This window comes from Burkholderiales bacterium (assembly GCA_035543335.1).
GTDB lineage: Bacteria > Pseudomonadota > Gammaproteobacteria > Burkholderiales > JAHFRG01 > JAHFRG01.
The window spans coordinates 1-56001 of sequence record DASZZH010000028.1; the positions used below are offsets into that span (position 1 = coordinate 1).

The 56001-nt window shown below is 55.5% G+C and carries 59 protein-coding genes, 2 pseudogenes and 1 riboswitch (1 of these 62 only partly in view); of the genes and pseudogenes, 25 read left to right on the plus strand and 36 right to left on the minus strand.

Annotated features, from left to right (window positions below; translation table 11 throughout):
- Positions 1 to 319: 319 nt before the first annotated feature.
- The 24 genes and pseudogenes from VHE58_07290 to rfbB all read right to left on the minus strand — a co-directional run bounded on the left by VHE58_07290 (position 320) and on the right by rfbB (position 25402).
- Positions 320 to 2611, minus strand: coding sequence for a hypothetical protein (locus tag VHE58_07290; GenBank protein ID HVS27084.1), 2292 nt, complete (start codon positions 2609 to 2611; stop codon positions 320 to 322).
- A gap of 3 nt (positions 2612 to 2614) precedes the next feature.
- Positions 2615 to 3484, minus strand: coding sequence for a glycosyltransferase family 2 protein (locus tag VHE58_07295; protein HVS27085.1), 870 nt, complete (start codon positions 3482 to 3484; stop codon positions 2615 to 2617).
- A complete protein-coding gene (locus VHE58_07300) occupies positions 3481 to 7107 on the minus strand; it encodes a glycosyltransferase (protein ID HVS27086.1) in 3627 nt (1208 codons plus the stop codon). The genes VHE58_07295 and VHE58_07300 overlap by 4 nt, the downstream gene beginning before the upstream one ends.
- A gap of 77 nt (positions 7108 to 7184) precedes the next feature.
- Positions 7185 to 7703 (minus strand): acyltransferase, encoded by a 519-nt coding sequence (locus VHE58_07305; protein ID HVS27087.1) that lies wholly within the window; start codon positions 7701 to 7703, stop codon positions 7185 to 7187.
- A 305-nt stretch (positions 7704 to 8008) separates the two neighbouring features.
- Positions 8009 to 8143 (minus strand): hypothetical protein, encoded by a 135-nt coding sequence (locus VHE58_07310; GenBank protein HVS27088.1) that lies wholly within the window; start codon positions 8141 to 8143, stop codon positions 8009 to 8011.
- Between the two features lie 64 nt (positions 8144 to 8207).
- A complete protein-coding gene (locus VHE58_07315) occupies positions 8208 to 9335 on the minus strand; it encodes a Wzt carbohydrate-binding domain-containing protein (protein ID HVS27089.1) in 1128 nt (375 codons plus the stop codon).
- A gap of 4 nt (positions 9336 to 9339) precedes the next feature.
- Positions 9340 to 10719 carry an ABC transporter ATP-binding protein gene (locus VHE58_07320; protein ID HVS27090.1) on the minus strand — a complete coding sequence of 460 codons (1380 nt, stop codon included), beginning with the start codon at positions 10717 to 10719 and terminating at the stop codon, positions 9340 to 9342.
- Between the two features lie 220 nt (positions 10720 to 10939).
- Positions 10940 to 11248, minus strand: a pseudogene (locus VHE58_07325) (IS1595 family transposase).
- A 187-nt stretch (positions 11249 to 11435) separates the two neighbouring features.
- A complete protein-coding gene (locus VHE58_07330) occupies positions 11436 to 12572 on the minus strand; it encodes a methyltransferase domain-containing protein (protein ID HVS27091.1) in 1137 nt (378 codons plus the stop codon).
- The gene (locus tag VHE58_07335) at positions 12553 to 15375 is read right to left on the minus strand and encodes a glycosyltransferase (protein HVS27092.1); all 2823 of its coding nucleotides are present in this window, start codon (positions 15373 to 15375) and stop codon (positions 12553 to 12555) included. The genes VHE58_07330 and VHE58_07335 overlap by 20 nt, the downstream gene beginning before the upstream one ends.
- The gene (locus tag VHE58_07340; protein ID HVS27093.1) at positions 15372 to 16796 is read right to left on the minus strand and encodes an ABC transporter ATP-binding protein; all 1425 of its coding nucleotides are present in this window, start codon (positions 16794 to 16796) and stop codon (positions 15372 to 15374) included. Before VHE58_07340 ends, VHE58_07335 begins: the two co-directional genes overlap by 4 nt.
- On the minus strand, positions 16786 to 17637 hold the full coding sequence (locus VHE58_07345) for an ABC transporter permease (protein HVS27094.1): 852 nt from the start codon (positions 17635 to 17637) through the stop codon (positions 16786 to 16788). Before VHE58_07345 ends, VHE58_07340 begins: the two co-directional genes overlap by 11 nt.
- Positions 17638 to 17899: 262 nt before the next feature.
- The gene (rfbD, locus tag VHE58_07350) at positions 17900 to 18763 is read right to left on the minus strand and encodes a dTDP-4-dehydrorhamnose reductase (GenBank protein ID HVS27095.1); all 864 of its coding nucleotides are present in this window, start codon (positions 18761 to 18763) and stop codon (positions 17900 to 17902) included.
- A 93-nt stretch (positions 18764 to 18856) separates the two neighbouring features.
- Positions 18857 to 19192 carry a helix-turn-helix transcriptional regulator gene (locus VHE58_07355; GenBank protein HVS27096.1) on the minus strand — a complete coding sequence of 112 codons (336 nt, stop codon included), beginning with the start codon at positions 19190 to 19192 and terminating at the stop codon, positions 18857 to 18859.
- A complete protein-coding gene (locus tag VHE58_07360) occupies positions 19176 to 19553 on the minus strand; it encodes a type II toxin-antitoxin system RelE/ParE family toxin (protein HVS27097.1) in 378 nt (125 codons plus the stop codon). The genes VHE58_07355 and VHE58_07360 overlap by 17 nt, the downstream gene beginning before the upstream one ends.
- Before the next feature lie 549 nt (positions 19554 to 20102).
- Complete coding sequence (locus VHE58_07365) at positions 20103 to 20354, minus strand: DUF5615 family PIN-like protein (protein HVS27098.1); 252 nt, start codon at positions 20352 to 20354, stop codon at positions 20103 to 20105.
- Positions 20351 to 20578 (minus strand): DUF433 domain-containing protein, encoded by a 228-nt coding sequence (locus tag VHE58_07370; protein HVS27099.1) that lies wholly within the window; start codon positions 20576 to 20578, stop codon positions 20351 to 20353. The genes VHE58_07365 and VHE58_07370 overlap by 4 nt, the downstream gene beginning before the upstream one ends.
- Positions 20579 to 21033: 455 nt before the next feature.
- Positions 21034 to 21318 carry an XRE family transcriptional regulator gene (locus VHE58_07375; protein ID HVS27100.1) on the minus strand — a complete coding sequence of 95 codons (285 nt, stop codon included), beginning with the start codon at positions 21316 to 21318 and terminating at the stop codon, positions 21034 to 21036.
- Positions 21319 to 21321: 3 nt separating this feature from the next.
- Positions 21322 to 21635 (minus strand): annotated as a pseudogene (locus VHE58_07380) (type II toxin-antitoxin system RelE/ParE family toxin).
- Positions 21636 to 21878: 243 nt separating this feature from the next.
- Entirely contained in the window at positions 21879 to 22424 is a 546-nt protein-coding gene (rfbC, locus tag VHE58_07385; GenBank protein HVS27101.1) for a dTDP-4-dehydrorhamnose 3,5-epimerase, read from the minus strand.
- Between the two features lie 130 nt (positions 22425 to 22554).
- Complete coding sequence (gene rfbA / locus VHE58_07390) at positions 22555 to 23430, minus strand: glucose-1-phosphate thymidylyltransferase RfbA (protein HVS27102.1); 876 nt, start codon at positions 23428 to 23430, stop codon at positions 22555 to 22557.
- Positions 23431 to 23439: 9 nt separating this feature from the next.
- Positions 23440 to 23820: a type II toxin-antitoxin system VapC family toxin gene (locus VHE58_07395; GenBank protein HVS27103.1), complete on the minus strand. Its 381-nt coding sequence runs from the start codon at positions 23818 to 23820 to the stop codon at positions 23440 to 23442.
- Positions 23817 to 24065, minus strand: coding sequence for a type II toxin-antitoxin system Phd/YefM family antitoxin (locus VHE58_07400; protein ID HVS27104.1), 249 nt, complete (start codon positions 24063 to 24065; stop codon positions 23817 to 23819). Before VHE58_07400 ends, VHE58_07395 begins: the two co-directional genes overlap by 4 nt.
- A 239-nt stretch (positions 24066 to 24304) precedes the next feature.
- Entirely contained in the window at positions 24305 to 25402 is a 1098-nt protein-coding gene (gene rfbB, locus VHE58_07405) for a dTDP-glucose 4,6-dehydratase (GenBank protein ID HVS27105.1), read from the minus strand.
- Positions 25403 to 25762: 360 nt separating this feature from the next.
- Here rfbB and VHE58_07410 point away from each other — a divergent pair, with 360 nt between their 5' ends.
- Together VHE58_07410 and VHE58_07415 are read left to right on the plus strand one after the other, a co-directional pair.
- Positions 25763 to 26440, plus strand: a complete 678-nt coding sequence (locus VHE58_07410) for a hypothetical protein (GenBank protein HVS27106.1) — start codon at positions 25763 to 25765, stop codon at positions 26438 to 26440.
- A 3-nt stretch (positions 26441 to 26443) separates the two neighbouring features.
- Complete coding sequence (locus VHE58_07415) at positions 26444 to 26881, plus strand: hypothetical protein (GenBank protein HVS27107.1); 438 nt, start codon at positions 26444 to 26446, stop codon at positions 26879 to 26881.
- A 32-nt stretch (positions 26882 to 26913) separates the two neighbouring features.
- On the opposite strand, the gene VHE58_07420 is transcribed toward VHE58_07415, so the two are convergent.
- Positions 26914 to 28221, minus strand: coding sequence for a nucleotide sugar dehydrogenase (locus VHE58_07420; GenBank protein HVS27108.1), 1308 nt, complete (start codon positions 28219 to 28221; stop codon positions 26914 to 26916).
- A gap of 155 nt (positions 28222 to 28376) precedes the next feature.
- Here VHE58_07420 and waaC point away from each other — a divergent pair, with 155 nt between their 5' ends.
- From waaC to waaA, 4 genes are all read left to right on the plus strand, one after another.
- Positions 28377 to 29411: a lipopolysaccharide heptosyltransferase I gene (gene waaC / locus VHE58_07425; protein HVS27109.1), complete on the plus strand. Its 1035-nt coding sequence runs from the start codon at positions 28377 to 28379 to the stop codon at positions 29409 to 29411.
- Positions 29408 to 29788, plus strand: a complete 381-nt coding sequence (locus VHE58_07430) for an endonuclease domain-containing protein (GenBank protein ID HVS27110.1) — start codon at positions 29408 to 29410, stop codon at positions 29786 to 29788. Before waaC ends, VHE58_07430 begins: the two co-directional genes overlap by 4 nt.
- A gap of 18 nt (positions 29789 to 29806) precedes the next feature.
- Positions 29807 to 30139: a hypothetical protein gene (locus VHE58_07435; protein HVS27111.1), complete on the plus strand. Its 333-nt coding sequence runs from the start codon at positions 29807 to 29809 to the stop codon at positions 30137 to 30139.
- Positions 30140 to 30228: 89 nt separating this feature from the next.
- On the plus strand, positions 30229 to 31476 hold the full coding sequence (gene waaA, locus VHE58_07440; GenBank protein HVS27112.1) for a lipid IV(A) 3-deoxy-D-manno-octulosonic acid transferase: 1248 nt from the start codon (positions 30229 to 30231) through the stop codon (positions 31474 to 31476).
- Between the two features lie 170 nt (positions 31477 to 31646).
- Here waaA and VHE58_07445 read toward each other — a convergent pair whose 3' ends face one another.
- Positions 31647 to 32300, minus strand: a complete 654-nt coding sequence (locus VHE58_07445; protein HVS27113.1) for a protein-L-isoaspartate O-methyltransferase — start codon at positions 32298 to 32300, stop codon at positions 31647 to 31649.
- A gap of 60 nt (positions 32301 to 32360) precedes the next feature.
- Positions 32361 to 32506: riboswitch (TPP riboswitch) on the plus strand.
- A gap of 30 nt (positions 32507 to 32536) precedes the next feature.
- Here VHE58_07445 and thiC point away from each other — a divergent pair.
- Both thiC and VHE58_07455 read left to right on the plus strand, forming a co-directional pair.
- Positions 32537 to 34408, plus strand: a complete 1872-nt coding sequence (gene thiC, locus VHE58_07450) for a phosphomethylpyrimidine synthase ThiC (GenBank protein HVS27114.1) — start codon at positions 32537 to 32539, stop codon at positions 34406 to 34408.
- 34 nt (positions 34409 to 34442) lie between these two features.
- Complete coding sequence (locus VHE58_07455; GenBank protein HVS27115.1) at positions 34443 to 34658, plus strand: type II toxin-antitoxin system HicB family antitoxin; 216 nt, start codon at positions 34443 to 34445, stop codon at positions 34656 to 34658.
- Positions 34659 to 34727: 69 nt separating this feature from the next.
- Here the strand turns inward: VHE58_07455 and VHE58_07460 are convergent, their stop codons facing one another.
- Both VHE58_07460 and VHE58_07465 read right to left on the minus strand, forming a co-directional pair.
- Positions 34728 to 36155, minus strand: a complete 1428-nt coding sequence (locus VHE58_07460) for an FAD-binding protein (GenBank protein ID HVS27116.1) — start codon at positions 36153 to 36155, stop codon at positions 34728 to 34730.
- A gap of 89 nt (positions 36156 to 36244) precedes the next feature.
- Positions 36245 to 36481: a hypothetical protein gene (locus tag VHE58_07465; protein HVS27117.1), complete on the minus strand. Its 237-nt coding sequence runs from the start codon at positions 36479 to 36481 to the stop codon at positions 36245 to 36247.
- A gap of 163 nt (positions 36482 to 36644) precedes the next feature.
- On the opposite strand from VHE58_07465, the gene VHE58_07470 reads away from it, so the two are divergent.
- The 5 genes from VHE58_07470 (at position 36645) to VHE58_07490 (ending at position 38224) form a co-directional block, all read left to right on the plus strand.
- Positions 36645 to 36926 carry a type II toxin-antitoxin system RelE/ParE family toxin gene (locus tag VHE58_07470; GenBank protein HVS27118.1) on the plus strand — a complete coding sequence of 94 codons (282 nt, stop codon included), beginning with the start codon at positions 36645 to 36647 and terminating at the stop codon, positions 36924 to 36926.
- Between the two features lie 8 nt (positions 36927 to 36934).
- Positions 36935 to 37234, plus strand: a complete 300-nt coding sequence (locus VHE58_07475; protein ID HVS27119.1) for a HigA family addiction module antitoxin — start codon at positions 36935 to 36937, stop codon at positions 37232 to 37234.
- Between the two features lie 136 nt (positions 37235 to 37370).
- Positions 37371 to 37538 (plus strand): HigA family addiction module antitoxin, encoded by a 168-nt coding sequence (locus VHE58_07480; protein ID HVS27120.1) that lies wholly within the window; start codon positions 37371 to 37373, stop codon positions 37536 to 37538.
- Between the two features lie 16 nt (positions 37539 to 37554).
- The gene (locus VHE58_07485) at positions 37555 to 37875 is read left to right on the plus strand and encodes a transcriptional regulator (protein ID HVS27121.1); all 321 of its coding nucleotides are present in this window, start codon (positions 37555 to 37557) and stop codon (positions 37873 to 37875) included.
- Positions 37876 to 37894: 19 nt separating this feature from the next.
- Entirely contained in the window at positions 37895 to 38224 is a 330-nt protein-coding gene (locus VHE58_07490) for a helix-turn-helix domain-containing protein (protein ID HVS27122.1), read from the plus strand.
- Positions 38225 to 38434: 210 nt separating this feature from the next.
- Here the strand turns inward: VHE58_07490 and VHE58_07495 are convergent, their stop codons facing one another.
- Positions 38435 to 39679, minus strand: coding sequence for a type II toxin-antitoxin system HipA family toxin (locus VHE58_07495; GenBank protein HVS27123.1), 1245 nt, complete (start codon positions 39677 to 39679; stop codon positions 38435 to 38437).
- Positions 39672 to 39914: a helix-turn-helix domain-containing protein gene (locus VHE58_07500; GenBank protein ID HVS27124.1), complete on the minus strand. Its 243-nt coding sequence runs from the start codon at positions 39912 to 39914 to the stop codon at positions 39672 to 39674. The genes VHE58_07495 and VHE58_07500 overlap by 8 nt, the downstream gene beginning before the upstream one ends.
- Positions 39915 to 40069: 155 nt before the next feature.
- Between VHE58_07500 and VHE58_07505 the strand changes: the two genes are divergently transcribed.
- The 7 genes from VHE58_07505 (at position 40070) to VHE58_07535 (ending at position 48968) form a co-directional block, all read left to right on the plus strand.
- Positions 40070 to 40273 (plus strand): hypothetical protein, encoded by a 204-nt coding sequence (locus VHE58_07505; protein ID HVS27125.1) that lies wholly within the window; start codon positions 40070 to 40072, stop codon positions 40271 to 40273.
- A 203-nt stretch (positions 40274 to 40476) separates the two neighbouring features.
- Positions 40477 to 40722: an AbrB/MazE/SpoVT family DNA-binding domain-containing protein gene (locus VHE58_07510; GenBank protein HVS27126.1), complete on the plus strand. Its 246-nt coding sequence runs from the start codon at positions 40477 to 40479 to the stop codon at positions 40720 to 40722.
- A complete protein-coding gene (mazF, locus tag VHE58_07515; GenBank protein HVS27127.1) occupies positions 40716 to 41036 on the plus strand; it encodes an endoribonuclease MazF in 321 nt (106 codons plus the stop codon). Before VHE58_07510 ends, mazF begins: the two co-directional genes overlap by 7 nt.
- A 452-nt stretch (positions 41037 to 41488) precedes the next feature.
- Positions 41489 to 42931 carry a hypothetical protein gene (locus VHE58_07520; GenBank protein HVS27128.1) on the plus strand — a complete coding sequence of 481 codons (1443 nt, stop codon included), beginning with the start codon at positions 41489 to 41491 and terminating at the stop codon, positions 42929 to 42931.
- A 31-nt stretch (positions 42932 to 42962) separates the two neighbouring features.
- The gene (locus VHE58_07525) at positions 42963 to 44906 is read left to right on the plus strand and encodes a site-specific DNA-methyltransferase (protein ID HVS27129.1); all 1944 of its coding nucleotides are present in this window, start codon (positions 42963 to 42965) and stop codon (positions 44904 to 44906) included.
- 10 nt (positions 44907 to 44916) lie between these two features.
- Positions 44917 to 47895 carry a DEAD/DEAH box helicase family protein gene (locus tag VHE58_07530; protein ID HVS27130.1) on the plus strand — a complete coding sequence of 993 codons (2979 nt, stop codon included), beginning with the start codon at positions 44917 to 44919 and terminating at the stop codon, positions 47893 to 47895.
- Positions 47896 to 48329: 434 nt separating this feature from the next.
- Positions 48330 to 48968, plus strand: coding sequence for a Fic family protein (locus tag VHE58_07535; protein ID HVS27131.1), 639 nt, complete (start codon positions 48330 to 48332; stop codon positions 48966 to 48968).
- On the opposite strand, the gene VHE58_07540 is transcribed toward VHE58_07535, so the two are convergent.
- The 3 genes from VHE58_07540 to VHE58_07550 all read right to left on the minus strand — a co-directional run bounded on the left by VHE58_07540 (position 48965) and on the right by VHE58_07550 (position 50320).
- Positions 48965 to 49177: a hypothetical protein gene (locus VHE58_07540; GenBank protein ID HVS27132.1), complete on the minus strand. Its 213-nt coding sequence runs from the start codon at positions 49175 to 49177 to the stop codon at positions 48965 to 48967. The genes VHE58_07535 and VHE58_07540 overlap by 4 nt on opposite strands.
- A 235-nt stretch (positions 49178 to 49412) precedes the next feature.
- Positions 49413 to 49832 carry a hypothetical protein gene (locus VHE58_07545; GenBank protein HVS27133.1) on the minus strand — a complete coding sequence of 140 codons (420 nt, stop codon included), beginning with the start codon at positions 49830 to 49832 and terminating at the stop codon, positions 49413 to 49415.
- Positions 49829 to 50320 carry a Panacea domain-containing protein gene (locus VHE58_07550; protein HVS27134.1) on the minus strand — a complete coding sequence of 164 codons (492 nt, stop codon included), beginning with the start codon at positions 50318 to 50320 and terminating at the stop codon, positions 49829 to 49831. Before VHE58_07550 ends, VHE58_07545 begins: the two co-directional genes overlap by 4 nt.
- A 229-nt stretch (positions 50321 to 50549) precedes the next feature.
- On the opposite strand from VHE58_07550, the gene VHE58_07555 reads away from it, so the two are divergent.
- The 4 genes from VHE58_07555 (at position 50550) to VHE58_07570 (ending at position 52458) form a co-directional block, all read left to right on the plus strand.
- The gene (locus VHE58_07555) at positions 50550 to 50768 is read left to right on the plus strand and encodes a hypothetical protein (protein ID HVS27135.1); all 219 of its coding nucleotides are present in this window, start codon (positions 50550 to 50552) and stop codon (positions 50766 to 50768) included.
- Positions 50765 to 51007 carry an AbrB/MazE/SpoVT family DNA-binding domain-containing protein gene (locus tag VHE58_07560; GenBank protein ID HVS27136.1) on the plus strand — a complete coding sequence of 81 codons (243 nt, stop codon included), beginning with the start codon at positions 50765 to 50767 and terminating at the stop codon, positions 51005 to 51007. The genes VHE58_07555 and VHE58_07560 overlap by 4 nt, the downstream gene beginning before the upstream one ends.
- Positions 51008 to 51015: 8 nt before the next feature.
- On the plus strand, positions 51016 to 51435 hold the full coding sequence (locus VHE58_07565; protein ID HVS27137.1) for a PIN domain-containing protein: 420 nt from the start codon (positions 51016 to 51018) through the stop codon (positions 51433 to 51435).
- Between the two features lie 372 nt (positions 51436 to 51807).
- A complete protein-coding gene (locus VHE58_07570) occupies positions 51808 to 52458 on the plus strand; it encodes a Fic family protein (protein HVS27138.1) in 651 nt (216 codons plus the stop codon).
- A 664-nt stretch (positions 52459 to 53122) separates the two neighbouring features.
- On the opposite strand, the gene VHE58_07575 is transcribed toward VHE58_07570, so the two are convergent.
- The 3 genes from VHE58_07575 to VHE58_07585 are packed head-to-tail and all read right to left on the minus strand — an operon-like array spanning position 53123 to position 55729.
- Positions 53123 to 53917, minus strand: coding sequence for an ABC transporter ATP-binding protein (locus VHE58_07575; protein ID HVS27139.1), 795 nt, complete (start codon positions 53915 to 53917; stop codon positions 53123 to 53125).
- Positions 53918 to 53929: 12 nt separating this feature from the next.
- Entirely contained in the window at positions 53930 to 54757 is an 828-nt protein-coding gene (locus VHE58_07580) for an ABC transporter permease (protein HVS27140.1), read from the minus strand.
- 9 nt (positions 54758 to 54766) lie between these two features.
- On the minus strand, positions 54767 to 55729 hold the full coding sequence (locus VHE58_07585) for an ABC transporter substrate-binding protein (GenBank protein HVS27141.1): 963 nt from the start codon (positions 55727 to 55729) through the stop codon (positions 54767 to 54769).
- Positions 55730 to 55917: 188 nt separating this feature from the next.
- Here VHE58_07585 and VHE58_07590 point away from each other — a divergent pair, with 188 nt between their 5' ends.
- Positions 55918 to 56001 carry the 5' end (the start) of a hypothetical protein gene (locus tag VHE58_07590; GenBank protein ID HVS27142.1) on the plus strand. 321 nt of this gene lie beyond the right edge of the window, so only the first 84 of its 405 coding nucleotides appear in the window; it begins with the start codon at positions 55918 to 55920; the stop codon falls past the right edge of the window.

The window sequence follows — 56001 nt, forward strand, 5'->3', positions numbered from 1 at the left end:
GTAAGCGCCACCCCGCGTTCCTTTACCAGCTTCACTGCCTCAAGCTTGAACTCCCGGCTGAATTTCCGTCTTTCCATCGTACACCTCCATAGGTATCATCCTACCTTAACAAGGTGTCCGTGAAACCGGGGGCAGCCCAAACCATAGAACTAGACAGGAGGTAACAGTATCAACGAAAGCAGAAAGATGTGTTTGTTACGCGTTAGTTGCCTAACGAGAAAAAAGGTTAAGCCATAGGTGGTTAGAGCGCTAACTCCCATCAGCATAATTTGAATAAAGAGATTGGAGAAGATTGTAGCAATCATATTCAAACCCAAGCCTACTTGAAGCCTAAAACTTTGACTAATAGCTTAAGATCGCGAGTATCCATCCCAATAATCGTAGGCGTCCTATCGCTATCCTCCACAGACATGTTAAGCGAACTAACCCCACTGGGGACGCGTTGAGGTAGCGTTACCGATGTGCATTGGGTGACCTTCACGGATTTTTGGTTATCGCCAAAATATACAACTATCGGGTTTGCTTCCGTTCGAACTCTTCCCGGACACAATTCAAATTCAAGATTAATTTCGCGATCCCTATCGGAAAACAGCTTAATTTCAACGGATCGCCCTGAATTCCATAAATAAACATATCCCCCGCTAGCGTCGAACTCTAGTCCATATTCACCATTGATACTTATCACCCCTGCCAAAGATGAAGAAAGGGGAATAATTGAAGGAGTAGTTTTCTCTTGCCCTACGGTACTAAACCGACCATCACCAACGAGCACACAAGAAATCGCAGAAAGGCTACTCAATTTGTCAGGTAATTCGCTTGTACGGATAACCCCAACGCCCGGGAGTTTTACTTTGTAACCCAATCCCTCAAGTAAGTGCACTTTAAATTCCCGCGCCCCATGGCGGGGGTCAATCACTGCGACAGTTGCGCCAACTGGGCATGATGAAATCAGTTTCCCCGAAAAAATTGCTGCGTTGACCCGGCGGTACCCTCCATGATGCATGATGTAACCAGCGTAATCGGTGCCGTTCTTTGCATGCACAATTCGTGCGGCAGCAAAAAACAGATTGAGTGTGATCCACGCCACCAACACTGCCGCCGTTAAATTCCTCTCTATCTTGCCTTTGTAACTTAGGTTTTGCTCAGTCGATGCAAATTCTTCGGCAAGTATGATGCCAAGCCATAACGGTATCAAAATCGAAAAGTAAGTCGCCAGCTTGCCGGCGGCCCACGGATTACCAACTGAGATCAGGAAAGCGGCCCCGGCAACACCGGTCCCGACCATAGAAGCGATACCAACTTCTACCCAAAACCACGGTCTATTTTTGTACCGAACGAGATGGGAGATTCTGCGGGCTATGATGATGTCGAGCAAAACCGCGATTACAAAACCAACCGCTGAATATCCGTTATCTAAAAAATGACCAATTCCTGGCGGAACCGCAAGGCCCCAGATCCCGCGAATTGGATCTTTTAGCCAGCCAAAGTAGGCGGTCTTCCAGCCTAATGTCTTTTGCATGGCAAAACTTGCTTGCGATTGTGTGAACGTGAACAAATGCGCAAGAAGCGGCGAAAGCAGCAGTGCACCTCCTACACCGAGCCGGGTGAAGTACCCTACTGTTTCGGCACTTGGCGGCCTCCAGCGCCCGCCTTGATTCAAGCCCAACGCAAGAAGAATGAACAGCCCTGGCAAAAACGCTAACACAATCTCAGGGTATTGGAAAACAACAGCGGCAACGAGGATGGCGTTTATTTTCCAATCCATCACATGTAGAGAAGAAGCGTCAGTACCAATCGGTCTGGCTATCAACTGGCCGATGATAGCGACAAGAACAGGCAATGCAGCTATGTGAGAAAACGCTCGCAAATCCAGAACGAGCTGACCCCAAAAACCAAAACAGAACGCTAATGCCAGAGCAACGGCGAATGACTGCCGCAGTCCCACCATGACTAGGGCTGCCGCCAAAGTAAAACTGGCCACCATGTACAACATCACGGTGTAGACGTATTCAAATCCTATTGGCGGAATATTGAAAAAGGAAGAAAAAAACGCCAGAACAGCGGATGTCGTCCATCGGGCGGCGAGAAGTTCCTGAACCAATGATAAGGTTGGGCTGACAACTGCTAGTTGTTGCTTCGATGCGCCCAGAATCCAGTCGATGGGGTATTCCTTGAACGCATTAGCCACTGCGACATAATTAAACGTATCTGAACCGTTTCCCCGCAGGATCGCGTATTGCCACCCTCCGAGGATAAGAGGCAGGAACCCCATCACGGCCGCTATTAAAAAAGTGATCGCTGGCGTTATCCATACATTTCTTCGGAGGTTCGGGACAGAATAATCCCTAAATTGAACGGCAAGTACAAATAGCGCCAACAAGGAGAGGGCTACGCCAAGTGCCTTTGCATACAGGTCACTTAGCAAGTTAGCCAAAGTCGCAAAAGTGACGATGATTGAAATTAAGGCAAGACCGACTACCGGCGAAAGAAGCAACATTCTGCTATCTTGCGTTTGATTGTTTCTTTCCGTCACGCAAAGTACGGCAAGTCCCAAGACCCATAGAAAGGCAAAGCTCAGAAGAGCAACAAGAACAGAATAGGAAACAGACATACTCTAAGTTCTGATTAATAATTTCTTGAACCAGAGCAAAACAGTATTCCGATAACCATCAGATATCTGTCTGTTCCAATGAAAAGTAGCCCATAGAGACGATAGCAAGAGTCTACACACGAACCAGCTAGGGCGCTCACCCCTGTTTGTCTTGCTCTCCACCACCGCATGCGCATAATTAAACAACCACCGATCCGGCACCCGGCCGAACAGCCTCTTGAACATATCGTTGATTTCCCTGTGCACCTTCACTCTGGCACCCAGTGTTTTGGTTTCGGCGTACAGCCTGGAGCCGGCCAGTTTCTCTTCAAGGTAAGCAAAGCGCGCCCCGGTCTTGCCGAGCCGCAACCAGTATTCGTAGTCCATGCAGTAGATCAGCGATTCGTCGAGCAGGCCGTGTTTTTCCACTACCCGCCGCCGGAAGAACAGCGCCGGTTGGCAGATGAAGCAGGTTTCTTTCAGTCGCTCGAAGCTCCAGGGCTCGGTGGGGTAAGACTCGAAAGCGTGATCGTCCAGGTCGATGTGGTCGGCCATGCCATACACCACATCGATTTCGGGGTTAGCTTCGAAGAACGCCACAACGCGGGCGATGGCCCCGGGATAGTAGATGTCATCGGAGTTCAGCCAGCCGACGATCTCGCCCTCTGTGGCGCGGATGCCTTTGTTGACGGCATCAGTTTGCCCCTTGTCTTTCTCCGATACCCAACGCACCGGTGGGCTGAAACGTTTGAGTATTTCAACCGTGTTGTCTATGCTGCCGCCATCGAAGACCACGTGCTCGATTTCGGCACCCGTCTGGTTGGCCACGCTTTGCAGCGTTCGTTCAATGAATTGCCCCTGGTTAAAGGAAGGGGTGACGATGCTGACTTTCATGCTGAAACCTTCTCGGGGAACAATTCAATACATTCGCCATCGGCCCGCACGATGCCGCATCGCTGCAATATCGCCGAGAGCTCGCGTTGATCGTCACCATGTCCCGAACGTGCGGGAACGAAAGTGGGGGCAATCCTAACTTCGTAGCATCCCCCGGCAGGTTCCAACGGCAGCGACCACACTGCGCTGGCGCCACGGGCAAGTTCAAGCGGCACACCTTGAGGCTTTCCGCCACGGCTGGCTTGAACCGAGAGCCTGGACTGCGGCAGCCATTCTGGAGCGGAGAATTCAATCTCAAGGGTTTGTGCGCTTGCGGCGGGGGCAACTCGTATGTTCAGGGTGGGGCCGGCCCAGCCATCGGCATAGGCTCCGGTCAACAGGTTTTCGTGCTTTTCGTTGGCCAACGAGCACTGAAAGAGCTCCCAATACTCCCTTGCCATGCGCTCCGCGTCCGAGAACTCAGTGGCGCGTTGTTGTCCAGCTTGAATGAGCCGCGCGCGCAGCACCTCATCTTCCACCAAGGAGGCCATGGCTTGCGCGATTTGGGTGGGAATGCGCGGGTCGAAGAGTATGGCCGCATCGGCCGCCACTTCGGGAAGAGATGTGGTGTTGCTGCACGCCACCGGAACGCCTGCGGCCATGGCCTCGATAACCGGCAAACCGAAACCTTCATAAAGCGAGGGGAACACCACGCCACTGCAATTGGCCATCAATGCTGCCAACTCTGCGTTGGGCAGATACCCGGGAAAGAGGACTCGATCGGCCAGGTTCATGTTGCGGGCTGCACTCATCAGCCACTCTTGCCGCGCCCCCGGCGCACCGGTGCAGACCAGCTTGATATCCGCCGCCAATCCCTCATGACAAGCCATACCGAAGGCGGTAAGGAGCATTTCGTGGTTCTTGTGCTTCCAAAAATTGGCGGGATAGATCAGGTATTGCTGCGGGGTGAGGCCAAGGCGGCTCAATACGGCCTTATCGTGCTCGGCTCTAGGCGAGATACGTTGCGCCATGCGAAGGTGGATGGTGCGTATGCGCGCCGGGTCAAGGCTACCGTGGGCAACGGCGGAATCCCGCGAGTAATCTGAAATCGCGGTTAGGGAACTTGCTCGGCGGCAAGCTTCGATGAAGATGCGGTCGCGGTGAGCCACATCCTCTGCGGCAAAGAACTCCGGATAGGTTTTGTACTGCAGATCGTAAATCGTGCAGACAGTCGGAATTCCCGGTTCGAAATAGGTGGGAGCGGTAAAGGGGCAGAAGAGCAGATCGGCGCCCATGTCGCGCAACAGCGCGCCGGAACCGCTACGCTTCAGCGCCGCGTTCAAGCTGTAACCCAGGCGGCTAACGGCGCTCCTCAGCCTGGTGGGCAAATGGGGTAGCACACGGGAGGCCAGGCCCAGCAGAAGCGGCCGAAGGGAGTTCGTTACTACGGGACCGACGACCATAAGGCGCCGCATGTTCGTGCGTTCCAATGCAGCCAGTTCTTCGTGCGAGGCGGCTTGCGTGAGCAGCACGAATTGGGTCTGGGGCGCCATTTCGGCCAACCGGCGCAGCAATTCGAGTACGAAAATCTTCGCACCCCCGTTCTCCCCGCCGGGGAGAACGGGGGTTAAATCCACAGCGATGGTCCTGAGCGATTTATTCATTCCAAAATTCGGTGTTCCAAACTGTTCTGCCAATTTCTTCACTTCGGGCCAACTTGCAAATCTAGTCAGCCAACGGAACGCCGGGCGGGAGAACAAAGCGCGCAAATCTTCCGTCAGCGCCTCGATCTGCTCGCTCCGCGCCGCACGATCGGTCTCCGATTCCTTCAGCATCCCCGTCAGCGACTCGATCTGCTCCCCGCGCGCCACACGGTCAGACTCCGATTCCTTCAGCATCCCCGTCAGCGCCTCGATCTGCTTGGCGCGTTCGGCTCGATCGGCCTCCGATGTCTTCAGCATCACCGATAGCGATTCGATCTGCTCCCCGCGCGCCGCTCGGTCAGACTCCGATTCCTTCAGCATCCCCGTCAGCGCCTCGATCTGCTCAGCGCGCTTGGCCCGGTCCGTCTCCGATTCCTTCAGCAACACCGACAGCGACTCGATCTGCTTAGCGCGCTTGGCTCGGTCTGCCTCGGATTCTTTGAGCATTGCCGTGAGCGATGCAATCTGCTTGGCGCGTTCGGCTCGGTCTGCCTCGGATTCTTTGAGCATTGCCGTGAGCGATGCAATCTGCTTGGCGCGTTCGGCTCGATCGGCCTCCGATGTCTTCAGCATCACCGATAGCGATTCGATCTGCTTGGCGCGTTCGGCTCGATCGGCCTCCGATGTCTTCAGCATCACCGATAGCGATTCGATCTGCTCGCTCCGCGCCGCACGATCGGTCTCCGATTCCTTCAGCATCACCGACAGCGATTCGATCTGCTCACCCCGCGCCGCACGATCGGTCTCCGATTCCTTCAGCATCACCGACAGCGATTCGATCTGCTCGCTCCGCGCCGCACGGTCCGACTCCGATTCTTTCAGCATCACCGTCAGCGACTCGATCTGCTCGCTCCGCGCCGCACGGTCCGTCTCCGACTCCTTCAACATCACCGTCAGCGCCTCGATCTGCTTGGCGCGCTTGGCTCGGTCGGCCTCGGATTCTTTGAGCATTGCCGTGAGCGATGCAATCTGCTTGGCGCGCTCGGCCCGGTCCGACTCCGACTCCTTCAACATCACCGTCAGCGACTCGATCTGCTCGCTCCGCGCTGCACGGTCCGCCTCCGACTCTCGAAGCATCGCCGTCAGTGACTCGATCTGCTCGCCCCGCGCCACTCGATCGATCTCCGACTCTTCACACTTCCGAGCTAAATTTAGCTCGCGTTCGCGCAAATCGAGCATCGCCAAAGCAAGGCGCCCGTTTGGAGTTGCTAGTAGCGCCGATTCAATTTCCTCGGGCTTATGGGCCTTGAGCGGCGCCCGGCTGACCGCAAAAAACATGTCGTAGTGGGCGAAAATGGCGGGCTCGAAACGAATATGTTCGGCGCCGAGCCGCCGGAAGAACTCCGTCACCGACCGCTCGCTGAAGAGGTAAAGGTGCTCATCCGACTTCAGTTGATCCAAGAATGTGTGCTTCGACTTGACCAGTCCCTTGTGGCGCATTCCTTCCTTGAACTGCGGGGTCTGGATCAACAACAAACCTTTCGGCTTGAGCAGTTCCAGGCAGTGGCGCATCGTTGCCGTCGGGTCTGGCAAATGTTCCAGCACATCCATGAGGGCGATGACATTCAGACTGGCGGGGGCCACATCGAGGGATTCGACCGGGCCGGTGCGCACCGGAATGCCAAAAATTTCCTGTCCGAAGGCAACCACCCACGGACTCATCTCGACGCCTGCAGCCTGATAACCCGCCTGCCGCATCAAGGCGATAAAGCTGCCGTGGGCGCAGCCGGGTTCCAGCACATCCGCCGGCGGCAAACGGTACTTCAACAGCGCCTTTAGCCAGTGCAGGTTGCGCTCAGTCAGGTCGTTGCGAGCACGGTTGTAGATGTCGGGGAAGCCAAGGTCCTGCTTCTGATGACCAAGCCAATATTGCTTTCCATAAAAATCATGCTTATCGTCATTGACCAGCAATTCAGTGCTAGATAACCCTTTTTGCGACACCAGCGTTCCACAGACCCGGCATTCGCCGTACTCAGGGCCAAAGGGCTGCAAATCGGTGTTGCCACACCAACAGATACTCAACGCTCGGACTCCTCAATCTTCCTAATGACGCGCGCCGGGTTACCCGCAACTACATGCCAAGCAGGGACATCGTGTGTCACCACCGAACCAGCACCCACGATCGCCCCTTCACCTACGGTAACCCCCTTCAAGATGATTGATCGCGCCCCGATCCAGGCGCCACGTCTAATTGTTACGCCTCTGATCGGAATGACACTCCAATCTACATTCCCTTTCCGAAAATCTTGTAGGTCTTTTCGTCTAACGCTCAACTTTGTGCTGTGACCATCGGTATCCGAGATCACGACGTGATATGAAATCAGAACATCATCCTCAATGGTTATTGAGCCCGCACAATCAACAACAGTTGATCCGCCTATGCAGACATTATCCCCAATATAGATTTGGCTTGTTTCGTTTTCACAAACAACACAGCCTTCGATGAGACAATCGTTTCCAACAACGATTGATCCCCCTTCCATACGCACCTCCAGGGTACCTCGGACTTCAGTATTGGCACCGATACTCTTGCTCACGACACACTCTCAATACATTGGGCAAAGTTAAACTCAAAATTTCCTGACAAACCCGCCACACCATCACCGCATCAAGATAAAGGATGCGGCCATCGATCTAATTAATCCTGATAATCCGCATATTCCCATGCGCGCCAGTGACTGAGGGGCGGGATGTGGGGATAGAGTTCGGCGACGCGATCATAAGCTCGCAGAACCTGCTCGGTAGTATAAAGCCGAGTAATATGCTTGTGCCAAGCGTTCGTGCTTACAGCCCTGTCTCTATACACGTATGCCGCATTTGCCGCGCTCGGAAAACCATCGAATTACCAATCCAAATCACGCTCATAACCGGTTGCAACGAGCAAGCCGCCATAACGATTCTTGAATGCCTCTTTGACACGCTTGCTGAAGTAGTTCTGCCAGTCGCCAGCCACGCCTTTGCGTTCATGGGCCTGCACATTCTCATTTCCCCGTGCGCGCCCGGCTGTCACTTTTTCAAATCGATTAGCTATGACCGCCTGCCTAAGACGCGCGCGCGACCGGTAGCTGGCAGCGGTCTAACAGCACCGCCTCCAGGATCGCCAAATCGTGCTCAAGCAGATCCTCATAGCGAATCAAAGGCTCATCTGCTTCAAGCCAAGAAGTTTGGATGTCAGCACATGGAGGTAACCACTCTTCAATCATATATAGCATGCCATCTTCTTGGCTAAGCGATTGAAGCACTGTGCGCAGATGTGGAGGTCCGCTTTCAAGGGCCGGATGGCTGATTTTCATGCTGAAGTATGCCGAAACCAGAGTGTCGCGCAGATCGCGAATGACAACGAAGCGGCGCGTATTCGGCGGCAAATGCGTGCGATCAAACTGCGCTTTGGTAACGTACACAGTCGGATACACTTTCCCAAGCTGAATTGGCGAAGTCAAGAATTGGGTTTGATTCAGCCGCGGTGTCACTACGAGATCGGGTACGCACTCGTTGAGTATTCGATGAATCCACTGCGAGCCCGCCTTCCAGTGGGTAACGTGAATAATTGTCGTCTTTTTCTCCTCAGCACTCTCACGTTTCCGATGCTGCACTGATGAACCAACTGTGGAGGGTATCACTGTGAGTTGGGCATGGCCCTGGAGATTAGCAACTCCATGATGACGCAATTTACCTTGCTCATCGAACTGCACTATAAACGATGCTACATCGACAACCCGACAATGCACCAGTGGGGCAAACTGTTCATGGCCGATCGCGCCGGAAGAGTAGTTTTGGTATGAAACCTCATCGGTCGACGCGAATCCCACTGTGAACCAGTAGTAACCGGGGCCTACATCTAGGTGGATTACCTGATGGTAGCGCAGACGCTGCCCCGACTCAGCCGATCGCGGCAATTCAACATCGTACTGAAAGCTATTCTTGCCGTGGATCACAAGGCCGCTGCTGTTGTGGAACTCAAGCCCACCACACGGAACCCCGATCTTGTCGAGTATCTCGAACTCATAAAAGAAATGTGCCGCCTGGCCTTGGTAAAAAGATCGAAGTGGGTTGCCTTCAGCATCGCAGATCGCAACGCTGGTGCAGCGCGCCCGGCCATCGGTTACCTCCTCTACCATGGCAATGTCTAGAAAAGCTTCCGGGACGGGCCAGAGTCGTTCAATTGTCATAATCCTAACTGCGTGTCTTATTAAGTATCAGAGGATATCCCGAATTTTGTGCAAGTGCGGCCATCTTCATCTTCCCCGGAAGGTTGGCAATCCCATGATGCGTTAGCACTGAAACCCCATTTTTCACTGCCAGCCCAACAGAAAAGGAGCCAACTTTGGCAATATGGCATATGCGAATGAAGCAAGACGACGTTTCTTCGTGCGAAATGGATTCCCGATTTTTCCAATCTATCATCGATACAGATGCCAAGCCGACCTCAAAAACGTACTGTCCAGGTCCCAAATCTAATTCTACTTCCTGCCAGCACGCCACTTTGGTACCCGGCCCCAAGCTTGCTGGAACATCGTCACCGTATTGCCAACTGTGTTTTCCGTGAACGATGACACCGCGTTCATTCGAAATGACAATGCCGCAGATGGGCACACCGATATCCTCATTCAGCTCGAACTCATAGTAGAAGAGCGCCGTATCGCCCTGTCGAAAAACATTGCACGAATCGCCACTGGCATTGCACAAGGCAATGCCAGTGCAACGCGCTTGGCCGTTGCTCACTTGAGATTTGCCCGACAGATCGAGAAAGGCTTCGGCAGGAGGACGTTCGATAACGGGCCTGATCGGAGTTTGCCGTGGCTCATTCACCGGAACACGCACTTGAGATGGGACTTTGCTACTCTCCGCTTGATGCAACAGGTAATAGTGCTTGGTAGCTTCGGACGCCGGTCCGCTGAATCGCGACACACCATGATCCAGCAAGATGGCCCTTTCACAGTATTGTTCGATGTCCGGCATCGAATGGGAGACAAGCAGAATCGCTGCTCCCGATTTTCGTAGCTGCTCCAAACGGGTGTAGCACTTCTGCCGAAAAAAAACATCCCCCACCGCCAGAGCCTCGTCAATCAGGACAATAGACGCATCAACATGCGCCTGAACAGCAAAGGCAAGACGCACGAACATGCCGCTGGAGTAGGTCTTGACGGGCTGATCAATGAACTCGCCAATGTCGGCAAATTCAACAATCTTGCCGTACCGCGACTCGATTTCTTTTTGGCTGAGCCCGAGAATCTGTCCATTCAAAAAGACATTTTCGCGCCCAGTAAAATCCGGGTTGAAGCCGCTTCCAAGTTCCAGCAGCGCGGCGACGCGGCCGTTAATATTTACCTCACCGCTCGTCGGCGCCAGGGTTCCAGCCAGAATTTGTAGCAACGTGCTCTTGCCACTGCCGTTGCGGCCGATGATGCCGACGGTTTCGCCCTTTTTGATTTCAAACGATACGTCTTTGAGTGCCCAGAACTCGCGGAAGTATTGCTTGGATGCTTGCCCGGTCAGGCGTTGGAGGCGGGGCGCAACAAACTGCTTGAGCCGATCACGCGGGGCATCATACATCTGGTAGCACTTGCTGAGGTTGCTTACTCGGATGGCGGTGTTATCGGCAGAGCTGGTCGCTAACTGCGCCCCCTCACCCCAACCCTCTCCCGCGAGGGGAGAGGGGGCTTTATTAATGTTAGAGGACATCGGCAAAGCCCTTTCTGGTTTTTTGGAACCAGGCGTAGCCTGCCCAGGCCACGGCAGTAGCCGCCAAGGTGGCGCTTGAGTTCCATGGGGCGGAGACGTTATTCTTGGCCTGGGTCATCAGGTGCATGGCGAGGAACCAGCGCGTGAGCGGCAGCTTGGTGGCCTCAAAGATCGTTCCAGCCGTGACCGTGGTTTGGTGCCGGCAGCGGTGGCACTGCCAGTACGACCGCTTCTCACGGACGAAGGTGCTATGGCGTTCATCTCCGCAGCACGGACAGCGGAACCGTTCCGGCCAGCGCGAGGCGACCAGCGCCGCGTGGCACTTCTCCTCGGTTCCGTACCGCTCCATGAACTTCACCATCGAAAGACCCTTCTGAAACTGCACTTGGTTAATCGACATTTCGCATCTCCTCAGCAAAGATGCGCTCATTTTTACACCCCTACAGGCTCATTACGTGAACCTGCTGAAGTAGGGGGCTAATCAAGAATAATTTTGCAAGAGGCTCATTCCTAAACTTCCAACATTCCTAAATTATTTACCGGCAACACAGGCAACAATCGCCGCACACCCATGCGCATTCATTGCCTCAAGATAATTGTTTGACCATATGGAAACGGTAGCCCGCCGCCAGTTCGGTCACCCCCTCCGGCGGATAGGCAATCATCTCCTTGTTGCGCCCCAACTCGAAAAAAAATCCTTCCAGGGTCATGGCTTTCAGACGGGCCGCCTCGGCTGGAGAAACCAGCTCAAACGTCCGGCGCAGCAGCCATTCCAGGCTGAACTCCGGACGCTGGTGGGCTTCGGCAACCGCGTATTCCAGGGCCAGTCCGGCCTTCTCCGCCACCACGCCCAAGCCATAAGGGGTAAAGTTAAAATAGTGGTGCGGCGCTAGGTGCAGCGGCTGAAGAAAAGGCGCATCCCCGAATATCCGGCCGCCGGGCTTGAGCACACGCGCGCCCTCCGCCAGAAGGGCCACGGGATCGGAAACATGCTCCAGGACGCTATCGAGAATGACCAGATCGAAGGTTACATCCGCAAAAGGCAGCCGGGTATCATGCGGATCAGTGATCAGCGTCGCGGTGGGCGTGGGATAGACATCCTGCGTCACCATGTTGTCGAAAACCCTGTCGCGCAGGCCGCAGCCGATATCGAGCGCGAGCGCGCCCGGTCGTTCCAGAATCTCCAGAATATCCGGGTGATAGTTGCCGATGCGGGTATTGTCGAACTGCAGCGGCATATCCCGGGGCGCAATCACGCCGCTGGCAAGCCGCCTGACCTGATCGCTCTCCGCTATCCCCTTGCCGTTGACCGGATCGCGGTACAGGTTTTGGGTCAACTCGATGGCAGCATGCGTAGCGAAGGGTAGCGCCGGCAATTTGATGGAGGGCAGATCGAAGCGCAGATGGGCGAAAACAACCCCATCCCGCTTCAAGGCCACGGCAAGCTGGCGCTCTCCCCGAGGGTCGGGCGTCAGCAAGTGCAGGGCGACGCCATAGGCCAGATCGGGTGTTTTACCCAGCGCCTGACACACGTCCGGACGCTCGGACAGGACGCAATAGGCATCGCGCCAGCCGGATTCGACCGCCATTTCGCCCCGCGGCCAGTCGGCCAGCCACCCTTCGATGCAGACCCAGTTGGCGGCACGCAGCTCGGCGCGGTCAACATGCAGCCTAAGAGGCGCATTCACGCCGATCCGGATGTTTTCAACAGCAATAGCAGACATCGCTTCCTCTTTTCTGGCGTGATGCCCGTGCTAAGCCTTGGGTGGAGGGCTGACGGTGAATCACCCTCCTGCCGATATGCGGGTTGAATTCCATGGGCAGTCTGATTTCCCACTTGGTGCTGTAGATGGTCAGGTTCGGGTTGTAGTAGGGATCTCCCTGATCCAGGAATTTGCGCCATTTCTTGGTGAACAAGGCCGAATCTTCTGGATGAGGATCATTCTTGCCCCGGGTATAGGATTCATGGTGAATCAAGGATGCATGGGGGCAGAACAGGATGCGGTAGCCCGCTTCCAGGGTTCTCAGGCACAGATCCACGTCACCGAAACCCACCGCGATGGCCTCGTCGAAACCGCCGATGCGTTCAAAGGCGTCACGCCGCATCAAGGCACACGCGGCGGTTACGGCGGAAACCTCGTGGTTGGCAATCAAAGTCCCGTGATAGCCGGGGTGGATGCCGCCGTTGGGGAGCCGGGCGTCCATGAACTTCGCGTAGTGTTCCGCGATTCCACCCATGCCCACGCAAACACCCGCATGCTGGAATGTCCTTCCGTCCGGATAGAACAGTTTCGCCCCCACCATCCCCACATCCGGTTTCTGGCACAGTTCCATCATCCGTTCCAGCCAGCCTGTTTCGGTCGTCTCGATATCGTTGTTGCAGAACAGATAATGGGTATATTCCCCATCCAGCTGCGCCACTGCCCAATTGTTGATGGACGAGAAATTGAACGGCCCCTCGTACCTCAACAGTCGATGCCTGTCACTCAGCTGGCGGAAATATGCCAGCGATTCCGGATCGGTGGAAGCATGGTCAATGACCACGATATCGTAGGGCACCCCGCTCACGGTGCATTCAATGCTTTCCACGCACTGCCGCACCAGTTCCCTGTGATTCTTGGTCGGAATGATGATGGCCACACGCTGGCCGGGCTCAATCGGGTAACGCACTTCGTAATAGTTGAACAGCAAGCCATCCCTGACCTCCCCCCGCTCGCCGCAACGCTCCAGATGCCGCGCCAGCGCCTGGCGGGAAGTCTCCATCACCTCCCCTTTCATCTTGTGGCCGGTTGAACTCTTGCGCTGCCGCCACAGGTAAAGGATCTCTGGGATATGCACGATAGCGCGCGCTTTCTCGCTCGCCCGCAAAATCAGGTCGTAATCCTGGGAAATGGACAGGGAAGCGTCCATACCGCCGATTTCCCGCAGCAAATCTGTTCTGAAGGCTACAAGGTGCACGATGTAAGGGCAGGAGCGCAGCCGCTCCGGAGAAAAGGCTGGGCGATAGACGTGATTGATGACTTCCACGCCATCTTCCGACAGTATCGCCTCATCGGAATAGATCATGTCTGGATCGTCGGCCAGAATGCTTTCCGCCAGGCGGAATAAGGCCTGCTTCTCCAGCACGTCGTCATGGTCCAGCAGCGCCACGAACGCCCCCCTTGCCATGGCCAGGGCACGATTGGTCGCGCGCGCAATGCCGCCATTGCGCTCACCGAATTCCACCCGTATGCGGCTATCCCTGGCGGAGAATTCCTCCAGGATGCGGCGTACCTGGGGTTGGGGAGACGCATCGTCGACGGCGCACAGCTCCCAGTCGGGATAAAGCTGAGCCAGAACCGACTCGATCGTCTTCCTCAACACCCCCTCAGGCGTGTTGTAGACCGGCATCAGGATGGAAATCAGCGGACGTCCTTCCATCCCTCCGATACGCTCCCGGATGTCCGCCTCGACATCGGGCGTGAATGTCTGCCGGTACTGGAGCCAAACATCGTTGAAGCTGACTTCGATCGGAAGCTGAAGCAACAGCTGCTTGACCGCCAACATCCCGCCCCGATCCCACGCGTAGCGCATGCGGATCACCGTGGATGGGATCTTGCGCGGGTCATGCCATAGGGGTGCAAGACATGCGATCAGTTTGCGGACTCGCCGGATGCAGTAGTCTACCCAGCGTATCGGCGCGGACATCTTCCAGCTGGTGGAACTCAGGATGCGCTCGATCTGTCCGTCGCGCTCGGCTACGGCCTGGTTGAGGCTGGCGATCTGCCCGTCGCGCTCGACTACGGCCTGGTTGAGGCTGGCAGCGTGCTGCTTTAGTTCGTTTAACTCAAAACGTTCCAATTGCCGTGAGCCGAGCGCGGCAAAGTAATTTATCAATCTTTGCTTTTCGGGTGAGCTGGGTTGAAGCCATTCCAGCTTTTTATTATCTGGCGCGTTATTCAGTTGCAACACCCCAAGCCCGTGAGAATGCACAAACTCTAGATTATTCGGATAGCGAGCTTGTAGCGCTCCCCAGAGTTTCCACACGCCGAAATTGCGCTCTCGAACATTGGTGTCATGAAACATGACAACAGCGCCGGGTGCAAGTTTGGGCAGCCATGTTTCAAAATCATGGGAGACGGCTTCGTAAGTGTGCAATCCATCAATGTGCAGCAATTCTATCGATTCATCCGTAAAATACGATAGTGCATCACCAAAAGTCATCCGCAACAAACGAGAAAAATCCGCATAGTGTTCCTGATTATGCGCATTAACTTTAGCGAAAATCTCATCCGTATATTGACCGGCATGCTCATCGCCCTGCCATGTGTCAACGGCATAACATTTTGATGAAATGCCAGCCTCGACAACTGATTGGCAGAATGAGAAATAAGAATTGCCAGTATGTGTGCCAAGTTCGACAAAAATCTTTGGTGAGATCTCTTGCATCACCCAAGCCGAAAAGGGCAAATGCCCAACCCAAGCATTCGGAAATTGAAGCAAATTCGGGGTAAATGATGCTGCTGTAATTAAACTGTTTGCGATCATGTCATCGTTTCTAAAGTTTGTAGCTTTACTTCGAGCATTGGAATGCCTATCAGACCGGATGCAACACTGCTCGATTCTGATTTAAACAAAACGGCATCGTGTATCCAATGGTGCTGCTCGTGTAGTTCTTGGGTGCCGTTGGCTATGGCAATCGTGATGCTGTATTCGCCAGAGGGAAGCAGCGGCATATAAAAAACAAAGTCTGCTTGAAGCTCTTTTCCTTCCTCACAAATAAAGGGCTGTTCTCTGTAAGTTAAGAACGTGTTGTCCCCAAACAAAGCTTGCCCTAGACGATCTTTGACAAAAAAGCCGACGATAGGGGAATCGAGATCTTTATATGTGTGAACAATCACCCGCAGCGTGACTTTTTCTCCGCCTACAATCCAAGCAAGTGGATGTTCGTTTTCATCCAGAAGACGAACATCGTGAATTTGCGCCCCACCCTTTCCAAAGGACGCTGCGTCTGGGTCGAATTTAAATATCTGCAAATCATTGCGCAAATTACTGGTGTTAATGAACTCCAGCCGCTGATCTTTAATTGGAGGTGAATCGTCTGGTTTCTTGAATGCTCTGAGCTTGGTTGTGCTGCTCTTGCCTTGCTGTGCTTCGTAAAATGCCTCAAGGTAAAGTTCACACACCTCCTTGGGCGCGCCTTCCTGTAACACCTGCCCCTTCTCAAGCCACACGGCATAGTTGCACAGATTTTTAATGCTGCCTGTGTCATGACTCACAAACAGCACTGTTCCGGTTTTCATAAAGTTGCGCAAAAAACGCATGCACTTTTGGGTAAAGAACGCATCCCCCACTGCCAGCGCTTCATCAATCACCAATATATCCGCATCTACATGCGCAATGACGGCAAACGCCAATCGCACCATCATGCCGCTGGAGTAGGTCTTAACCGGCTGTTCAATGAAGTCACCAATATCCGCGAACGCCTCTATGTCGGCAAATCTAGCGTCGGTCTGCCGGCGAGACAGCCCCAATACACCTGCATTCATGAAAACGTTTTCCCGCCCAGTGAACTCAGAATTAAAGCCAGACCCGAGTTCGAGCAACGCGGCAACGCGGCCGTTTACCTCAATATGGCCTGCACTGGGGTGAAGCGTGCCGCAGATGATTTGCAGCAGGGTGGACTTGCCCGAGCCGTTGCGCCCGATGATGCCAACCGTCTCGCTCTTCTTCACTTCAAAAGAGACATCTTTGAGCGCCCAGAACTCGCGGAAGTATTGCTTGGATGCTTGCCCGGTCAGGCGTTGGAGCCGGGGCGCAACAAACTGCTTGAGGCGATCACGCGGTGCATCGTAAAGGTGGTAGCACTTGCTGAGGTTGCTTACACGGATAGCAATATTGTCCGTAGCAGTCTTCACTCCCGGCCCCTCTCCTAGGGGAGGAGTAGAATTGTTCTGGTTAGAGGACATCGGCAAACCCCTTTCTGGTTTTTTGGAACCAGGCGTAGCCTGCCCAGGCTACGGCAGTAGCCGCCAAGGTGTAGATAGCCAAACCAGACCATTCGGGCAGGTGGCCCCAGATAAGCACCTCACGCGCTTGCTCGATGATGAAGGTGAGCGGGTTGGCCATGATGAGAGGGCGGTATTTCTCCGGCAGGGCGGTAACGGGGAAAAACACGGGGGATAGAAACAACATCACAGTTGTGACGATGCCGATGGTTTGGCTAATATCGCGGATGAATACACCCAGCGAGGCAAAGATCCAGGCCAGGCCGAGGGTGAGGATTACCAGCGGCAGCAGCACTAGCGGGGTGAAGATGGCCGTCCAGTGCAGGTAGCCGTTGAAGATGACAAAGGCGATGAGCAGCACCAGCAGGCTGACCAGGCTGTGGAACAGCGCCGTACCCATGCTTATGGCGGGCAAGATCTCCAGCGGGAAGACGACTTTTTTGACGTAGTTGACATTGCCTAGAATCAGGACGGGGGCGCGGTTGAGCACTTCGGCAAACAGGCCGTGCACGATCATGCCGACAAAGAGCACCACGGCAAACTGGGTCTTGGTTTCCTCCTCACCCACTCCCCAGCGGGCTTTGAACACGACCGAGAAAACGAAGGTGAACACCACCAGCATGAACACAGGGTTGAGAAAAGACCATAACAGGCCCATCAGAGAGCCCTTGTAGCGCCCGACCACTTCGCGGCGGGTCATTTGCCAAATCAAACCGCGGTTGCGCCAGAGACTTTTGGCCAGTGCCACGAGGGATGTAGGTTGGGCGGCGTGGGGGTTGATCGCTGTTGGGGTGTGGGTCATGCGAAGTGCTCCGCTATTGCCAATGGTTTGGCTTGTTGGTCATTCCATGGCCCCGATAGACATATAAATATATACTTGCAATCTTTACAAAACAAGCTGTTAAAGCTTTTACCCTGCATGCGAAAGGTGGTTTTCAAGCCGCTGTCGGCGGCCTTGCGCAGCCGATTTTCAAATTCTCAACACATGGGCGTCGAGCGCATCCTGCACATTGAGCGTGCGCAGCGGCCGGCCGTGACCGCAGAAAAACAGCGCGGTTATGCATTCACGCAGCATGCACATGGCCGTACTCGGCCAGGCATTGCTTCAATGATGATTGCCATGCCGGCAACTCGAGCCCGAAACTTGTCATGAATTTGGTGTTATCAAGCACTGAATTTGCCGGGCGCGCAGCCGGAGAGGGGTATTCTGAAGAAGGAATCGAGCGGACGGGTATGGCCTGGCCTGAGATGCGCAGTATTTCAGTTGCAAAACTAAACCAGCTTGTTGTGCCTGAAGCACTCAAATGAAATAAACCGGACCTTTCTTTCGTCTCATCGAGGACTCGTGCTGTTGTTTCGGCGATATCGCGTGCCCAGGTGGGTGCGCCCTGCTGATCGCCGACTACTTTAAGCTCGGGGCGCTCGGCCGCAAGCCGCAGTATCGTGAGAAGGAAATTTTTTCCACGTGCGCTGTATACCCAGCTGGTCCGCAAAATCAAATATGGCGCGCCCGACGCCTGAATCGCCCGTTCTCCCGCGAGCTTGGTTTTGCCGTACACGTTGAGCGGGTTGGGTGTGTCTTCCTCGGTATACGGTGTGGTTTTCGCGCCGTCGAACACGTAATCGGTGGAGTAATGCACGAGCAGCGCGCCGAGGCGTCTTGCCTCTTCCGCCATGATGCCGGGGGCGGTACCGTTGATTGCCATTGCAAGATCCGGCTCTGACTCGGCCTTGTCCACTGCGGTATAAGCCGCGGCGTTGACGATGATATCGGGCGTGATTTCTCGGATGCGCGCCCTGATGGCGTCCGAGTTTGCCAGATTCATTTCCTCACGGCCCAGGGCGATTACCTCGCCGAGCGCGCCGAGCATCCGTTGCAACTCCCAGCCAACTTGGCCGTTCTTTCCAGTGAGCAAAATGCGAGGCATTTTGGTGAAGGGAAATTGGGAATGGGAAATGGTGAATGGTTCCGGCGATGCTTTGACCGCCTCTTTTCCCTATTTCCTATTCCCTGAACATCTCTATATAGTGACCAACACCGAAACCGATCCCAGCGGATGGTCGGTAGCCTTGGGCCGGATGATGATTTCTACGTCCCGGTCGAGCAGCGTCATGAAATACATCAACCGCTCCGACGAAAACCGGTTCAGCTTGTAATTCATCAGGTCCGACACATGGGGCTGCGGAATACCGAAGATCGCGGCCGCCTTTGCCTGGGTAAGCCCATGCTCCTTGATGAACTCATTGACCCGCATCGCGAGCTGTACCTTGAGCTTGCGTTCGCCGGCATCGCGAAACCCCAGATCAATAAATACGTCGCCCGTGCCAGGATCAACAGAATCATGCTTTTTTGCCATAGCGCACCTCATAGTCTTTCCGCGCCGCCTTCAGGCGGTCACGGATAAGTTCAACGTCAGTCTTCGCGGTACGGATGCCGGAGGGCGATTTTTTCTGAAAACAGTGCAAGATGTACATCGCCATCTGGAACCGTACTGTATAGACCGCTCGATACGCATTTCCCCGAAAATCTTCAACGATTTCTAGGACGCCCGGCCCTTCGCCTTTCCATGGCTTGGATGACGGCGGGATACTGCCCTGCTGCACTACGCCGAGGGCGTAGCCGATGTCGTCAACTACATCCTCGGGGAAACGCAGCAGATCCTTTTTCGAGGCCCCGACCCAGTGAACGGGTTGTTCGATCCGTGGCGCGGTCTTCAAACAGTGATTTTATACCGTTTTAGGTATGACACACAATCCCCCTTCGAAAGCTGTCCCGCTAAGGCGTGATGGGGAATGGGTGATGAGTGATGGGTGAATGGTGAATGGTGAATGGTAAATGGTAAATGGTAAATGGTAAATGGGGAATGGTAAGCTATTTTTCGGATGAACTGACGGCTTTGCGGTGTAATCCAGTAACCAGCTTGACTACCCTTTCAAGCAGCTCAAACACTTCCCGTTGTTTCAGATAGCCCAGGTCCTCGGAAATGAGTAGAAGCTATCTCAACAGGGGATGACCACCCCTTCCGCTATCGCTCCCTCCCCTCCTCGTCGAGGAGGGGAAGCACAAAGTGCAGGGGTGGTCGCACGGCGTCTGCGTGACCGAGTAAACGGTCTTTACCAGCCGCATGGCTTCCTGCCATGCATCCAGCCGTTGGTGTGGTCTCGCCATTTATCAGAATTATTGTTTCAGATCGAGGGGTAACAGGCTCAGTTCCGGGTCTTCATCAAACGCCCGAATCTTCGCGATCCTGCTGGAGACCAAGCGTGCTATGGCTGCAGTTCCTGCGTTGCCGACAGCCAGCCAGAGAACCTTCGGCGGCGGCCCATAGAGAACGCGTATTGCCGGAAGTCGTTGTCCTTGGACACGATCATGTAGCCATGATCGCGCGCGTAAGACCAGATCGCGATATCCACCGCGCCGCGCATGTCAAGGTGCTCGACGTGGGTACTGGCCGGGAAATCAGCCGCGAGAAGCTCTATGAGCCGCGGGCTGAGGTTTTCATCGAAAAGCAGCTTCACCCAGTAATCGGGGCCGCAAGCTTGCGTTCCCGGTCGGCCGCAAACTCAAGGGCGGCGCGGATATCTTCCTGCGACAGGGAGGGAAAATCCCGCAGGATATCGTCCTGCGACATGCCGCCGGCGAGATATTCCAGGATGTCGTACACCGTAATGCGGGTGCCCTTGAAGCAAGGCTTGCCGCTGCGAACGGCCGGGTCAATAACGATGCGTTCTCGATAGCTCATGATTGTTCATACTACCGCTGGCATGCGGCGAACTCAAGGCCGCCGCGTAACGTTAACGTACAGCGCCGGGAAGCCCGCCGGAGCGTAGCGGCGGCGGGCTTCCCGGTACAGCGCAGAAAGCGGACAATTAACTTGCTACAACACCGGACAGTTCTATTTGCTCCCAACAGGTGGCGCGCGGACTGTCAACCTGGAGCATGGGGAATGGGGAAATGGGGAATGGTTACCCCACCCCCATCTTGGCGCGCCCGCGGAGGGCGGAGCAGGTTTCGTTGGCTCTAGACAATAGATGCGACCCCGCAGCGGGATGCGGCGCCGGAGTCAACCGCGTGCTTATGTGCGCCTGCACGGTCACATCCCCAAAGGGGCCCCTGTTCCGCGTTCCAGCGCGCCCCCTGAGAGGGAAGGAACTCGAGTGATGGGTAATGGGTAGACCGCTTATGGTCATCCCGGGATCACGCCGCAAGGCGCAAATCCACCGGGATACCCGCCTTGGCGCAGAGTCCGACGAGATAGTCGAGCGAAAGCAGTTCCACCTTGCCGCGCACAATCTCGGACATGCGGGGCTGTGCGATTTTCAGGCGCTTTGCGGCCTGCGCCTGGGTCAGTTTCTCGCGTTCGATCCAGACGCGCAGGGCCTCCGCCAACTCCGCGCGCAGCAGCATCACCGCTGCTTCGTGGGGCGGAAACCCCAGATCCAGAAAAATATTGCCGCTGGATTCCGTCACCTTTTTTGCCATAAATCACCTCATTCCTGCTACCGTAGCCGCTTCCCGATAACGCTGCGCGGCGAGTTGCAGATCGTGCCGGGCGGTTTTCTGCGTGTTCTTCCTGAATGCGTGCAACACATAAACCGCATCCGCGAACTTTGCCACGTAGATCACTCTGAATGCGCCTTCCCTGTCACGAACTCGTATTTCGCATGCTCCCGCGCCTATCGCGGGCATCGGCTTCCAGTCGTCGGGGTCGCGCCCATCTGCACCATGAACAGCTCGTGACCGGCGCGGATGCGGGCGGACCCCGGAAAAGCGGACAGGTCTTCCTTGGAGGAACCCATGAAGCGTACAGGCTTTATTATACGAATATTCGTATACCTGTCAAGTAAAATGAAGCGCCATCCGCTTGAGGAAAAGGAACTGAAACTGTGAGATTTCCATTGAGTGGAAGGTGAGAGTTCTTTGTTCGCGCTTCAACAAGTCATTTTCTAGAAGCCATCTCAAAAATCCCCTCGCCCCGCCAGTGCGGGGCGAGGGAGCATTTTTGAGACCGGTTCTAGTCACCACCTGTCGTTCCACGGTTTTTACGGGAACGCTTCCGCCTTGGCGAAGGGCACGCCCTGCCGGTCCTTGGCGGAGAGCAATGGTTCGCCTTGCAGCGGCCAGGCGATGCCGAGATCGGGATCGTTCCACAGGATGGTGCGCTCGTATTCGGGCGAGTAATAATCGGTGGTTTTGTACAGGAGTTCCGCTGCTTCGGAGAGCGCCAGAAATCCGTGGGCAAATCCAGGCGGTATCCAGATAATTCGTTTGTTTTGGGTGGACAGCTTTGTACCTGCCCATTTGCCGAATGTGGGCGAGCTCTTGCGGATATCCACCGCCACGTCGAAGACCTCTCCCGCAGTCACGCGAATCAACTTCCCCTGCGGCTGCTTGATCTGGTAATGCAATCCGCGCACCACGTTTCGTGCCGAGCGTGAATGATTGTCCTGCACGAATTCCGCGTCGATCCCGGTGGCTTGCGCGAACGCCTTGCGATTGAAGCTTTCGAAGAAGAAGCCGCGCGCGTCGCCGAATACTTTCGGTTCGATGATCAGCACGTCAGGAATGGCGGTCTTAATTAAATTCATGTTCTAGTAATGGGTGATGGGTGATGAGTAATGAGTGATTAGGTGATGGGTGATGAGTGATGAGTGATGAGTAATGAGTGATTAGGTGATGGGTAATGGGTGATGAGTGATTAGGTGATGGGTGATGAGTTCAGAAAATCTTGTCTTGCAGCAGGCTCAGCAAATAGGCGCCATAGCCGCTGCCTTTCAGCGGTTCGGCAAGCGCCTGCAACTGTTCAGCGGAGATGTATCCCATGCGGTAGGCGATTTCTTCGGGGCAGGCGATTTTGAGGCCCTGGCGTTTTTCGATGGTCTGGATGAATTGGCCGGCTTCAAGCAGGGAGTCGTTGGTGCCGGTATCCAGCCACGCATGGCCGCGCCCCATGACGACGACGTCCAGTTTTCTCCGGCTAAGGTAATGCCGGTTGACATCGGTGATCTCAAGTTCGCCGCGCGCGGAGGGCTTGAGTGATTCGGCGATGCCGACCACGTCGCTGTCGTAGAAATACAGACCCGTCACCGCATAGCGGGAACGGGGTTTCTCCGGTTTCTCCTCCAAAGAAATGGCGCGGTTTTGTCCGTCAAATTCCACCACACCGTAGCGCTGCGGGTCCTGGACGGGGTAGGCAAATATGGTGGCGCCGGTTTGCCTGGCCGCGGCTTTTCGAAGGTCCATTCCCAGATCGTGGCCGTAGAATATGTTGTCACCAAGAACCAGCGCGCACGGCCCGCCATTGAGGAATGATTTGCCGATGATGATGGCTTGGGCGATCCCGTCCGGACTGCGCTGCACCGCGTAGGAAATGGCCAGTCCCCATTGCTCGCCGTCGCCAAGCAACTGCTCGAACCTCGAGATATCCTGGGGCGTGGAGATGAGGAGAAGTTCGCGAATGCCGGCCAACATCAAGGTTGTCAGGGGATAGTAGATCATTGGCTTGTCGTAGACCGGCAACAATTGTTTCGACACCGCGTGCGTCATCGGATACAGCCGCGTGCCCGATCCGCCGGCGAGAATGATGCCTTTCATTGTGCAATCCTACCGGGCGACCAGGACCGAAGGCCCGTACGCGGCGAGCGGCTGGTCTTGCGTGAGCAAGAGCATCGCCTCGGCGAGGCTCTGCGCGACCAGCAGGCGGTCGAACGGGTCCCTATGGTGCTTCGGGAGCTGGGCGACGCGCGCCGCGTGACGGCCCGTCACTGCCAATTCCTGGAAACCGCCTTCGCGTAACGCAGCGACAAACTCGTCCGGGTTGATGCGGATCTTGCCGAGGGACACTTTGATCGCGACCTCCCATACGCTCACAGCGCTCGCATAGATTTGGTTGCCGGGGTCGCGGATGAGTTCAGCCGCGCGCGCAGGAATACTTTTTCCGGCAAGCCACCAGATCAGCAGGTGCGTGTCGACCAGCAACCTCACCGGGAGCCGGCCTTGCCTTCGAAGGCGTCGAGCAGATCGTGGGCAAGCGGCGCATCGAAGTCCTTGCTCACGCGGATGCGGCCTTTCATGAGGCCGGGCATGCGGGGGGCCGTGGAAGCGGCTGCCGGCACGAGCCGCGCGACCGGGCGACCGGCCTTGGCGATCACAATTTCCTCACCGGCGTTGACCCGCTCGATCAAACGGGACAGTTGCGTCTTGGCCTGATGAATGTTGATGGTTTCCATTGCAATCTCCTTAGGACTTAGCTAAGTCTAGCTAAGTGGCTGCGGTCCGTCAACCGCCGCTTGCTGCAACAACCCCCTTGTCAAAGGGGGCCGACGCGTCGAAGGTGCGCGGGGGAATTTCTTCCGCAATCGGACGGCTGAAAATCCTCCGCGGCTGCGCCGCTGCCCCTTTAACAAGGGGGCGACACTCCCTGCGGCTTGCGCTGCTGCCCGCTTTCCGCGCCCTGGTGTACGGCCGCTCAGCGGCCGGCGTAGTTGGTGTCGATCCAGCGCCGATACGCGCCGCTCATCACTTCGGCCACCCAGTCTGGGTTGTCGAGGTACCAAGCCACCGTCTTGCGAATCCCGGTTTCGAAGCTTTCCTCCGGCCGCCAGCCGAGTTCCCGTGAGATCTTGCTGAAGTCCATGGCGTAACGGCGGTCGTGGCCTGGACGGTCTTTGACGAACGTGATCAGCGAGGAGTAATGGGTGATGGGTGATGGGTGACCGGGTGATTGGGTGATTGGGTGAGGAACGAGGGGACGAAGTTCGTCGAGAATGCCGCAAACGGTTTTGACTACTTCTAGGTTGGTTTTTTCGCTGCCGCCGCCAATGTTGTACATTTTTCCGACCCGGCCGCGGGCCAGTACTGCCCGAATCGAAGCACAATGGTCGCCGACGTAGAGCCAGTCGCGGACATTCATCCCGTCGCCGTAGACCGGAAGGGGCTTGCCCTGCAGCGCGTTGAGTATCATCAGAGGTATGAGCTTTTCCGGAAATTGGTAAGGGCCATAGTTGTTGGAGCAATTCGTAACCATAACGGGCAGCCCATAGGTGCGGCAATAAGCCCGTACCAAATGATCGGCTCCCGCCTTGGACGCCGCGTAGGGGCTGTTCGGAGCGTAACGGCTGGTCTCGATGAAAGGAGCCTCATCGGGCTCGAGCGAACCGTATACCTCATCGGTGGAGACGTGGAGAAAGCGGAACGCCGCTTGCTCCGGCTCCGGGAGTTTTTGCCAATGCGCCCGCGCTTCTTCCAGCAGGTGAAATGTGCCCAATACGTTGGTCAGGATAAAATCTTCCGGGCCGTATATCGACCGGTCGACGTGGCTTTCTGCGGCAAAGTGGACGATGGCGCGGGGTCGATGCTGGACAAGCAGTTGGCTAACCAGCGTCCTGTCGCCTATATCGCCATGAACGAAAATATGTTTCGAGCTGTTCTTCAGGCTGGAAAGGTTGTGCAGGTTGCCGGCGTAAGTGAGCTTGTCCAGATTCACAACGGGGGTGCTTTCCGTTGCGATCCAGTCAAGCACGAAATTCGAACCGATAAATCCGGCGCCGCCGGTAACGAGGATCATGTAACCGCTCCAAGAGCACGTGAATCAAAGCGGGATTGTAACGTCTGGCGCCCTGATTTTCCATGGCGTAAAGATAACGGGCGGTATCAGGCTGTTGAAAAAGTCTCGCATCGTCATTGCGAGGAGCGCGGTCTGCGACGAAGCAATCTCGAACTCTTTGATTCGAAAAAGTGAGATTGCTTCCCCTTCGCTGCGCTCTGGGCTGCGGCTCACGCGCTCGCAATGACGGGTAATTCGACTTTATCAACAGCCTGGTATCCCGGTTTGCTGGTTTTGCATGCCAACATGAAGCAGGAAAGCTTGTTTTTGGCGCGGGAAGCGCGTAACATTGTTTCCGTAACATGTTACGGAAAATATATCATGCGCCATAATCAAAATGAAGATTGGGCAAAACTCTGGAAAAGCATAGTCGAAATAGCAAAAAGCTATCCCGAGAGTGTTGTATTCATCGGCGGGGTTGCCGTTTACATTCATGTTTCCGGTGCCAAGGACGCAGCGGGGTTCATTGAAACCAGCCATGATGCCGACTTTTACATTTCGCTTGCCGATTTTGCCGATCTGCGCGATGTAGAAGAAGTCACCGCCAATCGCCGGCTCAACAAGTACCAGATTGTCAAGGACGGACTCGAGTACGATATTTACCTCGAGCACAACAATGCTCTTGCGGTGCCTTACCATGAGGTTTTTGCCCGCTCGACCGTTATAGAGGGTATCCGCGTTGCATGTCTGGAACACTTGGTGGTATTAAAACTTAACGCCTGGCAGGATCGGCGGGGCAGCGCGAAGGGAAGAAAAGATGAGCGCGACCTGATCAAGCTCTGTTGGCTGATAGCAAAACAGGGTTTTGACGCCGGTCTGGTGCGCCCTTATCTGACTGCGGAACAAGCCGGGCTGCTTTCAAACCTGCCCAAGTCGCCCGAATTTCTGGCTGTGACTTCCGGCAACATGCACGCTGCCCGCCCCCTGCGGGAAGCCTGCGAACGCGTGGCAAAAGAGCTGGCGAAACCGGCCAAGCCGGTCAAGCGTCCAAAGGGGTGAACAATGAAACCCATCCCTTTTCGTCCCATGATTGCGCCGCCAAAAATTGCGGCCTCGCCACCGTCCCGCAAAGCCTATCCGCATCTCACTGACTTTGCGAGGCTGTGCGAAGCGGCCGGGATTCCCTCGCGCGTTACCGGCGGCGATCCGCTCCGAGTGGCGCTAGGCCCGGCGCAGGAGAGCATCCGCTGCGACAACATCCGCTACGTGGGTCTGGGGCAGGATTTCGCAAAGCCCGCGCGCGAAAAAGCGCTCAGGGCACTGGAAATACTCACGCACGCCTTCCATGAATACGCAGCCCGAGAGGCAGTATGCGGGCGAAACCTGTTCAGCGTTCCGGCGAAACCCGGGCGCCCGCGGTCGGCAGGCCGTCCCTTAAGTGCCGCGGAACGGATGAGGAGAATGAGGGCGCGCCCGGTTCGCAATGACAGATCAAAATGAGCCACCGCGAATAAACCGTGGTGGAAAGGCCTTCAGGCTTTGACGATATTGCCGGCAGGTTCCAGGTAGACGCCTCTCGTGTCGACGATCAATTTGGCATACTTTTTGATGATGTGGTAATCGAAAGCATCGTGATTGGTGGTGAGCACCACGCAGTCGTAAACGGCGAGAGAATCGGGTGTTAGCGGGATGCTGTGCAGTGCAAAATCATGCTTGCGTATTTTGGGGAAGACCGGCACATGCGGGTCCGAATAAGCTAATTCTGCGCCTTTGGCCCGGAGCAATTCCATCAGCTCAACGGCGGGAGATTCGCGCATGTCCTCCACGTTTTTTTTGTAGGCAATGCCGAGAACAAGAACACGGCTGCCCTTGATTGCCTTGCCTCGGTCATTCAATGCGTCGGCGATTTTTCCCAAGACCCACGTCGGCATGTTGCTATTGACTTCGCCCGCCAATTCGATGAAGCGGGTGTGCACACCGTATTGACGGGCTTTCCAAGTGAGATAAAAAGGATCGATGGGAATGCAGTGACCCCCCAGGCCGGGGCCGGGATAGTAAGGGACGAAACCAAACGGTTTGGTGGCGGCGGCGCGGATGACTTCGTGAATGTCGATGCCCATTTTGTCGGCGATGATTTTCATTTCATTCACCAAACCGATGTTGACCGCGCGGTGGATGTTTTCCAGCAACTTGGCCATTTCCGCCGTTCGTGCCGAACTCACCGGCACAACCTTGTCGATAGCTTGCCGGTAAAGCGCGAGGCCCGCTTTAAGGCAGGATGCAGTGGTGCCGCCGCAGACTTTGGGTATGGCCCGGATCTCGAAATCGGAATTGGCCGGGTCCACCCGCTCCGGTGAGAACACCAGAAATATATCTTTGCCGACTACGAGCCCGGTTGATTCGATGCGCGGCTTCAGTTCCTCATCCGTGGTTCCGGGATAGGTGGTGCTTTCCAGCGAGACCACTTGTCCCGCGCGCAAATGCGGCAGCAGCGAATTCAAGGTGCCGAGGACGAAGCTGAGATCCGGCTCTCGATAAGGATTGAGCGGCGTCGGAACGCAGATAATCAGCGCGTCCGCCTCGGAGGATTTCTTAAATTCGCTGGTGGCGACGAAGCCTTTTTTCAGGGCAGTCGCGATGGATTGGCTGGGAATGTAACTGATGTAGCTCTCGCCTTTATTCAGGCGACTGACCTTGTCCGGATCGATATCGATGCCCAACACCCGATAGCCGGCTTCGCTAAACCGCAGCATCAAGGGCAATCCCACATAGCCCAGGCCGATAATGCCGATGAGAGCGGACCGATTCTCCAGTTTTACGATGAGTTTACTGAGCGACATACACCACCGGAGCCTTAAAAAATCAGCCAATTATACACCAATGCGGAAGCGCTCCCCGGCACGGTCGGCCGCGTCCTTTGCCGGCCAATCTTTGAGCATAAATCGTTTCAGTGTAGGCTAGTGGGTCGCGAATCCCCCGACAATCAAAATCACTAATGCCAAAAATTTTGCTGGTCAAAACCTCCTCGATGGGGGATGTCGTCCACAATCTGCCGGTGGTGAGCGACATCCGCCGGCATTTTCCCGAGGCGCACATCGACTGGGTGGTGGAGGAAGCGTATCAGGCGATTCCGGTGATGCACGCAGGAGTGGGCGCCGTTTTACCGGTGAAATTGCGCCGTTGGCGCAAAACGCTGTGGCAGCGGCAGACCTGGTGGGAGCTTGCTGATTTCCGCGAGTGGCTGGGCAGCGGGCAGTACGATTTTATTCTCGATTCCCAGGGATTGATTAAAAGCGCGCTGATCACACGGCTGGCGCGCGGTGTGCGCTGCGGGCTCAACTGGAAGAGCGCGCGCGAGCCGCTGGGCTGGTTTTACGACCGTGTTTTTGACGTGCCGTGGACGCTGCACGCGGTGCAGAGAAACCGTTCGCTCGCCGCGCAGGCGCTGGGTTATGCGCTGGAGGGCAAGGCGGATTACGGCATTCAGGCCAAGCCCGCAAATTTTTCCTGGCTTAAAGCCCCCTATGCAGTGTTGTTGCATGCGAGCAGCGACAGCGACAAGCTTTGGCCGGAACCGCGCTGGATTGAGCTGGGTGCTTATCTGAATGGATCGGGGCTCTCCTGCGTTCTGCCGTGGGGCAGCGAAGGCGAGCGGGTGCGCAGCGAGCGGCTGGCACGCCGGATAAAATTTTCTGTTATGCCCCCGCAGCTCACTCTTGACGAAGCGGCGTCCCTGCTTGCCGGCGCCAAAGTTGTCATCGGCGTCGATACCGGGCTTGCGCATCTCGCCGCGGCGCTCAAAGTCCCGGTCATCGGGATTTACTGCGCGACCGAGCCTCAAGACACCGGAATTTATTCCGAAAGCGCCGTCAATCTGGGCGGGAAAAATCGCCCGCCGGCGGTAGGCGCGGTTGCGGCGGCGCTCGATAAGTTGCTTGCGGTACGCTCCGACTTTCCTTCCCCCTTGATGGGGGAAAATTTAAACCCTCCCCTTCAAGGGGAGGGTACGGGTGGGGATGGGGTAGCGTGAAAGGGCAAATCAACAAGAGCATTCTTCAGGGCGGACTTCAACGCAGACTGCGCGACAACATGACTGATGCGGAGTTGCGCTTATGGCATTACCTGCATAGAAGGCAAATGGACGGTTTCAAATTCCGTAGGCAGCATCCTTTCGGAGACTACATTCTTGACTTTGTTTGCCTGGAAGCGATGCTTGTAATCGAGATGGACGGAGGGCAGCATGGAGAGCACATGGAGCGGGACGCAGCTCGCACGGCAACGCTGATGAGCGCGGGTTTCAGGGTGCTGAGATTTTGGAATAACGAGATATTTCATGACGTCGAAGCGGTTAAGGATTCGATATGGCGCGCTTTGCATACCCCACCCCCATCCCAACCTTCCCCCTGAGGGGGAAGGAGTTAAAAAATGGTGGCTTCCCGCGAAGAGGGAGGAGTTAAAAAATGGCGGCTTCTCCTTCACCGGCTTGAGCAGAGTGAATTCCTGCTCCCCCTGATGAGGAAGGAGTTAAAAAATGGTGACTTCTCACTGGTAGGGAGGGAGCTGAAGCCGGTGGCTTCCTCTGATTTGCGAACCTCTCCTTCAAGAGGAGGCAGAATCTTACGATTCCTCCCCTTCACAGGGATGCAGAATTTTATGATCCCTCCCCTTCAAGGGGATGCAGAATTTTATGATCCCTCCCCCTCAAGGGGATGCAGAATTTTAGAACCCTTCTCTTCACGGGGAGGCAGAATTTTATGATCCCTCCCCTTCAAGGGGAGGGTTGGGGTGGGGATGGGTTATTGAAAAGGAACTGACGACCTTTCCCTCAGCGGTAAGGGGACATTGAGATGATCAAGACGCGCTTCGTCTACACCCTGCTGACCTACGCGATGCTGCCTTTTGCGCTGCTGCATCTGCTATGGCGCAGCCGACGCCAGCCGGCCTATCTCAAGCATATTCCCGAGCGTTTCGGTTTTTACCGGGAAGCGCCCGGAAGACCGGTGATTTGGCTGCACGCGGTTTCAGTTGGCGAGACGCGCGCGGCGGAGCCGCTGGTGAAGGCTTTGCGCCAGGCGCATCCCGGGCATCAGATTCTGCTCACCCACATGACGCCCACCGGGCGCGAAACCGGCGAGCAGCTTTTCGGCGGCAACGTTCTGCGCTGTTATCTTCCCTATGATTTCCCACAGGCGGCCGAGAGTTTTTTGCGGCATTTCAAACCGGTTGCCGGCGTGCTGCTGGAAACCGAAATCTGGTTTAACCTGATTCACCTCTGCAAGGAAAAAAAGATTCCGCTTTATCTGGTAAACGCTCGGCTCTCTGAAAAATCTGCCGCCCGTTACGCGCGTTTTGCAAGCCTAGTGCGGCCGGCGCTGCAATCGCTGACCGCTGTTTCAGCGCAGACGCAGCAGGACGCGGAGCGCTTGCGAGCGCTGGGCGCGGCAAGCGTTGAAGTCACGGGCAGCCTGAAATTCGACGTGAAGCCGCCCTCTTCCTTGCTCGAACTCGGTGGCGAATTGCGTTCCCGCTTTGGCGCGAGGCCGGTTTTTCTCGCCGCCAGCACCCGTGAATGCGAGGAGGAACTGGTGCTGCAAGCGGCCGCGGCAACCGGCCTTGCGGATCTGCTTACGGTCATCGTGTCGCGCCACCCGCAGCGCTTTGACGAAGTCGCGGCATTATTGCAAAGCCGTAATGTTCGCTTCCAGCGTAGAAGCGAAAATCGGCCTGTCGCCGCCGACACGCAATTTATACTGGGCGACAGCATGGGAGAAATGTTCGCTTACTATGCGGCGTGCGACGTGGCTTTCGTGGGCGGGAGTCTTCTGCCTTACGGAGGTCAGAACCTGCTCGAGGCCTGTGCGGTGGGCAAGCCGGTATTAATCGGCCCGCATACTTTTAACTTTGCCGAAGCTGCCGAGCTTGCGGTGCAAGCGGGTGCAGCGCAGCGCGTTACCAATGTTGCTGAACTTGGGGAGGCAATCAAATCCTTGTTTGCCGATGCAGCGAGACGAAAAGTGATGGGAGAAGCGGGCCGCACTTTCATTGCGCGGTATCAGGGCGCGACGCAAAGAATCCTGCGCTTAATCCGTTTTTAATTATTGACAACCTTGATTACGCCGTGCCCGTTCGTGGTGATGCTTCGACAAGCTCAGCACTAAAGGCTGTCGAACGCTCTCCTGAGCGTAGTCGAAGGACATGAACGGAGGTAGGCTACGCCGCTCACCCTTCGACGAGCTCAGGGCGAGCGGCAAATTTTGCAACTCGGTTAAAAAATAAAGCGTTCAGGCTGGGGCGCGTTGACCAGCGGTGTAATGCAGGTCTCGAACAAATCCACCGAGTTGTACGCTCCGGGCGCAACACAGGCAATCAGTCTTGCCGCCATCACCGGCGGATCGCCCACGATGGCAAATAGCCTGCCGCCGGGATTCAGGCTTTGCTGCCACGCCTCGGGCAGCATCGGCACCGAACCGGTGAGCACAATCACATCGTAAGGCGCATGCGCATTCCAGCCGCGCGCGGCATCCCCCACTTCCAGCGTGGCGTTGCTGGTACTTTCGGAGCGGAGGGTTTGCGCCGCCTGCTTCGAAAACTCGGGAATGATTTCCACGCTATAGACGTGCTGCGCTTTGGCGGCGAAGAGCGCGGTGAGGTAACCGCTGCCGGTGCCCACTTCAAGCACCATGTCGGTTTTTTTTGGCGCAAGCTCTTGTAGCACGCGCGCTTCCATTTTCGGCTGCCACATCGCCTGGTCGTGTCCCAAGGGGATTTCCATGTCGGCAAAAGCCAGCGCGCGCCATTTTTCCGGGACAAACCGCTCGCGCCTGATTACAAGCAACAAATCAAGAACTTCCTGATCGAGCACTTCCCACGTGCGGATTTGCTGCTTGATCATGTTGAAGCGCGCTTGTTCGATATCCATGGACCTGAAATCGGAGGGCGTTTGCGAGCTTGCAATTATCGCATAGTCCGAGTAGCGTCTCACTTACGTTAGGGGTCCTGGTTGTTAATGGAACCCTACAAAACTCCCAAGCGCAAGCGACGAGTTTTGTAGACCAGCCGGGTGAGATCATACCCTTATAACCTGATACGGATAATGCCGGCGCAGGGAAGCGTTGAATTCCTCCACCGCTCCCCGCGTCCTGCGAGGAGCGAGTTGTGAATGCCAACCCGAAATTCTTAAGTGCCACCGCCCACGTTGATGAAGCGGCGGTGAAACCGTTGCCGAATTCGCGCAAGGTTTATGTCGAAGGCAGCAGTCCCGACATCCGGGTGCCGATGCGTGAAATCGTTCAATCCGACACGCCCGCTTCTTTCGGCGCGGAGAAAAATCCGCCGCTTTATGTCTACGACACCTCCGGCCCTTACACTGACCCTGCGGCAAAGATTGATGTCCGCGCCGGGCTTCCCGCTTTGCGCGAAAAATGGATACTCGAGCGCAATGACACGGAAAAACTCTCCGGCCCAAGCTCCGAATTCGGCAGCCGCCGTCTGACCGATCCCAAGCTGGCGGAACTGCGTTTCAATTTGAAGCGCAAGCCTTTGCGCGCCAAACCGGGCATGAATGTCACGCAGATGCACTATGCGCGCAAGGGCCAAATCACGCCGGAGATGGAATTCATCGCCGTCCGCGAGAACCAACGCTGCGACGAGCTTTCCGAATTGCTTACCCACCAGCATCCGGGGCAGGATTTTGGGGCCTCAATTCCCAAATTGATTACACCGGAATTCGTGCGCGATGAAGTGGCGCGCGGCCGGGCGATCATTCCCGCCAACATTAACCATCCGGAAACCGAGCCGATGATCATCGGCCGCAACTTCCTGGTGAAAATCAACGCCAACATCGGCAATTCAGCCATCACCTCCTCGATTCAGGAAGAAGTGGAAAAAATGACTTGGGCCATCCGCTGGGGCGGCGACACGGTGATGGATTTGTCCACCGGCAAAGACATTCACGAAACGCGCGAGTGGATTATCCGTAATTCGCCGGTGCCCATCGGCACCGTGCCGATTTACCAGGCATTGGAGAAAGTAGACGGAAGAGCGGAAGAGCTCACTTGGGAAATCTATCGCGATACTTTGATCGAGCAGTGCGAGCAGGGCGTGGATTATTTCACCATTCACGCCGGAGTGCGGCTGCCGTTTATTCCGCTCACTGCGAAACGCATGACCGGCATTGTCTCGCGCGGCGGCTCGATCATGGCCAAATGGTGCCTCGCGCATCACAAGGAAAGTTTCCTCTACACCCGCTTCGAGGAAATCTGCGAAATCATGAAAGCGTATGACGTGAGCTTCAGCCTGGGCGACGGCCTGCGCCCCGGCTCGATTTACGACGCCAACGATGAGGCGCAGATCGCTGAATTAATAACTCTCGGCGAGCTGACCGACATCGCCTGGAAACACGATGTGCAGGTCATGATCGAAGGCCCGGGCCACGTGCCCATGCAGCTCATCAAGGAGAACATGGATTTGCAATTGAAGTATTGCAAGGAAGCGCCGTTCTATACTCTCGGGCCGCTCACCACCGACATCGCGCCGGGCTATGACCACATCACGTCTGCAATAGGTGCGGCGATGATAGGCTGGTACGGCACTGCCATGCTCTGCTACGTCACGCCCAAGGAGCACCTCGGGCTTCCCGACAAGGACGACGTCAAAGACGGCATCATGGCTTACAAGATCGCTGCGCATGCCGCCGATTTGGCCAAAGGCCATCCGGGCGCGCAAATTCGCGACAACGCTTTATCCAAAGCGCGCTTCGAATTCCGCTGGGATGACCAGTTCAACCTCGGCCTCGACCCCGACAAGGCGAAAGCTTTCCACGACGAGACCCTGCCGCAGGAAGGCGCCAAGCTCGCCCATTTCTGCTCCATGTGCGGCCCGCATTTTTGTTCGATGAAGATTACCCAGGACGTGCGCGATTACGCAGCCAGCCACGGCTTCTCCGAAACCGAAGCCTTGGAGAAGGGGATGGAGGAGAAGGCTGTGGAGTTTGTGAAGCAGGGCGGAGAGGTCTATCAAAAGGTGTAAACTAGACGGACGCTCTTCAAGTTTGGAGACCGCAATGAAGAAAAAACATCAGTTAACCGCGATTATCGAGAAAGAGGGCAACGGCTACGTGGCGCTGTGTCCGGAATTTGATATCGCCAGTCAAGGCTACACCATTGAGGAAGCGCGCAGTAACCTGCAGGAAGCCGTGGAGCTTTTTTTCGAAACCGCCGATCCCACCGAAGTCAAGCAACGCCATCCGCCAATCCGGCCTGCCGCGAAATTTATTTGAGACTTCATGAAGTGGTGCCGCTTTGCGGCGGCCATCTCAAACGACCGCTTAGACACCGCGTTCGCGGGCTTAGCCAGGAAACATTCCGTGTCCCGGTGCCAGCACATTCTTCGGGTCGAACCGCGCCTTCGAGGCTTGGACCGATTTCCAAACGGGTCCATAGTGCTGGATCCAATCGGCCTGCGAAAACGGAATCGCGCTCGTCGTCAATCGTGTTCCGCCCATAGCGCGCGCCCGCTCGTATAGTGTGCGATTCATCGCGATCGCGGACGATATATCAGCCGATGCCGGCAGAACCCGCGAAATCTGGAATCTGAAGACGATATCTTCGTTCGGCAAACGGACGAGCGGACGCTTCATGGAGCTCCTCCTCCATGCAGACATGCGCGGAGTCACAAAGGCAGCCTCTTCAGGAGTGGCAAGCATTCTCGATGTGTACTCGACGTATCGAGATGAGGGCAAGCAGAGGTACACAAAGGGTTTTAGCGTGGGAGCAGTACAGATAGTGCATACTTCTTCGCGGCGATAGTACTGCTCATAGGTCATCACTTTGGTGGTTTGGTTCGCAAACCTCAACCCCGCGAGCAGTGGCGCCTCACTTGGAGTATTCGGAGCGTCATAGAAAACTCCGCCTTCGACGTAATACGCGATGCCACCGCCCGGCTGTGCGGCGCCCCTCCCGTCGAGGTGGTTGAAGCGCCCAACCTTCGCGAGAAACGCCAGGTCAGCGGAGGCTGTCTGAAAGTCCTCGTAGTTCAACTTGAAGAACAGGACGTGAGTGGGTGCGGCAACCAGCTCCATGACGACTTTCACGATAATGCCGCATTGACCCAGCCCGCCAAGCATGGCGTTGAAGAGATCACTGTTGCGTTCGTCGGAACAGGTCACGAGCTGCCCATCCCCCGTCACCACCTGGAGTTCCAGAACACGGTCGACCTGAAAACCTTGGGTGTACGTCGTCACGGCAAATCCACCCGTACTGATCGTGCCGCCGACCGAAAGGAAGATATCGGCGATCACCGGCAGCGTTCGCTTGGAGGCGTTCGCTGCATCCAAAACGGCGCTCCACTTTGCTCCGGCGCCAACCTCGACGGCGCCCGAATTGATGATGCGGACGGAATTCAAACTACTGGAGTCGATGACGACTCCCCCCTCGGCCTGAGTTTGGCCAAAAAATGAATGGGCCTGACCCCGCATCGCAACTTTGAGGCCATGGCGGTTCGCGAACTGAACCAGCTTCACGATATCTTGAGCCGAGCCGGGTTTGAGCACAGCGATCGGCAGCCGATGCACGATGCGTCCAAAGTCGTTCGCAGCCGCCTGCAGCGCAGCATCGTCGAAGAGCAGTGTCCCGCTGAGATCCGTCAGGTCATTGCGCAGCAGCAGCCCCGGCGGCAGCGACGGCGCCAAGGAACTGCATGATGGCTGTAGCGCAAGGAGCGCTGCTCCGCCTGCGAGCCTTTTGACGAACTCGCGGCGAGAAATTATTCGTTCCATGATTTACCTCCCTTGTTCTGACGGCAGTCTTGTCGCACGGGTGTCTAACTGGAAATGGACAGACCTCTCTAATCCGGAATTTCCGACGATCAGATCGGGTGCCACGCGAGTTGCTCGATGCGCCCAAAGAATCTGCCCAAAAAGAGGCTCAGTGTCAAGCGGCTTTCAGCAAGCTGGAGGATGTAATAGCGGGCATGCCGGATCAGGTGCCCACCGGTCTTGAACACCCGCTGCTGTAGGCTTGTTAGTGACCCGCTCTGAATGGCACGGGGCAGGACCAGCCGACGCAGGAGAATACCGAGATTATAGGCGATCACCCACGGCATGGAGGAAAAAGCGGTAGAATTCCGGCAGGCGGGCGCTGAGGTGTATCGAAAACTCTGAACAAATTAGAACAGCATCCACGCTCAGGATAAAGGTGTCCCTCGGTTCTGCTGCCACGTGGTAATAACGCTTGACGTATTATGCGAAGCGTAATACCCTTTACGTATGATCAAGTCCTTCCGTTCGCCCGACACGGAAGCGCTGTTTCATGACAGGCAGGTCGCGCGTTTTCGAGCGATCGAGCGGCCGGCGCGCCGCAAGTTGCTGTATCTCAACCAGGCACGCTCGCTCCAGGACCTGCTTGTCCCGCCGGGTAACCGGCTGGAAGCGCTGAAGGGTAACCGCAAGGGCCAGCACAGCATCCGCATCAACGACCAGTGGCGGCTCTGCTTTCGCTGGTCGGAAGGACACGCATTCGACGTCGAAATCGTCGATTACCACGCATAGGTGAAGCCATGACTACGAAACTGCTCGATCCAATTCCTCCCGGGGAGGTCCTCTACGAGGAATTTATGAAGCCGCTCGGGGTGAGTATCAACGCGCTTGCGCGCGAAATCGCTGTTCCGCCCAATCGAATCAGCGAGGTCGTGAGCGGCAAGCGTGCGATCACCGCTGATACCGCGCTGCGGCTGGGTAAATATTTCGGTGTCTCCCCGGAAATCTGGATGGGGTTGCAGGTGGATTACGACCTGCGTCTCGCCAAGCGCACGACCTGGCCGAAGACCGAGCGCCGCGTGCGGGTGCACGCAGCCTAAGGCCTGCACATATGGCCAAGCTCAAACCCATTCACCCCGGCGAAATTCTGATGGAAGAATTTCTGAAGCCGCTCAATGTGAGTCAGTACCGGCTCGCGGTGGATATTGACGTGTCCCCCGCCGCATCAATGAGATCGTGCTCGGCAAGCGCGGCATTACCGCCGGCACCGCTCTTCGCCTCGCTCATTACTTCGGCATTTCACCGCAGTTCTGGATGAACCTGCAGGCCAAATATGATCTGCAGACCGAGGAAGACCGGATGGGAACCAAAGTCAAGAATTTGAAAGTGCTCAAAGCGGCTTGACGAATCGCCAGACGACATGGCACTGACACGGGATTTCAAGGAAACGGTTCTGGCGCGCGCGCAGCGTGACGCGCGGTTCCGCGAAGCGCTGTTTACCGAGGCGATCAACGCCTACCTGGCCGGCGATACCACTGTAGGCAAAGCCGTTCTGCGCGATCTGGTGAACGCGACCATCGGATTCGAAGGTCTCGCGGCGGAAATCAACAAACCGAGCAAGAGCCTGCATCGGATGCTGGCCCCGCGCGGCAATCCAAACACCGAAAACTTTTTCGACATCGTGAGAGCATTGCAGAAAAAGACGCGCGTGAAGCTGCGTGTAACGGCAAAGCCGGTTTGAGCAGGATAAGGAAACAATCATGAGCACCGGAAAACTTAAGCGACTGCAAGCAGCTGGCTGGAAAGTCGGAACGGCGAAGGATTTTCTTAAATTGAGCCGGGAGGAGGCTGCGCTGGTTGAGCTGAGGCTCTCCCTGATCAGCGCCGTGAAGAAATCCCGCTTGAAGCACGGCATTTCCCAAATTGATCTCGCACAACGCTTGGGGTCGAGCCAGTCCCGCATAGCCAAGATCGAGGCGGGCGATCCCTCGGTCTCGCTGGACCTGATCGTGCGCGCGCTGATTGCCGCCGGCGCTACACGGCGGGACTTGCAAAAAGCCTTCACGTCTAGAGAACGAATTGCGGCCTGAGGACTCCGCCTATAACAAAGCTCAAACCCATTCACCCCGGCGAAATTCTGATGGAGGAATTCCTGAAACTGAGGCGCTGGAGCGCGGCATGGGAGAAAAAGCGGTAGAATTCCGGCTGGCTGGCTGGGATGTGTATTAGAAAGTCTAACCAACAAGTATTACAGTCGTTGTATCTGATTGTGCGGAATTTAAATTAGGTGCTTGATGAAGTCATTTTTTCAGTAGGCCTAGAAGATACTTAGACCGCGTAGAGATGATGCTGCAAATTTTGTCAACTAATATCTGCTCGTTTACCTGGAGGTTCAGTTCTGCCGTAACAACCTTAGCCGCGGCAATTATGGCCTCTGAGAGATCATTGATCTGTTTCCAAACAATGCGGGGGTTCGCCCCGGATTCTTTTGCGAGTACTTCCCAATGACGCTTCTGTAACCAGCTTGGCCTGTTCTCGCCACCAATCTTTAACGCAAGCTTGTCCGTAAGATCTAAATATGTCCCCGTACAAATTAGATCATAAAAGGGAGCAAGCGTAATTCCCTTCGTCGTGATCAAAAGAGACAGGTTTTTCGCGTGAGCATCAGCATTACCAATCAAGTAGTTGAAGATCACCCACAAAATAAGACCTAAACGATCTTTTGCTGCCTGAGAGCTGTATTTGGAAACAACGTCGAAACAAGCTGTAAGGCTAGGCCCGCCTTCTTTTTCGTATTTCTTACTTGAAGGCAAATTAAGCGCTTGGCAAAAATCAATTTGGTGGATGCGCGTAAGTTTTCCATTTGTTCCAATGACTCGATCGTATCTGGCGACCAAATAGATTGGGCCCGGTTTGCGAAGAATGGCTGATTTGGGAACAGGCAAGCCGACTTTATTGGCAAGCACCATGCAGAAGCATTCATTAACGGGCATATTTTCATAGTGTGGTGAACCTGGTTTAAGAATGTGCGAACTTGGGGCACCACCCAAAGGGAGCGACAGTTGTTCGCCATCATAGTAAACGGGCAACTTATTCTGCGCACCGGCTAAGGATAAGCGAAGCTCATCATCGGCGACCAAGAGAGGCCGTTTCTGCATGTCCGCCAGTATCGTGCCAAGCTTCTTTTCACTAATTGGTGTATAGCTAACATCTGTCTTACGCACTTCCCCGACCGACCAAAGTGAGACGGCGCCTGCACAATCCCCCCCAATTTCCTCAAGCAACCCAAATGTGTTTTTTTCCGACACACGTTTTAATTTCGCAATGGCAGCCCGAACTTCGCCTTCGGGTAACAGATTCTCAAAAAATGGGCGCGATATTTCATCCGGAAACTCTTCAAGATGGCGTGGCATTGTTACCGATAATGGAAAGAATCGATCTGATCCTAGCCACTCCTTTGCATATGCAAAAAGGAGTTTGCCTCGCACTTCGCGTAACTGGCCCGCAAGATCCTGATTCACGTACACATCGAGGGCATCACTCATCTTTGCTCCAGAAGGGCTTCTTTGAGCCAAGTGATAACGCGAGTCCAAGGCCATTGATCACTTTGAGTGTCGTATCTAGCCGAACAGTGTCCTTCCCCCTTTCGAGGTCGGAAAGGAAACGGACCCCGACACCACACAGAAGAGCTGCTTCTGCCTGGCGTAATCCCATGGACTTTCGGGCAGCGCGAATTGCTCTTCCAAGATGCTTAACGGACGAAAGATCGATAATAGTCATTGGCGTAAGTGGTCAAAATCAGTTTTCCCGAACGGGAATATTACATACTAGTGAGTACGGAGTCAAGGATATTTTTCCCGAACGGGAAACTTTGTGAGAAATACCGCCTATTACTAGAGTATTTTCCCGATTGGGAATTCTAAGACCTAACGTCATTGAGCAAAGCCGTTCTGCGCGATCTGGTGAACGCGACCATCGGATTCGAAGGTCTCGCGGCGGAAATCAACAAACCGAGCAAGAGCCTGCATCGGATGCTGGCCCCGCGCGGCAATCCCAACACCGAAAATTTCTTCGGTATCGTGAGGGCATTACAGAAAAAGACGCGCGTGAAGCTTCGCGTGACGGCCAAAGCGGCTTGAGCGCGGGATGGAGGAAAAAGCGGTAGAATTCCGGCAGGCGGGCGCTGAAGTGTATCGAAAACTCTGAACAAAGCGATATGGCACTGACACCAGACCCCTGGAAAAAGAGTTCAAGGCAAATTCGCGCGCGAAGAAACGTGGGTGGTATTGACTGATATACGGCGTATAGCCATAACATATACGTCCTGTCTTGGAGCACTGCCATGCAATCACAAAAAATTCTGCGTTGGGGCAACAGCCTGGCGTTACGTCTGCCCATGCCGTTCGCGCGCAGCGCGCAGCTGGCCGAAGGCTCCAGCGTCAAGTTGAGCCTTGCCAAAGGACGAATCATCGTCGAGCCGCTGCACGAGGCCGGTTTGAGTCTTAAAAAGCTGGTGAGTCAAATCACGGCGGGTAATCTGCACCGCGAAACCGACACCGGGCAAGCCAAGGGTTTTGAAGTGTGGTGAAACGCGCTTCGCGCTACCAGCCTGACCGCGGTGATTTGATGTGGCTGGATTTTAATCCCCAGGCAGGACACGAGCAGGCGGGCCGGCGTCCTGCTCTCGTCGTCTCCCCACTTGCTTACAATGCAAGAACCGGATTGGCGCTGTGCTGCCCCGTCACCAGCCATATCAAGGGCTATCCGTTCGAGATTTTGGTCCCCGATGGATTGAAGGTTTCCGGCGCCGTGCTTTCCGACCACGTCAAGAATCTGGACTGGAGCGCGACGCGCGGAATTCATCGCGCGGTTGCCACAACGCGAGTTGGAGCAAGTTATTAATCGAGTCATTCTGCTGTTGAAGGGCAAATAAGTCCTGTCCAGCGCTCTGATGGAAAAATTCCTGAAGCCGAGGCGCTGGAGCGCGGCATGGAGGAAAAAGCGGTAGAATTCCGGCAGGCGGGTGCTGAGGTGTATCGAAAGCTATGAACGGAACACGGGTCCCGCCCACGGGAGGAGTATGGCGGCAGAACCCGAACAATTAGCGCGTGGAAAAATAGACCAACTGCTCATCGCTGCCAATTGGCTAAGGCCCATTGTGCACGTTTTGCCGCTGCAGCTCCTCGCCTACCATCTAGCGCTGCAAAGAAGCACCGATACGGACAAACCTAATGCATCTCGTGAAGTCGGCGAAGGTGGAATAATTTACCCTCACCCTATTTTTATAATCCTTTGAGGTTTTTGTTTGCTATGACCATCCAAACGGAGATACGTAGCTAGGAATGGCATAGGTAATGTCGAGCAAATCTACATTTTCCCAGCATTTTGGCCTAGATAAGTCCCAAGGCGAGCTCGATTTTGTCGACGTTCCACTGAATAGGGACATCGCCTTATTTGTAGATCCTTTTGCAATTTCGCAGCGTCCGGATCGGTGGTCGCAAGATTCCCATGCCCATCTCCTAGCATTCTTTCAAAAGGTCGTCGATAGTATTAGGAGCAACCGCAGTGATGAAGCGCGGAATCTTTTGGCCCATCTCAGGGAGCCCAACGAGACCAGATTCGGTCTTTCGCGCGGGAGGCCTCAAGGAGCCGGCATTGGTCCAAATCAGGCAGACCGCTTATTCCAGGCACTTCGAGAGTCAAACGCTGTAAAGACTGGATTTCTAAGTTCGCTTGAGGAATGTGAACTGATGATCGAGGGAATCGGCTGGGACAAGATATCCGATCTTACGACAAACGTCGTTCGGGGCAGGCTAGCAGAGTACACTTTCGATCAATGTCAATTGCACGGCGTCCCCGTACGTGACGTAGCATTAGGGGCATGTTTCTCTCTTAGCGCCCAAGATTGGGTCAACGAATACCTGCAACTGCCTGTTGTGGGTGGAAAGCCGATTTTGTTGGTTCCGAAGGCCATAGCGCGCTTCGAACCTTCCTATGATCACCAGCATTACTATCGCCACTTCGCTCTTGAGTTCCTGCAAGCGCAACACCTTGCGGCTGGCTCGAACCTTGTGCACGCCCTCAAGAATGGAAAACGCAAGGTGTACAAGAAGGATCTGCAAGCCAGATACCCATGCACTAAAGACTATCTTTTTCAGTTTTCGAAAGAACATCCAGAGGTACTTGTTCGATATCGTCAGCATCTTGAACAGCTGGAAAAACGAGGAATACACAGCATAGTAGAAGAGGACGATGAACCAGGCATTGCATCAGCGCTTCGCGCCGCATTGGCGGCAATCCCGCCGGGCAATGCACATGCATCGAGTTACCACAAGCTCATGGTCGGCATCCTTGAATTTCTCTTTTTCCCGGCGCTCCTCTGCCCGCGAAAGGAACAAGAGATTCACCAAGGCCGTAAGCGAATTGATGTTTTAATGGAGAACGGAGCAACCATCGGGATCTTCTATCGTCTCCATGCTACTCGAAAGCTTCCCAGCGCATTTGTGGCCTTCGAGTGCAAGAACTACACGACTGAGATCAACAATCCAGAGCTTGATCAAATCGCCGGACGCTTCTCGCCGAATCGTGGCAGGGTTGGCTTCATCTGTTGCCGGCATTTTGAGGACAGGGCGCGCTTCGTTCAAAGGTGCCGGGACACCCTCAAGGACGACAGAGGTCTCGTGGCCGCGGTTGACGACGCCACGATCGATTTGTGGCTATCCCTAATTGAGGCCCGTCGACGACGAGACCTTGACTCTGCTATCGCTAGGGTTATCGACGAGGTATGGATTTCGTAGAGATTCAATGTAAAGTGGTAGAACTTTCCCAATGAACGAGAAGATCATTACCAACGAACCCGAGAGGCTTGATCTACGTTCGCATGAAATCGCGGACGACAGGAAGCAGGAGCTGTTGCGCCTGTTTCCCGAAATCCGCACCGAGGGCGGCAAGCTCGACTTCGACCTGCTCGAGCGCGCGCTGGGCGAAACCGTGGACGTGGGCAAGGAACGCTACGGCATGAACTGGCCGGGAAAGGCCGATTGCTACAAGACCATCCAGATGCCCAGTCTCGGCACGCTGCGCCCGTGCCCGGAGGAAAGCGTCAACTTCGACACTACCGAAAACCTCATCATCGAGGGCGACAATCTGGAAGTGCTCAAACTCCTGCAGAAGTCATATTTGGGTAAGGTGAAGATGATCTACATCGACCCGCCCTATAACACCGGTAATGATTTTATTTACCCGGACAACTACTCTGAGTCCCTGCAAACCTACCTGGAATACACCGGGCAGACGGATACCGAAGGGCGGAAGTTCAGTACCAATACGGAAGCGGATGGCCGCTTCCACTCGAAGTGGCTGAACATGATGTACCCGCGCCTGTATCTAGCGAGGAATCTGTTACGGGAGGATGGCATCGTTTTCATTAGTATCGATGACTTTGAGTATGACAATCTCAAAAAACTATGCGATGAAGTGTTTGGTGAAGAGAATTTCCTTGAAAACATAATATGGAAAAAACGTTATGGCGGCGGTGCTAAAGAAAAGTTCCTCGTCTCGGTTCACGAATATATTCTTTGCTACGCTAGGAACCTCGACACAATTGCACCTTTATTCGTTCCACAGACGCAAGAATCTATAGAACGGTACTACACGCTGAAGGACAAGAACTATGCGCAGCTTGGCCCGTATCGCACCCACCCGCTCGAAGCAACTAAGAGCATGGGTGAAAGAAAGAATCTCGTTTTCCCAATTACCGCGCCAGATGGCTCCGCAGTCATGCCGAAGAGACAGTGGTTGTGGTCACGAGAGCGAGTCGATGAAGCGTTAAAAAAAGATGGGCTGGCCTTCCTAAAGGATAAGGATGGTAACTGGTCGGTACATACAAAGCAATATCTAAAAGACGAGGATGGAAATGTTCGCCAGAGCAAGGCATTTTCGATTATCGATAATGTATTCACTCAACACGGCACGAACGAAATATTGAATCTGTTTGGTGACGCCCAAATTTACTCATTTCCAAAACCATCAAAGCTGTTGATACCGCTGCTGAATCTTGCAACTTCTGAATTAGATTCTATTGTTTTGGATTTTTTTGCCGGCTCTGGTAGCATTGCCCACGCTGTCCTCGACCTGAACAAGCAGGACGGCGGCAACCGCAAGTTCATCCTCGTCCAGCTACCCGAGCCACTTGACCCTAATGATAATGCTCAAAAAGCAGCCTATGATTTCTGTAAGGTCAATAATTTTGCAACCAACATTGCCGAAATCACCAAGGAGCGCGTCCGTCGTGTTATCAATAAGCTCAGCGACGAAGGTGTGGGCAAGCTCGATCTGGAAGGCGCCACAAAGCAGGACCGCGGCTTTCGCGTCTTCAAGCTAAGCGAGTCTAACTTCAAACCATGGAATGCCGAAGTGGCACACGAGGCGAAAGTGCTAGAGCAACAGCTTGAGATGCACGTCGATCACTTCCGTGAGGGCCGTACGGCCGAGGATCTACTCTACGAGATCCTGCTCAAAAGTGGCTTTGCGCTTACCACGCCGGTCGAAACGCTCACGCTTGCGGGCAAGGCCGTGCATAGCGTCGCGAGCGGTGCGCTTTTCATTTGCCTAGAGCGCGAACTGACGCTCGAACTCGTTCGCGCGATGGCTGACAAGAAACCCGAGCGCGTGGTCTGCCTCGACGAAGGTTTCGCCGGCAACGATCAGCTCAAGGCCAACGCCGTCCAGCTCTTCAAGACTAAGGGCGTCACCAGTTTCAAGACGGTGTGAACCGTATGCGATGAAGCTCCAATTCGACGCCAATCAACAGTTCCAGCTCGATGCCGTCGCGGCCGTCACGGATCTCTACGACGGTCAGCCGCAGGGCGCGCCGGAGTACGCCGTGATCGACATGGGCACTGGAATGGGCCTGTTTACCGGCCAGCAGCAGACCGAGCTGGGCGCAGGCAATCAGTTGCTGGTGGCGGAGGACAAGCTGTTGGCGAACACTCGCGCTCTTCAGACCCGCAATGACATTGAGGTTTCCGACCCAAAGGCGGCGCTTGAAACGTGGGAGCTGTTCGACGGCCCTGCTAACCAGACGCGCCACTGCCCGCACTTCTCGGTGGAGATGGAGACCGGTACCGGCAAGACCTACGTTTATCTGCGCACTATCTTTGAGCTCTCGCGGCGTTACGGTTTCCAGAAGTTCATTATCGTGGTGCCGACCGTGGCGATCCGAGAAGGTGTGCTGAAGAACATCGAAATCACCGCCGATCATTTCCGCGCGCTTTACAACAACCTTCCCTTCGAGCACTTCGTCTACGACGCACGGAAGGTCAACCGGCTGCGGCAGTTTGCGACCAGCAACACGCTGCAGATCCTGGTTATCAACATCGACGCTTTCCGCAAGAATTTCACTGGCACTGAGGAAGAACAGAAGAGCAACGTGATCTATAAGGAAAGCGACAAGCTCTCAGGCCGGCAGCCGATTGAGTTCGTGCAGGCGGCGCGTGCTGTCGTAATCATCGACGAGCCGCAGAGCGTGGACAGTACCGACAAGGCGCAGGAGGCGATCAAGGCGCTTAACCCGCTGTGCACGCTGCGCTACTCCGCCACGCACCGCAACCCGTACAACCTGGTGTACCGGCTCGATCCGGTGCGCGCTTTCGAGCTGAAGCTAGTCAAGCAAATCGTAGTGGCGAGCGCGGCGGCGGACGGAGCGGCAAACGATGCTTTCGTGCGCGTGGAAAAAATTGACTATAAAAATGGCATCAAGGCCAAGCTGCGCATTCATGTGCAGGGAACAAGTGGGCCGAAGGAGAAATCCGTTATGGTGAAAAATGGCGCGGACCTCCTTACCCTTTCGAATGAGCGGGCCTGCTACGCGCAGGGGTTTTCCGTGGCCGAGATCAACGCCGAGCCGGGCAGCGAGTTCGTGCGCTTCAGCAATGGCCGGACGTTGCGCCTCGGCGAGGAAACGGGCGGCATGCGTGAGGACGTGTGGCGCACCCAGATCAAGCACACGGTGAAGCGGCACATGGAGAAAGAGCTGCAGCTGAAAGCCCGCGGCATCAAGGTGCTCAGTCTCTTTTTCGTCGACCGGGTGGCCAACTACCGCGACTACGACGCGGCAGGCCAGCCGGTGAAGGGCAAGTTCGCCAAGGTGTTCGAAGCAGAACTTGCAGCGCTGGCAAAGGACGAACGCTTCCGCGAACTGGAGTGGCTCAAGCAACCAATGGACAAGCTCCATAACGGCTACTTTGCCCAGGACAAGAAGGGCGTGCTCAAGGACACGCGCGGCGACACACAGGCCGACGACGAGGTCTACAACCTTATTATGAAAGAGAAGGAGCGCCTGCTTTCTCTGGATGAACCGCTGCGCTTCATCTTCAGCCACTCGGCGCTGCGCGAAGGCTGGGACAACCCGAATGTGTTTCAAATCTGCACGCTCAATGAAACCCGAAGCGCGGTGAAGAAGCGGCAGGAAATCGGTCGCGGCATGCGTCTGCCGGTGGACCAGAACGGCCTGCGCGTCTTTGACGAGTCGGTGAACAAGCTCTATGTCATGGCCAACGAGAGCTACGAGGATTTCGCCCGCGCCTTGCAGACTGAGTACGAAGAAGAATGCGGCGTAACCTTCGGCAAAGTGCCGCTCACTGCGCTTGCCAAAATCATTCGGGTGGTGGACGGCGAAGAACGCCCGATTGGGCATGAGGCGGCGGTCACGATACGAGACGCGTTAGTGAATCAGAAGATGCTCGACATAGAGGGGCGCATCCAGCCGGTGTTCGACCCGAAGCGCAAGGACTTCGAACTGGAACTGCCGGAGGCACATCGTGAGTTGGCGCCGGCAGTCATTGATCTGCTCGCGACGTATCAGATCGAACGGCACATTCGCCGGGAGCGGGATGACGGGCCCAACCTGCTCAAGAAGGAGGTCACGCTCAGCCCGGAATTCCAGGCACTTTGGGATCACATCAAGCCGAAGACGACCTTTCGGGTGGAGTTCGAAACCGAGAAGCTGGTCACACGGGCAGTCGATGAGCTAAAGCGCATGGAGAAAATCGAGATCCCCAAGATTCATGTCATCACGGGAAAAGTAGAGGTTACGAAGGGTGGCGTTACAACGAGGGCCACGGGTGCGGCCCAGGAACTAGCTAGTTACAGCTCGCGCCCCATACCTGACGTACTTGCCTACCTGCAGAACGAAACCGAGCTGACGCGATCAACACTGGTCCGCATCCTCAAGGAATCGGGACGGCTCGTTGAGTTTTTCAACAATCCGCAGCGATTCATGGATGCCATGGTAGCGATTCTCAAGCATGAGTTGCACCGCCTGCTGGTGGATGGTATCAAGTACGAGCGGATCGATGGCACGGGCTCGGAAGCGGAGTGGGAGATGCTGCTCTTCAAGAACGAGGAGCTGATTAACTATCTGACGGCGCTGCAGGTGAACAAGTCGGTCTACGAGTATGTGGTCTACGACTCGGAGGTGGAGCGCGAGTTCGCCAAGCGTCTCGACCAGCGCGAGGACATCAGGCTCTTCGTGAAGTTACCCGGCTGGTTCGAGATCGACACTCCTGTGGGCAAGTACAATCCTGACTGGGCCATTGTGAAGCACGACAACCAAACGCTTTACCTTGTGCGCGAAACCAAAGGCACTAAAGATTTCATGAACCTCCGCACCAGCGAGGCGGACAAGGTGCGATGCGGGCAGAAGCACTTCGAGACATTAGGTGTTCCGTTTGCTGTGGCAGTCACGGCAGACGAGGTATGAGAGATAAGAATGGGTGCGATCATGGGGGAGTAAAAATAGGCTCAGATTCGATTTCTGAGTTACGGCCTGTGATCCTTGCACTCCGGAGTGCCGCTTGGTGCGCGAGGCAAATGTTCCTCACACCGGTGTGAGAATATGACAGACATTGAAATCATCACCTCGCAGCAAAAACCTACCGAGGGGATGGTGACGCTGACCCATGTCATCTACGCGCTGCACGCTTTCAGCGCGACGCGGGTCAGTAGCTTCGATTAACCAACGATGGTGTAAATGAGCGCTCAGAACATTATGAAGTGGTTCATTGACCCGCTGGCATCCGCTCCGCGGTCGCGTCCCCACTGTGCGGGGCCCCTGCTCCGCGCTTCGCGTCGCAACCATTCGTTATGGCGACTATTCTTCGACTTCGCTCAGGACAGGCTCTGAGCAGTTGACGCATGACTAATCGTTACCAAGCCCGTGGGATTGAGGCGGAATTCGAGCCTGGCTCACGTGGACGCGTTCTGCAGAATCTGCTTGGTGTTAAGTCGACCCGAGAGATGGCGCGGCGCGAATCAGAAGCGCTCCTTGTCACGACCCGGCAATTGATTGACGATACACGCTCGGACCAGAGATTCACCTCGGAGGACGTCCGGCGGATACATAGGTTATGGTTTGGGGAAATTTATGCGTGGGCTGGGCAATATCGGCACGTCAACATTGCCAAGGGCGATTTCATGTTCGCCGCAGCCAGCGAAGTATCTCGGTTGATGCGGGAGTTCGAGCGCGGACCGTTGCATGAATTTACGCCCTGCCGATTCGCGCCCCATGAGGAACAAGCGCGTGCTTTGGCAGTGGTGCACGCTGAGCTAATCCTGATCCATCCTTTCCGCGAAGGAAACGGTCGTTGCGCGCGCCTGCTCTCCGTGCTGATGGGGTTGCAGGCAGGATTGCCGGCCCTGGACTTTGTTGGAGTTCGTGGGGATGAAAAGCAACGTTACATTGCCGCCGTCCACGCCGCTATGGACCGCGACTATGAACCTGATGACCATAGTATTTCGAAAGATTATTGCCCGCACATTGCGGTCACAGGCTAGGGCTTGGCGCGGTTAGAGCGGGCTTTGCTGACGGGTACTTTACGGCTGCTTGAAACTAATTCATGTTTTCCGACATCGAGCGCCATTTGTTTAAAAGGTGCATGGATGCCTTCAATCGCCGACGAGCTGGCAACGGAATTGAACAGCATCCGCTCGCGAATGACGGCGTCTAGCAGATAGGGATTACTAGCGGAAAGTTTTGCACCCATATACAAATTATAACAGTTATAGACTCAAATTATAAGTTATGAACAGCGCAACTATCGTCCAAAAACTTTCACGGAGACAGTATCGGAGACAGAGGAGACAGGATCAGGGCTTGAATTATCAGTTTTCAATTGTGACATTCTTCCTTTGGGCGTGAGAATATGACAGACATTGAAATCATCACGTCGCAGTCAAAACCTACTGAGGAGATGGTGACGGTTGGCTAGCCAAAACTGTTCAGAGCTTACCCACCGCTTCGTAAAAAGCCAGAATTCTGGGCGCAGTAAAGCGGGATTCAGTCAAACCGTGGCAGACGCGGGCAAATATTTCTTCACCTAACATTCCCTTGGGCGAAAGTACGCCGTGCTTCACACCGTCAACGAGCTTCTGCGACGCTTCAATGCGCGCCTCCGCGTAGTACACGTAGCTCTTGTGCCGGATGAATGGATGGTCGCCTGCGTACAATTCGCATGCCGGATCGTGTGGGATACCCTCTTGGATGGTGCTTACACCGACGAACAGTGAATGCTTCGCGTCGTAGTTAAGGACCTGAGCCGGATCGGTCAGGAGAATGAAAAGGTGTTTTTGGTCGGGATCATGTGCCGGTCCTGACGGGACGAGCAATGTCGCCCGCCGATAGGGCACAAACAACTTCACAAGCTCGCGAAGAGCTTATCGATGTGGCGCTGCTGTTCGACCCGTGCTCCCAGCTTTCGAGCTTCGGCGGGGCTGCGGCCAAGCGCCTTGAATATTTCCTCGTAACTGATGGGAATGGACGACCCGTTCGGGTCTTGCCATTCACGGCAGTAACGGTGGATATACTTCACCAAATCCCATTGGTTCACCTTACCGAATTTGGCGAAGACATCGCGAAGAACATCGATGTCAGCATTGCTCAGTTCATCGAGTACTTCTCGTGTGGCCCTTCGCCTGAGCGATACGGCGTAATCGGCTTTGTCGGCGATCCAGTGATCCCAGCCACGCTCTTGAAACTTCACCGCACCATTGATGAGATTGAGTGTATTGGATAGCACGGGTCCGTGATCCATGGAAACATAGCGGTCGCCTGAAATCGGGTGTCCGTGACGCTTCATAGATTCTCGATCCGCGAGATACAGAAGCTTCATCAGCTTCAGGTATTTCATGCGGGTCCTAGCGTGATTGAGAAGGTACGCCGCCATTTGGGCGACTCGCCGCTCGTTAAACATGGTTCCCCCGTGCTTCAGGTCCAGAGTTCGGTTGACGAGAATTGCCTGTAGTAACCATGGACGGTTAGATTATAGCCAAGTTCCCTGGATTTAGGTAAATAATGGCAGGCAAAAATGCGGTCGGAGTCATTTTGTTGAATAACAATCTCGCTGTAGGCGTGAGGATATGGCAGACATTGAAATCATCGCATCGCAGTCAAAACCCACCGAGGGGATGGTGACGCTCACCGATGTCATCTACGCGCCGCACGCTTTCAGCGCGCTGATGGGGGTGCTCGGGCTGATCTTCAGCAGGTCGTTGGGCGGCTTCACGGTCTTCGGCGTTTCCCGAAGCCCTTGGTCAGATTTGCAGAATTTCTGCATTTCTGATAAACTGCAATCATGAAAACCACTCTTACCATGACCAGCCGCGGCGTGGTGACACTACCCGCCAAGCTCCGTCTCGCGCTCGGCCTCAAGCCCGAAGATCATCTCATCGCTGAGACAACGCCGGAGGGTCTGCTGCTACGTCCGGCAGTTACCCTTCCAGTGGAGGTCTACACCGACAAGCGAATCCGCGAGTTCGACGAGGCCGAAGCGGATCTCGGCAAGTTCCTTCGCCGCAAGAAGAAGCCCGCCCGCTGACGCCGCGGATGCGGATTTTCCTCGACGCGAACATCCTGTTTTCCGCCGCCAAGTCCGACGGCGCCGTGAGGCGGCTCGTGGACTTGCTCATCGCGGCCGGTCATGAATGCTGGGTGGACGGCTACGTGACGGAGGAAGCGCGGCGCAACATCGCCGTGAAGTTCCCAGACGGCATGGCTGCCCTCGACTTGCTCTTGTCGCGCGTACATGTAGCGGCCATCCACGCTCCCGATGCGGCGCTCGAAGGCACGCTGCCGCTGCCGGAAAAGGACCGGCCGGTGCTCGCCGCGGCGATCCACCATAGTTGCCAAGCATTGGTCACGGGCGATCGCACGCATTTCGGCCGCCTCTATGGCAAGACCATTCATGGTGTGACGATTCACTCCCCGCTCTCGCTCGCGGAAGCGCTGCTCAATGTAAGGCGGTAAAAAAGCAAATAATGCGGGCGGAGTCGTTTTCACGAGCAATGTGGATGTGAGAATATGACAGACAATCATCACATCGCAGTCAAAACCCACAGAGGGCATGGTGACGCTCACCCATGTTATCTACGCGCTGCATGCTTTCAGCGCGACGCGGGTCAGTAGCCTTGATTAACCGACGATGGTGTCAATGAGCGCTCAGAACATTATGAATTGGTTCATTGACTCGCTGGCATCCGCTCCGCGGTCGCATCCCCACTGTGCGGGGCCCCTGCTCCGCGCTTCGCGTCGCAACCATTCGCTATGGCGACTATCCTTCAGCTGCGCTCAGGACAGGCCCTTCGGTTGCGCTCAGGACAGGCTCTGAACAGTTGACGCATGACTAATCGTTACCAAGCCCATGGGATTGAGGCGGAAATCGAACCTGACTCACGCAGGCGGGTGTTGCGAAACCTTCTGGGTATCACGCGCGTACGGGACATGCAGGCTGCGGAATCGCAGGCGCTGCATCTTGCACAGGCGCAGGCAATAGAGACTGTGTCTGATAACCAGCGATTTACCGCAGCCGATATTTGTCGGCTGCATAGGCTGTGGCTCGGTCCGATTTACGCTTGGGCCGGGGAGTACCGTACCGTGAATCTCGGCAAGGGAGGATTTCAGTTTGCCAATGCAGAGTTGATCCCCGCGTTGATGGAAGAACTGGAGCGTAAGGTACTGCAAAAGTACACGCCGTGTTTAGCGGCACCCGATGAGGCCATTGCCGAAGCACTAGCCATCGTGCATGCTGAGCTGGTCCTGGTTCATCCGTTTCGTGACGGCAACGGGCGATTGGCACGGCTGCTCGCGCTTCTCATGGGACTTCAGGCAGGATTACCACCGCTGGATTTTTCGTCCCTGGACGGGCGCGGCAAGCGTCTTTACATCGCGGGAATCCACGCCGCGATGGGGCACGACTACAGCACGTTGATCGGGATGTTCCGAAGAGTTATCGACCGGACTTGGAAGCGTGTTTCTTCCAATAGTCGATAAGGGCTTGCGCCGTGGGTGGTTGCCAGGCGTGCGGGCCGAAGGGATGGCGGATGCCTTCGATCGCAGAGGAAGTCTTAGCCGATACCCAAAGGGCTGCCTTGGCTTGGCCGGGAGACCTCAGGAATCGATTGGATTTTGCGAGCTTCATAATAAATATTTTACCCTTCATGGAGTGAAATGACCACTCTGATTGAGCCTCTGCGGCAGATTCGCATGGGCAGCCTATGAATACCGCGACCATCGTCCAAAAGCTCTGGAACTACTGCAACGTCCTGCGTGACGCGGGTCCGTTCGGTTTTGCTGGATCATCGGAAGTATCGAGTTGCGAGCAGTTCAATAAGGTAGCCAAATGACCCGCCAGCATCCGCTCTGCAGTCGCATCCCGCAGGCGGGTCCCTGCTCCACGCTTCGCGGCGCAAGAATTCGCTACGGCGACTACGTCGAGCAGCGCGTCCATAATGTTCCTCGTGCCGGCGTGAGAATATGACAGACATTGAAATCATCACATCGCAGACAAAACCTACCGAAGGGATGGTGACGCTCACCCATGTCATCTACGCCCTACACGCTTTCAGCGCACTAAATACTCAGGGGGCCGAGTAATATCGTAGTCGCTTCAAATATAAATCGTCTCTGACCGCCAGTAATCCTTCCGAGCGCGGCGCTAGTCTGCGGTATAGCCTTGGATCTCGGTCTGGGTGTAGCGCATTTGTTCTTCCATGACCAATTTCGACAGTTCCTTTTTCAGCGCGTTGAATTCCGCGCTCGCACTGTCGCGCGGGCGCGGCATCGCGATACGCACGTCGCGCTTGATGGTGCCGGGCCGGTAAGTCATCACCGCCACGCGGTCGGCCAGGTAAACGGATTCTTCGATGCTGTGAGTGACGAAGACGATGGTTTTCCGGTACTCGTCCCAGATGCGCAGCAATTCGTCTTGCAAGGTGTGGCGGGTCAAGGCGTCGAGCGCGCCGAAAGGCTCATCCATCAGCATGATCGGCGAGTCGAGCGCCAGCACGCGGGCGATCGCCACACGCTGGTTCATGCCGCCGGAGAGGTCCTTGGGAAAACGCTCGCGAAACTCGTAGAGGTTGAGTTTGCGCAGGAGCCTGTCCACTTTCCCGTTCATTTCTGCCTTGGGCAAGCGCTTTATCTCGAGGCCGAAGCGGATGTTCTGCGCTACCGTCATCCAGGGAAACAAGGCGTATTCCTGAAACACCATGCCGCGGTCGGGGCCCGGAAACCTGGCGGCATCCGCCCTGCCGTTGATGGCGATGCTGCCGCTGGTCGGGGGTGAAAAACCGGCGATGGCATTGAGCAGGGTGGATTTGCCGCAGCCCGACGGCCCCAGCAGACAAACGAACTCGCCCTCTCCGACATCAAGATTGATGTCTTTCAGCGCAATGACTTCACCCCCCGGGACCGGAAAACTCTTATTGACGTTTTCGATATGGATGAACATCGCCGCTATCCATTAATTCTGGTCGATACCGCGGTGCCACTTGAGCAGCCAGTTGTTCAGGCCGTTCATGAAGAAGTCGATACCCAGCCCGAGCAAGCCGATGGTGAACATTCCCGCGATGATCTTGTCCGACCACAAGTATTCGCGAGCCTCAAGGATGCGGTAGCCGAGACCGCTGTTCACCGCGATCATCTCCGCGACAATCACCACGATGAACGCCGTGCCGATGCCGATGCGCATGCCGGTGAGAATGTACGGCATTGCCGCCGGCACGATCACCCGGCGGAACAGGGTCATCTGGCCTGCGCCCAGATTGCGCGCCGCGCGCAGATAGATTCCGTCCACGTGCCGCACGCCCGCAATGGTATTCATCAACACCGGAAAGAAAGCACCGATGCTGATCAGGAAAAAAGCCGGCGGGTTGCCCAGACCAAACCAGAGGATGGCAAGGGGTATATAAGCGATGGGTGGAATGGGCCGCAGCACTTGTACCAGCGGATTGAACAAGCCGTAAAGCTTGTTGCTGGCACCCATCAGCAGACCGAGGGGCAGCGCAAGCAGCGTGCCGATCAGGAACCCGCCCACCACTCGCGACAGGCTTGCGAGAGCGTCGTGCGGCAGCTCGCCCGAAACCAGCCACAAGGCGTAACTGCCTCCGCTGTAAGAAGCAGTGGGCCGCAAGTACTCCCACCACTTGGCAACCACCTGCGTAGGTGACGGCAGTATCTGCGGGTTGACCCAGCCGCTCATCGCCAAGAACTGCCACAGCGCCAAGACCGCAACGGGAATGACGACACCCCTGGCGAAGTTCAGGATGCCTCTGAAATAAGCTACTCCCATGACCCGCCTTTACTTGACCTTCAACTCGGCCTTGGCTTTTTCCAGCAGGTCGAGCTTCACCCAATCTTTCGCCGCCGGGGCATTGGCGCCCATCTTGCCCACGCCATATTTCTGCATCAGATCAGTGGTGATCTGGACGTGCTCGACCGTGAGATCATAGGTGTAGGGCGAATTAGCAATCGCATCTTTGAAGTCCTGCGAGGTGATCTGATTCTTAAACATTTGCTCGCGCACGTACTTCTCGGCCACCTCCGGCTTCGCGATGAACAAGGCCGTAGCCTCGACGAATACGTTAAGCAGCTTCTGCGCCACCTGCGGGCGTTCCTTGTAAAGCTTCTCGGTGATCACGAGAGAACGGATCGGCTCGCCCATGGGCGTGTCGTAAGGCTTAATCACCTCTATACCGAACCCCTTGTTGATAGCCTGGGAGGACTGAGGTTCGGATTGGCACATGGCGTCGATGTCCTTGCCCAGCAGCGCCTGGTTGAGATCGGCGTAGGCAAGGTAAACGATTTGCACGTCCTTGCCCGGCTTTTCCGACCAAGTGAGCCCCGCCTTGCTTAGCTCGGCGAAGAGCAGCAGCTCGTGCGCACCGCCGCGCGCGACTCCCACTGTCCTGCCTTTCAGGTCGGCCACTGATTTGATCGCCAAGTCGCTGCGAGCGACGATCCGCGCGCCGCCCTTGGCGAAGCCGGCGACGGCATAAATCGGCACACCCTGCGTGCGCCCCGCAATCGCCCCATCCAGCGCGCTCGCCGCGGCATCAATCTCACCGGCAATAATGGCCGGCAAGATGTCGATGCCCTTCGCGAACATGCGTTCTTCGATTTTGAGCCCGTATTTGGGCGCGATCTCCTTCATATAGGAAACCGCACCGTAGTGAGCAAACTTCAGATTGCCTAATCGGACTACATCTTCAGCCGATGCGTTACCCGCCGTCACGGCGCCGCATACCAGCAGCGCCCACCCCATTTTTCTCAACATATATTCTCCTTTGGCTCAAGCCAGCGCGAGTTTGGCATTATTTTACAACTTTATGTTCTTTTGGCCCAACCGCCCGCGGAAGCGCGGCTCAATATAAGGCGATGAAAAAGCAAATTATGGGGCTAGAGTCATTTTCTTGAGTGACATTTTCGCAGTGGAGTGAGAACATAACAGACATGGGCATCGACATACCGCAGTCAAAACCTACCGAGGGGATGGTGACGCTCACCCATGTCATCTACGGCCTTCACGCCTTCAGC

Excerpts from the sequence above, each read along its gene's own strand:
- VHE58_07290 (HVS27084.1), bottom strand. The coding sequence starts at position 2,611 with ATGTCTGTTTCCTATTCTGTTCTTGTTGCTCTTCTGAGCTTTGCCTTT.
- VHE58_07295 (HVS27085.1), bottom strand. The coding sequence starts at position 3,484 with ATGAAAGTCAGCATCGTCACCCCTTCCTTTAACCAGGGGCAATTCATT.
- VHE58_07315 (HVS27089.1), bottom strand. The coding sequence starts at position 9,335 with ATGACAATTGAACGACTCTGGCCCGTCCCGGAAGCTTTTCTAGACATT.
- VHE58_07320 (HVS27090.1), bottom strand. The coding sequence starts at position 10,719 with ATGTATGATGCCCCGCGTGATCGGCTCAAGCAGTTTGTTGCGCCCCGC.
- VHE58_07330 (HVS27091.1), bottom strand. The coding sequence starts at position 12,572 with ATGTCTGCTATTGCTGTTGAAAACATCCGGATCGGCGTGAATGCGCCT.
- VHE58_07335 (HVS27092.1), bottom strand. The coding sequence starts at position 15,375 with ATGATCGCAAACAGTTTAATTACAGCAGCATCATTTACCCCGAATTTG.
- VHE58_07340 (HVS27093.1), bottom strand. The coding sequence starts at position 16,796 with ATGTCCTCTAACCAGAACAATTCTACTCCTCCCCTAGGAGAGGGGCCG.
- VHE58_07345 (HVS27094.1), bottom strand. The coding sequence starts at position 17,637 with ATGACCCACACCCCAACAGCGATCAACCCCCACGCCGCCCAACCTACA.
- rfbD (HVS27095.1), bottom strand. The coding sequence starts at position 18,763 with ATGCCTCGCATTTTGCTCACTGGAAAGAACGGCCAAGTTGGCTGGGAG.
- VHE58_07355 (HVS27096.1), bottom strand. The coding sequence starts at position 19,192 with ATGGCAAAAAAGCATGATTCTGTTGATCCTGGCACGGGCGACGTATTT.
- VHE58_07370 (HVS27099.1), bottom strand. The coding sequence starts at position 20,578 with ATGAGCTATCGAGAACGCATCGTTATTGACCCGGCCGTTCGCAGCGGC.
- VHE58_07375 (HVS27100.1), bottom strand. The coding sequence starts at position 21,318 with ATGGCAAAAAAGGTGACGGAATCCAGCGGCAATATTTTTCTGGATCTG.
- rfbC (HVS27101.1), bottom strand. The coding sequence starts at position 22,424 with ATGAATTTAATTAAGACCGCCATTCCTGACGTGCTGATCATCGAACCG.
- rfbA (HVS27102.1), bottom strand. The coding sequence starts at position 23,430 with ATGAAAGGCATCATTCTCGCCGGCGGATCGGGCACGCGGCTGTATCCG.
- VHE58_07400 (HVS27104.1), bottom strand. The coding sequence starts at position 24,065 with ATGGAAACCATCAACATTCATCAGGCCAAGACGCAACTGTCCCGTTTG.
- rfbB (HVS27105.1), bottom strand. The coding sequence starts at position 25,402 with ATGATCCTCGTTACCGGCGGCGCCGGATTTATCGGTTCGAATTTCGTG.
- VHE58_07410 (HVS27106.1), top strand. The coding sequence starts at position 25,763 with ATGCGCCATAATCAAAATGAAGATTGGGCAAAACTCTGGAAAAGCATA.
- VHE58_07415 (HVS27107.1), top strand. The coding sequence starts at position 26,444 with ATGAAACCCATCCCTTTTCGTCCCATGATTGCGCCGCCAAAAATTGCG.
- VHE58_07420 (HVS27108.1), bottom strand. The coding sequence starts at position 28,221 with ATGTCGCTCAGTAAACTCATCGTAAAACTGGAGAATCGGTCCGCTCTC.
- waaC (HVS27109.1), top strand. The coding sequence starts at position 28,377 with ATGCCAAAAATTTTGCTGGTCAAAACCTCCTCGATGGGGGATGTCGTC.
- VHE58_07435 (HVS27111.1), top strand. The coding sequence starts at position 29,807 with ATGGTGGCTTCCCGCGAAGAGGGAGGAGTTAAAAAATGGCGGCTTCTC.
- waaA (HVS27112.1), top strand. The coding sequence starts at position 30,229 with ATGATCAAGACGCGCTTCGTCTACACCCTGCTGACCTACGCGATGCTG.
- VHE58_07445 (HVS27113.1), bottom strand. The coding sequence starts at position 32,300 with ATGGATATCGAACAAGCGCGCTTCAACATGATCAAGCAGCAAATCCGC.
- VHE58_07455 (HVS27115.1), top strand. The coding sequence starts at position 34,443 with ATGAAGAAAAAACATCAGTTAACCGCGATTATCGAGAAAGAGGGCAAC.
- VHE58_07460 (HVS27116.1), bottom strand. The coding sequence starts at position 36,155 with ATGGAACGAATAATTTCTCGCCGCGAGTTCGTCAAAAGGCTCGCAGGC.
- VHE58_07465 (HVS27117.1), bottom strand. The coding sequence starts at position 36,481 with ATGCCGTGGGTGATCGCCTATAATCTCGGTATTCTCCTGCGTCGGCTG.
- VHE58_07470 (HVS27118.1), top strand. The coding sequence starts at position 36,645 with ATGATCAAGTCCTTCCGTTCGCCCGACACGGAAGCGCTGTTTCATGAC.
- VHE58_07475 (HVS27119.1), top strand. The coding sequence starts at position 36,935 with ATGACTACGAAACTGCTCGATCCAATTCCTCCCGGGGAGGTCCTCTAC.
- VHE58_07485 (HVS27121.1), top strand. The coding sequence starts at position 37,555 with ATGGCACTGACACGGGATTTCAAGGAAACGGTTCTGGCGCGCGCGCAG.
- VHE58_07490 (HVS27122.1), top strand. The coding sequence starts at position 37,895 with ATGAGCACCGGAAAACTTAAGCGACTGCAAGCAGCTGGCTGGAAAGTC.
- VHE58_07495 (HVS27123.1), bottom strand. The coding sequence starts at position 39,679 with ATGAGTGATGCCCTCGATGTGTACGTGAATCAGGATCTTGCGGGCCAG.
- VHE58_07500 (HVS27124.1), bottom strand. The coding sequence starts at position 39,914 with ATGACTATTATCGATCTTTCGTCCGTTAAGCATCTTGGAAGAGCAATT.
- VHE58_07510 (HVS27126.1), top strand. The coding sequence starts at position 40,477 with ATGCAATCACAAAAAATTCTGCGTTGGGGCAACAGCCTGGCGTTACGT.
- VHE58_07520 (HVS27128.1), top strand. The coding sequence starts at position 41,489 with ATGTCGAGCAAATCTACATTTTCCCAGCATTTTGGCCTAGATAAGTCC.
- VHE58_07525 (HVS27129.1), top strand. The coding sequence starts at position 42,963 with ATGAACGAGAAGATCATTACCAACGAACCCGAGAGGCTTGATCTACGT.
- VHE58_07530 (HVS27130.1), top strand. The coding sequence starts at position 44,917 with ATGAAGCTCCAATTCGACGCCAATCAACAGTTCCAGCTCGATGCCGTC.
- VHE58_07535 (HVS27131.1), top strand. The coding sequence starts at position 48,330 with ATGACTAATCGTTACCAAGCCCGTGGGATTGAGGCGGAATTCGAGCCT.
- VHE58_07540 (HVS27132.1), bottom strand. The coding sequence starts at position 49,177 with ATGGGTGCAAAACTTTCCGCTAGTAATCCCTATCTGCTAGACGCCGTC.
- VHE58_07550 (HVS27134.1), bottom strand. The coding sequence starts at position 50,320 with ATGAAATACCTGAAGCTGATGAAGCTTCTGTATCTCGCGGATCGAGAA.
- VHE58_07555 (HVS27135.1), top strand. The coding sequence starts at position 50,550 with ATGGCAGACATTGAAATCATCGCATCGCAGTCAAAACCCACCGAGGGG.
- VHE58_07560 (HVS27136.1), top strand. The coding sequence starts at position 50,765 with ATGAAAACCACTCTTACCATGACCAGCCGCGGCGTGGTGACACTACCC.
- VHE58_07565 (HVS27137.1), top strand. The coding sequence starts at position 51,016 with ATGCGGATTTTCCTCGACGCGAACATCCTGTTTTCCGCCGCCAAGTCC.
- VHE58_07570 (HVS27138.1), top strand. The coding sequence starts at position 51,808 with ATGACTAATCGTTACCAAGCCCATGGGATTGAGGCGGAAATCGAACCT.
- VHE58_07575 (HVS27139.1), bottom strand. The coding sequence starts at position 53,917 with ATGTTCATCCATATCGAAAACGTCAATAAGAGTTTTCCGGTCCCGGGG.
- VHE58_07580 (HVS27140.1), bottom strand. The coding sequence starts at position 54,757 with ATGGGAGTAGCTTATTTCAGAGGCATCCTGAACTTCGCCAGGGGTGTC.
- VHE58_07585 (HVS27141.1), bottom strand. The coding sequence starts at position 55,729 with ATGGGGTGGGCGCTGCTGGTATGCGGCGCCGTGACGGCGGGTAACGCA.